52 protein-coding genes, 1 tRNA gene and 2 pseudogenes (1 of these 55 cut by a window edge) are annotated in these 55,864 nt (G+C 59.4%); 29 read left to right on the plus strand and 26 right to left on the minus strand.

Annotated features, from left to right (window positions below):
- Positions 1-17: 17 nt before the first annotated feature.
- Complete coding sequence (locus tag NDJ10_RS11290; RefSeq protein WP_024569565.1) at positions 18-1,289, minus strand: site-specific integrase; 1,272 nt, start codon at positions 1,287-1,289, stop codon at positions 18-20.
- Between the two features lie 181 nt (positions 1,290-1,470).
- On the opposite strand from NDJ10_RS11290, the pseudogene NDJ10_RS11295 reads away from it, so the two are divergent.
- From NDJ10_RS11295 to NDJ10_RS11320, 6 genes and pseudogenes are all read left to right on the plus strand, one after another.
- Positions 1,471-2,427 (plus strand): annotated as a pseudogene (locus NDJ10_RS11295) (replication-associated recombination protein A); the annotation flags it as partial.
- 213 nt (positions 2,428-2,640) lie between these two features.
- A complete protein-coding gene (locus NDJ10_RS11300; protein WP_296162247.1) occupies positions 2,641-3,570 on the plus strand; it encodes a branched-chain amino acid ABC transporter permease in 930 nt (309 codons plus the stop codon).
- An 11-nt stretch (positions 3,571-3,581) separates the two neighbouring features.
- On the plus strand, positions 3,582-4,667 hold the full coding sequence (locus NDJ10_RS11305) for an ABC transporter ATP-binding protein (protein ID WP_296162248.1): 1,086 nt from the start codon (positions 3,582-3,584) through the stop codon (positions 4,665-4,667).
- 26 nt (positions 4,668-4,693) lie between these two features.
- Positions 4,694-5,464, plus strand: a complete 771-nt coding sequence (locus NDJ10_RS11310) for an ABC transporter ATP-binding protein (RefSeq protein ID WP_296162250.1) — start codon at positions 4,694-4,696, stop codon at positions 5,462-5,464.
- Position 5,465: 1 nt separating this feature from the next.
- Positions 5,466-6,182: an ABC transporter ATP-binding protein gene (locus NDJ10_RS11315; protein ID WP_296162251.1), complete on the plus strand. Its 717-nt coding sequence runs from the start codon at positions 5,466-5,468 to the stop codon at positions 6,180-6,182.
- A 64-nt stretch (positions 6,183-6,246) separates the two neighbouring features.
- Positions 6,247-6,870 carry a Crp/Fnr family transcriptional regulator gene (locus NDJ10_RS11320; protein ID WP_296162253.1) on the plus strand — a complete coding sequence of 208 codons (624 nt, stop codon included), beginning with the start codon at positions 6,247-6,249 and terminating at the stop codon, positions 6,868-6,870.
- A gap of 11 nt (positions 6,871-6,881) precedes the next feature.
- Here NDJ10_RS11320 and xdhB read toward each other — a convergent pair whose 3' ends face one another.
- Positions 6,882-9,266 (minus strand): xanthine dehydrogenase molybdopterin binding subunit, encoded by a 2,385-nt coding sequence (xdhB, locus tag NDJ10_RS11325; protein ID WP_296162255.1) that lies wholly within the window; start codon positions 9,264-9,266, stop codon positions 6,882-6,884.
- A complete protein-coding gene (xdhA, locus tag NDJ10_RS11330; RefSeq protein ID WP_296162257.1) occupies positions 9,263-10,729 on the minus strand; it encodes a xanthine dehydrogenase small subunit in 1,467 nt (488 codons plus the stop codon). Before xdhA ends, xdhB begins: the two co-directional genes overlap by 4 nt.
- A gap of 146 nt (positions 10,730-10,875) precedes the next feature.
- Here xdhA and NDJ10_RS11335 point away from each other — a divergent pair, with 146 nt between their 5' ends.
- The 5 genes from NDJ10_RS11335 (at position 10,876) to NDJ10_RS11355 (ending at position 16,731) form a co-directional block, all read left to right on the plus strand.
- Entirely contained in the window at positions 10,876-12,438 is a 1,563-nt protein-coding gene (locus NDJ10_RS11335; RefSeq protein WP_296162258.1) for an ABC transporter ATP-binding protein, read from the plus strand.
- Positions 12,425-13,480, plus strand: a complete 1,056-nt coding sequence (locus NDJ10_RS11340) for an ABC transporter permease (protein WP_296162259.1) — start codon at positions 12,425-12,427, stop codon at positions 13,478-13,480. Before NDJ10_RS11335 ends, NDJ10_RS11340 begins: the two co-directional genes overlap by 14 nt.
- Positions 13,480-14,400: an ABC transporter permease gene (locus NDJ10_RS11345; protein ID WP_296162260.1), complete on the plus strand. Its 921-nt coding sequence runs from the start codon at positions 13,480-13,482 to the stop codon at positions 14,398-14,400. Before NDJ10_RS11340 ends, NDJ10_RS11345 begins: the two co-directional genes overlap by 1 nt.
- A 63-nt stretch (positions 14,401-14,463) precedes the next feature.
- Entirely contained in the window at positions 14,464-15,627 is a 1,164-nt protein-coding gene (locus tag NDJ10_RS11350) for a BMP family ABC transporter substrate-binding protein (RefSeq protein ID WP_296162262.1), read from the plus strand.
- Between the two features lie 63 nt (positions 15,628-15,690).
- Positions 15,691-16,731: an adenosine deaminase gene (locus NDJ10_RS11355; RefSeq protein WP_296162264.1), complete on the plus strand. Its 1,041-nt coding sequence runs from the start codon at positions 15,691-15,693 to the stop codon at positions 16,729-16,731.
- 15 nt (positions 16,732-16,746) lie between these two features.
- Here NDJ10_RS11355 and NDJ10_RS11360 read toward each other — a convergent pair whose 3' ends face one another.
- The gene (locus tag NDJ10_RS11360; protein WP_296162266.1) at positions 16,747-17,292 is read right to left on the minus strand and encodes a VUT family protein; all 546 of its coding nucleotides are present in this window, start codon (positions 17,290-17,292) and stop codon (positions 16,747-16,749) included.
- A gap of 163 nt (positions 17,293-17,455) precedes the next feature.
- Between NDJ10_RS11360 and guaD the strand changes: the two genes are divergently transcribed.
- The 7 genes from guaD to NDJ10_RS11395 all read left to right on the plus strand — a co-directional run bounded on the left by guaD (position 17,456) and on the right by NDJ10_RS11395 (position 26,377).
- Complete coding sequence (gene guaD / locus NDJ10_RS11365; protein WP_296162268.1) at positions 17,456-18,811, plus strand: guanine deaminase; 1,356 nt, start codon at positions 17,456-17,458, stop codon at positions 18,809-18,811.
- A gap of 163 nt (positions 18,812-18,974) precedes the next feature.
- Positions 18,975-19,715, plus strand: coding sequence for an ABC transporter ATP-binding protein (locus NDJ10_RS11370; RefSeq protein ID WP_296162270.1), 741 nt, complete (start codon positions 18,975-18,977; stop codon positions 19,713-19,715).
- Positions 19,716-19,722: 7 nt separating this feature from the next.
- Positions 19,723-22,092, plus strand: coding sequence for an FtsX-like permease family protein (locus tag NDJ10_RS11375; RefSeq protein WP_296162271.1), 2,370 nt, complete (start codon positions 19,723-19,725; stop codon positions 22,090-22,092).
- A complete protein-coding gene (locus NDJ10_RS11380) occupies positions 22,089-23,309 on the plus strand; it encodes an HlyD family efflux transporter periplasmic adaptor subunit (protein WP_296162273.1) in 1,221 nt (406 codons plus the stop codon). Before NDJ10_RS11375 ends, NDJ10_RS11380 begins: the two co-directional genes overlap by 4 nt.
- 48 nt (positions 23,310-23,357) lie before the next feature.
- Entirely contained in the window at positions 23,358-23,927 is a 570-nt protein-coding gene (gene dcd / locus NDJ10_RS11385) for a dCTP deaminase (protein WP_296162275.1), read from the plus strand.
- A gap of 20 nt (positions 23,928-23,947) precedes the next feature.
- Complete coding sequence (locus tag NDJ10_RS11390; protein WP_296162277.1) at positions 23,948-24,811, plus strand: neutral zinc metallopeptidase; 864 nt, start codon at positions 23,948-23,950, stop codon at positions 24,809-24,811.
- Positions 24,812-24,895: 84 nt separating this feature from the next.
- Positions 24,896-26,377, plus strand: coding sequence for a DEAD/DEAH box helicase (locus tag NDJ10_RS11395; protein ID WP_296162278.1), 1,482 nt, complete (start codon positions 24,896-24,898; stop codon positions 26,375-26,377).
- 10 nt (positions 26,378-26,387) lie between these two features.
- Here NDJ10_RS11395 and NDJ10_RS11400 read toward each other — a convergent pair whose 3' ends face one another.
- The gene (locus NDJ10_RS11400; RefSeq protein ID WP_296162280.1) at positions 26,388-27,233 is read right to left on the minus strand and encodes a symmetrical bis(5'-nucleosyl)-tetraphosphatase; all 846 of its coding nucleotides are present in this window, start codon (positions 27,231-27,233) and stop codon (positions 26,388-26,390) included.
- A gap of 24 nt (positions 27,234-27,257) precedes the next feature.
- On the opposite strand from NDJ10_RS11400, the gene NDJ10_RS11405 reads away from it, so the two are divergent.
- A complete protein-coding gene (locus tag NDJ10_RS11405; RefSeq protein ID WP_296162281.1) occupies positions 27,258-28,565 on the plus strand; it encodes a hemolysin family protein in 1,308 nt (435 codons plus the stop codon).
- A 10-nt stretch (positions 28,566-28,575) separates the two neighbouring features.
- On the opposite strand, the gene NDJ10_RS11410 is transcribed toward NDJ10_RS11405, so the two are convergent.
- Positions 28,576-29,346: a YdcF family protein gene (locus NDJ10_RS11410; RefSeq protein ID WP_296162283.1), complete on the minus strand. Its 771-nt coding sequence runs from the start codon at positions 29,344-29,346 to the stop codon at positions 28,576-28,578.
- A 10-nt stretch (positions 29,347-29,356) separates the two neighbouring features.
- Positions 29,357-29,809 (minus strand): isoprenylcysteine carboxylmethyltransferase family protein, encoded by a 453-nt coding sequence (locus tag NDJ10_RS11415; RefSeq protein WP_296162292.1) that lies wholly within the window; start codon positions 29,807-29,809, stop codon positions 29,357-29,359.
- 83 nt (positions 29,810-29,892) lie between these two features.
- On the opposite strand from NDJ10_RS11415, the gene NDJ10_RS11420 reads away from it, so the two are divergent.
- Positions 29,893-30,423, plus strand: a complete 531-nt coding sequence (locus tag NDJ10_RS11420) for a 2'-5' RNA ligase family protein (protein WP_296162293.1) — start codon at positions 29,893-29,895, stop codon at positions 30,421-30,423.
- Positions 30,424-30,435: 12 nt separating this feature from the next.
- On the opposite strand, the gene NDJ10_RS11425 is transcribed toward NDJ10_RS11420, so the two are convergent.
- From NDJ10_RS11425 to NDJ10_RS11475, 11 genes and pseudogenes are all read right to left on the minus strand, one after another.
- A complete protein-coding gene (locus tag NDJ10_RS11425) occupies positions 30,436-31,674 on the minus strand; it encodes a cyclopropane-fatty-acyl-phospholipid synthase family protein (RefSeq protein ID WP_296162294.1) in 1,239 nt (412 codons plus the stop codon).
- Positions 31,675-31,919: 245 nt separating this feature from the next.
- A pseudogene (locus NDJ10_RS15270) lies at positions 31,920-32,232 on the minus strand (DUF4147 domain-containing protein).
- 69 nt (positions 32,233-32,301) lie between these two features.
- A complete protein-coding gene (locus NDJ10_RS11435; RefSeq protein WP_296162296.1) occupies positions 32,302-32,445 on the minus strand; it encodes a hypothetical protein in 144 nt (47 codons plus the stop codon).
- Positions 32,446-32,459: 14 nt separating this feature from the next.
- Entirely contained in the window at positions 32,460-33,446 is a 987-nt protein-coding gene (locus NDJ10_RS11440; RefSeq protein ID WP_296162297.1) for a D-glycerate dehydrogenase, read from the minus strand.
- Between the two features lie 43 nt (positions 33,447-33,489).
- Positions 33,490-34,194, minus strand: a complete 705-nt coding sequence (locus NDJ10_RS11445; protein ID WP_296162298.1) for an FCD domain-containing protein — start codon at positions 34,192-34,194, stop codon at positions 33,490-33,492.
- Positions 34,195-34,209: 15 nt separating this feature from the next.
- Positions 34,210-35,706 (minus strand): FGGY family carbohydrate kinase, encoded by a 1,497-nt coding sequence (locus tag NDJ10_RS11450; RefSeq protein WP_296162299.1) that lies wholly within the window; start codon positions 35,704-35,706, stop codon positions 34,210-34,212.
- Positions 35,699-36,739: a zinc-dependent dehydrogenase gene (locus NDJ10_RS11455; protein ID WP_296162300.1), complete on the minus strand. Its 1,041-nt coding sequence runs from the start codon at positions 36,737-36,739 to the stop codon at positions 35,699-35,701. The genes NDJ10_RS11450 and NDJ10_RS11455 overlap by 8 nt, the downstream gene beginning before the upstream one ends.
- Positions 36,736-37,548: a 2-amino-3,7-dideoxy-D-threo-hept-6-ulosonate synthase gene (locus NDJ10_RS11460; protein WP_296162301.1), complete on the minus strand. Its 813-nt coding sequence runs from the start codon at positions 37,546-37,548 to the stop codon at positions 36,736-36,738. Before NDJ10_RS11460 ends, NDJ10_RS11455 begins: the two co-directional genes overlap by 4 nt.
- A 47-nt stretch (positions 37,549-37,595) precedes the next feature.
- Positions 37,596-38,879 (minus strand): TRAP transporter large permease, encoded by a 1,284-nt coding sequence (locus NDJ10_RS11465; protein ID WP_296162302.1) that lies wholly within the window; start codon positions 38,877-38,879, stop codon positions 37,596-37,598.
- An 18-nt stretch (positions 38,880-38,897) separates the two neighbouring features.
- The gene (locus NDJ10_RS11470; protein WP_296162303.1) at positions 38,898-39,425 is read right to left on the minus strand and encodes a TRAP transporter small permease; all 528 of its coding nucleotides are present in this window, start codon (positions 39,423-39,425) and stop codon (positions 38,898-38,900) included.
- A 10-nt stretch (positions 39,426-39,435) separates the two neighbouring features.
- Positions 39,436-40,431 carry a DctP family TRAP transporter solute-binding subunit gene (locus NDJ10_RS11475; protein WP_296162304.1) on the minus strand — a complete coding sequence of 332 codons (996 nt, stop codon included), beginning with the start codon at positions 40,429-40,431 and terminating at the stop codon, positions 39,436-39,438.
- A gap of 372 nt (positions 40,432-40,803) precedes the next feature.
- Here NDJ10_RS11475 and NDJ10_RS11480 point away from each other — a divergent pair, with 372 nt between their 5' ends.
- Positions 40,804-42,573: an adenosylcobalamin-dependent ribonucleoside-diphosphate reductase gene (locus NDJ10_RS11480; RefSeq protein ID WP_296162306.1), complete on the plus strand. Its 1,770-nt coding sequence runs from the start codon at positions 40,804-40,806 to the stop codon at positions 42,571-42,573.
- Here NDJ10_RS11480 and NDJ10_RS11485 read toward each other — a convergent pair.
- Positions 42,546-42,980, minus strand: a complete 435-nt coding sequence (locus NDJ10_RS11485) for a host attachment protein (RefSeq protein WP_296162307.1) — start codon at positions 42,978-42,980, stop codon at positions 42,546-42,548. The genes NDJ10_RS11480 and NDJ10_RS11485 overlap by 28 nt on opposite strands.
- A gap of 24 nt (positions 42,981-43,004) precedes the next feature.
- A complete protein-coding gene (groL, locus tag NDJ10_RS11490; RefSeq protein WP_296162310.1) occupies positions 43,005-44,642 on the minus strand; it encodes a chaperonin GroEL in 1,638 nt (545 codons plus the stop codon).
- A 138-nt stretch (positions 44,643-44,780) separates the two neighbouring features.
- On the opposite strand from groL, the gene NDJ10_RS11495 reads away from it, so the two are divergent.
- Positions 44,781-45,269: a hypothetical protein gene (locus tag NDJ10_RS11495; protein WP_296162312.1), complete on the plus strand. Its 489-nt coding sequence runs from the start codon at positions 44,781-44,783 to the stop codon at positions 45,267-45,269.
- 184 nt (positions 45,270-45,453) lie between these two features.
- On the opposite strand, the gene NDJ10_RS11500 is transcribed toward NDJ10_RS11495, so the two are convergent.
- Both NDJ10_RS11500 and NDJ10_RS11505 read right to left on the minus strand, forming a co-directional pair.
- The gene (locus NDJ10_RS11500; protein ID WP_296162313.1) at positions 45,454-45,909 is read right to left on the minus strand and encodes an SRPBCC domain-containing protein; all 456 of its coding nucleotides are present in this window, start codon (positions 45,907-45,909) and stop codon (positions 45,454-45,456) included.
- A 186-nt stretch (positions 45,910-46,095) separates the two neighbouring features.
- The gene (locus NDJ10_RS11505) at positions 46,096-46,851 is read right to left on the minus strand and encodes a hypothetical protein (protein ID WP_296162314.1); all 756 of its coding nucleotides are present in this window, start codon (positions 46,849-46,851) and stop codon (positions 46,096-46,098) included.
- A 90-nt stretch (positions 46,852-46,941) separates the two neighbouring features.
- Between NDJ10_RS11505 and NDJ10_RS11510 the strand changes: the two genes are divergently transcribed.
- On the plus strand, positions 46,942-47,223 hold the full coding sequence (locus NDJ10_RS11510) for a hypothetical protein (protein WP_296162315.1): 282 nt from the start codon (positions 46,942-46,944) through the stop codon (positions 47,221-47,223).
- Between the two features lie 260 nt (positions 47,224-47,483).
- On the opposite strand, the gene umuD is transcribed toward NDJ10_RS11510, so the two are convergent.
- Positions 47,484-47,912: a translesion error-prone DNA polymerase V autoproteolytic subunit gene (gene umuD / locus NDJ10_RS11515; RefSeq protein WP_363318706.1), complete on the minus strand. Its 429-nt coding sequence runs from the start codon at positions 47,910-47,912 to the stop codon at positions 47,484-47,486.
- A gap of 265 nt (positions 47,913-48,177) precedes the next feature.
- Here umuD and NDJ10_RS11520 point away from each other — a divergent pair, with 265 nt between their 5' ends.
- Positions 48,178-48,699: a DUF1993 domain-containing protein gene (locus tag NDJ10_RS11520; RefSeq protein WP_296162319.1), complete on the plus strand. Its 522-nt coding sequence runs from the start codon at positions 48,178-48,180 to the stop codon at positions 48,697-48,699.
- Between the two features lie 176 nt (positions 48,700-48,875).
- Here NDJ10_RS11520 and dgoD read toward each other — a convergent pair whose 3' ends face one another.
- The gene (gene dgoD, locus NDJ10_RS11525) at positions 48,876-50,024 is read right to left on the minus strand and encodes a galactonate dehydratase (protein ID WP_296162321.1); all 1,149 of its coding nucleotides are present in this window, start codon (positions 50,022-50,024) and stop codon (positions 48,876-48,878) included.
- On the minus strand, positions 49,957-50,757 hold the full coding sequence (locus NDJ10_RS11530; RefSeq protein WP_296162323.1) for a FadR/GntR family transcriptional regulator: 801 nt from the start codon (positions 50,755-50,757) through the stop codon (positions 49,957-49,959). The genes dgoD and NDJ10_RS11530 overlap by 68 nt, the downstream gene beginning before the upstream one ends.
- 176 nt (positions 50,758-50,933) lie before the next feature.
- Between NDJ10_RS11530 and NDJ10_RS11535 the strand changes: the two genes are divergently transcribed.
- The 5 genes from NDJ10_RS11535 to NDJ10_RS11555 all read left to right on the plus strand — a co-directional run bounded on the left by NDJ10_RS11535 (position 50,934) and on the right by NDJ10_RS11555 (position 55,311).
- The gene (locus NDJ10_RS11535; RefSeq protein ID WP_296162325.1) at positions 50,934-51,056 is read left to right on the plus strand and encodes a hypothetical protein; all 123 of its coding nucleotides are present in this window, start codon (positions 50,934-50,936) and stop codon (positions 51,054-51,056) included.
- Positions 51,057-51,071: 15 nt separating this feature from the next.
- Positions 51,072-52,169 (plus strand): sn-glycerol-3-phosphate ABC transporter ATP-binding protein UgpC, encoded by a 1,098-nt coding sequence (gene ugpC, locus NDJ10_RS11540; RefSeq protein ID WP_296162326.1) that lies wholly within the window; start codon positions 51,072-51,074, stop codon positions 52,167-52,169.
- A 91-nt stretch (positions 52,170-52,260) separates the two neighbouring features.
- Complete coding sequence (locus NDJ10_RS11545) at positions 52,261-53,517, plus strand: sugar ABC transporter substrate-binding protein (RefSeq protein WP_296162327.1); 1,257 nt, start codon at positions 52,261-52,263, stop codon at positions 53,515-53,517.
- Between the two features lie 89 nt (positions 53,518-53,606).
- The gene (locus NDJ10_RS11550) at positions 53,607-54,485 is read left to right on the plus strand and encodes a sugar ABC transporter permease (protein ID WP_296162328.1); all 879 of its coding nucleotides are present in this window, start codon (positions 53,607-53,609) and stop codon (positions 54,483-54,485) included.
- A gap of 10 nt (positions 54,486-54,495) precedes the next feature.
- A complete protein-coding gene (locus NDJ10_RS11555) occupies positions 54,496-55,311 on the plus strand; it encodes a carbohydrate ABC transporter permease (protein ID WP_296162329.1) in 816 nt (271 codons plus the stop codon).
- A 546-nt stretch (positions 55,312-55,857) separates the two neighbouring features.
- Here NDJ10_RS11555 and NDJ10_RS11560 read toward each other — a convergent pair.
- Positions 55,858-55,864: transfer RNA gene (locus NDJ10_RS11560), tRNA-Thr, on the minus strand (it continues 69 nt past the right edge of the window).

The following is a 55,864-nucleotide window of genomic DNA, read 5'->3' on the forward strand; positions in this document are numbered from 1 at the left end:
CTTGTCTGCTGCTATTTTTAGCGGTCGGCATTGTAGGTGTCATTGGTCACATTGGTGCTGCTGTGACCAGCCAGCAAGCTGATTTCCTTGGGTGTCAGCTTCTCGCCGTTTTGTAGCTTGCGGATGATGCCTGACAGGTCTTGGTCAATGGCAACTTTCTGTTTTTCAATCTCAGTCGTCTTCAATCCGAAGACCTTGGCAAGCTTGAAGTTGTTGCCTTCGGCTTGACGCAGATTGTTCGTGATGGCGGTCCTTCTCGTGTCATGGAAGTAAAGCCGTTCTCTTTCATTATCGTAGTAGCCAAGTTGTTTTGTTGCTTCAACCCAATAAGCGCGCATGTTGAAGTAGGTCAGCTTGAAGACTTTGCCTTTTTCTTTCCTTCGGTCGTTTAGATATTCAAGGAAAGATGGCTCAATGGGGATGTCACGGGGCTTTCCGTTTTTTGTCTTCGGGATCAAGACGGTCTGATTTTTCCAGTCAATGTTTTCCCATTCCATTGAAAGACACTCAACACGGCGGCAGCCTGAGTAGATGCACTGGATGAAGCAATAGTAGGGCTCTTGGTTGGCCTTCATTTGTAGATATTCTGCAATCTTCAATGTTTGTTCTTCATTGATGATGGTTCTTCTACTGTTGTCCGGCTTGGGCTTCTCGTTTCTGGGAAGTTTCTTGACGGGGTTTTCAAGGCCATCTTCAAATTCAGTGAAGTATTTATAGGCGTGAGTGAAAGCCCCCGAAATTGTAGAAAGCTCACGAAGTAGGGTGTTTGCCTTCACCTTTCTTGCCTTGATATAGGCAATGATGAGCTGCATATCTACAGTCTCAACGAAAAAATCGCCAAACGGAATTCCGTCCTTCATGTAGTCAAAGGAATCATTTCGGGTCTGCTCAATAATTGCCTGCACAATCGTCTTGCTGTACTTGTACTTGTTGATCCGCTTGTGAATCAGCTCGTAGGGAATCTTGAACTCAGGAATGGCCCTTAGACTGCGATTTTGATTGGTCTTGTAGGAGTTGGGGCTTTGTTTGGACAGGTGTTGCTTGAAGTGCTCTGCCAAGAGCATTCTCATGGTGATCTTGTTCGCTTCGGCGATCAGGTTCTCTACCGTGGCCATGCCCGAAAGCTCTTTTTCCTTCTGAGCTTCCCAATCCTTGGCTTCTCGCTCGGTATCAAACAGCTTGGTATGAGCCTTGCCGTTGTGCTTTACCTGGGCACGGTATTTGACTACTGTGATGTTCCGCTTGGTCTCTGGGTTCTTGCGGGAATACTCAACGGTATAGACGGACATGCTAACCCCTACGTGTGATGTGGCTGCAAAAGTGTGCGGCCGCCGACTGCTGAAAGCCAGTTCGGCACAAAGAAAAAAGTTTGTGCCAAATTTGTGCCGCGTTCAAGAAATTTGTGCCGAAAAGTCTGTTAAAAATCGTCGTAAGTCGTTATTTTATAACAAAGTACAGTGCTTTAGTGACCGCTTCAACAAGGGGCAGCAGGATGCGTTTTTGCCGCATGTGGAAAGCGGGTTGTTCACCTTTGTTGGCGCCACCACCGAGAACCCGTCATTCGAGGTGAACTCGGCCCTGTTGTCGCGTGCTGCTGTCTACGTTTTGCAACCTTTGACGACTGATGATTTAAGGCAAATCGTGGCTTCAGCCCAGGACTTGCAGGCGTTGCCAGCGATCGAGCCCAAGGCAATTGACCGGCTGGTGGCTTATGCCGATGGGGATGCGCGCCGGTTGCTCAACACGCTGGAGACGCTGGCGGTGTCGGCAACGCAGGAAAAGCGCGCCGAGATTACCGATGTCTGGCTGCTCAAGGTGCTGGGCGAGCGCATGCGCCGTTATGACAAGGGGGGCGAGCAGTTCTACGACACCATCTCGGCCTTGCACAAGAGCGTGCGCGGCTCTGATCCCGATGCCGCACTGTATTGGCTGGTGCGCATGCTCGACGGTGGTGCAGATCCGCGTTACATGGCACGGCGTCTGATCCGCATGGCCAGCGAAGACATTGGTCTGGCCGACCCCCGCGCGTTGCGTCTGGCGCTTGATGCGGCCGAGGTCTACGAACGCCTGGGCACGCCCGAGGGCGAGCTGGCTCTTGCTGAGTGCGTGGTCTACCTGGCGGTTGCACCCAAATCCAATGCTGTCTACAAGGCGTTCAATGAAGCCAAGGCCTTTGTCAAGCAGGACGGCACGCGTCCGGTGCCCATGCACCTGCGCAATGCACCCACCAAGTTGATGAAAGAACTGGACTATAGCAAAGGCTATCGCTACGCGCACGATGAAGCCGATGCCTTTGCGGCGGGTGAGCGTTATTTGCCTGATGGCATGGCCGCGCCTGGTTTTTACAAACCAGTGCAGCGCGGGCTGGAGATCAAGATTGCCGACAAACTGCGTGCCCTAGAAGAGCGCAATCAGCAAGCGCGTTAAGGTGGCATTGGTCTTGCATGTGAGTAGAAAGTGCAAGGGTTTACCCGGATTGGATTGCACCGTTATGGAGAGGCCCCGTGGCTACAATCCTGCCACTCAAATACGTCGTTGGAAGCCTTGCTACCAACACACTGGCAAGGCTCATAAGGCTGCATAACGCGTCAACAACCCTGTTGACACCTCAACCGGCCAAAAATCGGAGAAGAAACAAGTATGGAAACCTTGATCCAGCAGGTCATCAATGGCCTGGTGTTGGGCAGCATGTACGCTCTGGTGGCCTTGGGCTACACCATGGTGTACGGCATCATTGGCCTGATCAACTTCGCCCACGGCGAAGTGTTGATGGTGGGGGCCTTGACCAGCTGGACCATCATCGGCTTGATGCAGGAAGCCATGCCCGGCGCACCGGGCTGGATCATTCTGCTGATTGCGATGGTGATTGCCTGCATCGTGGCGGCCACGCTCAACTTCACAATTGAAAAGGTGGCTTACCGGCCGTTGCGCAACAGCCCGCGCCTGGCACCGCTGATCACCGCCATCGGCATGTCGATCTTGCTGCAGACGTTGGCCATGATCATCTGGAAGCCCAACTACAAACCGTACCCGAACCTGATTGGCGGTGCGCCCTACGAGATTGGTGGCGCGGTGATTTCTGTCACGCAGGTACTGATTTTGGGGGTCACGGCCTGTGCCCTGGCCACCCTGATGTGGCTCGTCAATTACACCAAATTGGGGCGTGCCATGCGTGCCACCGCTGAAAATCCGCGGGTGGCGGCGCTGATGGGGGTCAAACCTGACCTGGTGATTTCGGCCACTTTTGTGATTGGTGCCGTGCTGGCGGCCATTGCCGGCATCATGTGGGCGGCCAACTACGGCACGGTGCAACATACCATGGGCTTCCTGCCCGGGCTCAAGGCCTTTACCGCAGCCGTTTTTGGTGGCATTGGCAACCTGGCCGGTGCCGTGGTGGGCGGCATTTTGCTGGGACTGATCGAATCGCTGGGGGCCGGCTACATTGGCAAACTCACGGGGGGCGTGCTGGGCAGCCACTACTCGGACATTTTTGCCTTTGTTGTGTTGATCATCGTGCTCACACTCAGACCTTCAGGCCTGCTGGGTGAGCGGGTGGCTGACAGGGCGTAAGGAGACAGAGCATGAAACAACAAAAACAGATCATCGTATTTTTGCTGGCGGCGCTGGGTTTGCTGGTGCTGCCCCTGTTGCTGCAAGGGTTTGGCAATGCCTGGGTGCGCATTGCCGACATGGCCCTGCTTTATGTGTTGCTGGCGCTGGGGCTGAATATAGTGGTGGGTTACGCCGGCTTGCTCGACCTGGGTTACGTGGCGTTCTTTGCCATTGGCGCCTACATGTACGCGCTGCTGGCCTCACCCCACCTCAGCGATACTTTCCCTGTCATTGCCGCCATGTTCCCGGATGGCATGCATTTGCCGATCTGGCTGGTGATTCCGGCCGCGGCTGGCCTGGCCGGACTGCTGGGCGTGCTGTTGGGGGCGCCGACCTTGCGGCTGCGTGGTGACTACCTGGCCATTGTGACGCTGGGCTTTGGCGAGATCATTCGCGTTTTCATGAACAACCTGGACCATCCGGTCAATATCACCAATGGCCCCAAGGGCCTGGGGCAAATCGATTCGCTGACCTTTTTTGGCTTGAGTCTGGGTAAAAAGGTGGAAATCTTCGGGTTTCAGCTGGCCTCGGTCTCCTTGTACTACTACCTGTTCCTGGTGCTGGTGGTGGTCAGCGTGATCATTTCGCACCGGCTGCAACTGTCCCGCGTGGGCCGCGCCTGGATGGCCATTCGCGAGGACGAAATTGCCGCCAAGGCCATGGGCATCAATACGCGCAACCTGAAACTTCTGGCTTTCGGCATGGGCGCCACGTTTGGTGGAGTCTCCGGTGCCATGTTTGCCTCGTTCCAGGGCTTTATTTCGCCGGAGTCATTTGCCTTGATGGAGTCCATCATGATTGTGGCGATGGTGGTGCTGGGTGGTATTGGTCACCTGCCTGGTGTGATTCTGGGCGCGGTGGCGCTGTCCGCCTTGCCCGAAGTGCTGCGTTACGTGGCCGGGCCGCTGCAAAACATGACTGGCGGACGTCTTGACGCGTCCATCCTGCGTCAATTGCTGATTGCGCTGGCCATGATCATTGTGATGTTGCTGCGTCCGCGTGGTTTGTGGCCGTCACCCGAGCACGGCAAATCCTTGCAAACCACCAAGCCCTGACGCGACCCTACCCAAGAAGAAATGACATGACAGACACCGTACTCAACGTTGCCGGCGTATCCAAACGCTTCGGCGGCCTGCAGGCCTTGAGCGATGTGGGCATCCAGATCAGGCGCGGCCAGGTCTATGGCCTGATTGGTCCCAATGGCGCTGGCAAAACCACGTTTTTCAACGTGCTCACCGGGCTCTACACCCCCGACACCGGTACCTTTGAGCTGGCTGGCAAGCCCTACCAGCCCACGGCGGTGCATGAGGTGGCCAAAGCCGGTATTGCCCGCACCTTCCAGAACATCCGTCTTTTTGCCGAAATGACAGCGCTTGAGAATGTCATGGTGGGACGCCACGTGCGCACCCATTCCGGCTTGCTTGGCGCGGTGTTTCGCACGCCCGGTTTCAAGTCCGAAGAAGCGGCCATTGCCAAACGTGCCCAAGAGTTGCTGGACTATGTGGGCATTGGCAGCCTGGCCGACTACAAGGCCCGCACCCTGAGCTATGGCGACCAGCGGCGTCTGGAAATTGCCCGTGCCCTGGCCACTGACCCGCAACTGATTGCCCTGGACGAACCCGCCGCCGGCATGAACAGCACCGAAAAAGTGATGTTGCGCGAACTGATCGACAAGATCCGCAACGACAACCGCACCATCTTGCTGATCGAGCACGACGTCAAACTGGTCATGGGCCTGTGCGATCGCGTCACGGTGCTCGATTACGGCAAGCAGATAGCAGAGGGCACGCCGGCTGATGTGCAGCGCAACGAAAAAGTGATTGAAGCCTATCTGGGCACCGGAGGACACTGACATGGCCGAAGTATTATTGAAAGTCAAAGGCCTCAAAGTGGCTTACGGCGGTATTCAAGCCGTCAAGGGTGTCGATTTTGAGGTCTGTGAAGGCGAATTGGTGTCACTGATCGGCTCCAACGGCGCCGGCAAAACCACCTCCATGAAAGCCATCACCGGCTCACTGCCCATCAACGATGGCGACATTGAGTATCTGGGTAAAAGCATTCGCGGCCAGGGCCCCTGGGACCTGGTCAAACAGGGCCTGGCCATGGTGCCCGAAGGCCGTGGTGTGTTTACCCGCATGACGATCATCGAAAACCTGCAGATGGGGGCTTACATTCGCAATGACCAGGCCGAAATTCTGCAGGACATTGACCGGGTGTTCACCACCTTCCCGCGCCTCAAGGAGCGCCGTGACCAGTTGGCCGGTACCATGAGCGGCGGTGAGCAACAAATGCTGGCCATGGGCCGGGCGCTGATGAGCCGGCCCAAGGTGTTGCTGCTCGATGAGCCTTCCATGGGCCTGTCACCCATCATGGTGGACAAGATTTTTGATGTGGTGCGTGAGGTCTACGCGCAGGGCGTCACGATCCTGCTGGTGGAGCAAAATGCCAGCCGTGCCCTGGCCATTGCCGACCGTGGTTATGTCATGGATTCGGGTCTGATCACCATGACGGGTGACGGCAAAACCATGTTGCATGATCCCAAGGTGCGCGCGGCTTACCTGGGTGAATAAGTTTTTTCATATTCATTGATATTGCTCAAGATTTAGACGGGTCAGGCACTGCAAAGTAACGGTCATGTTTACCGTCAATACCATTGATCCCAGTGCCCAGACCCAAAATATTGCCCGCGGACAGCTCTTGCTGCAACACGGTGTCAAGCCGGTCTGGGTCAGTTACATCGAATCTGGACGGGTCGCGCTGGGTGTGTTGGCAGATGGTTTGATGGAACATCAGATCGGCGTGCTGGAAGGACCCTGCTGGCTCGACGCCAGTTCGGCGGTGCTCAATATGCCGCACCTGGTGGATGCTTTGGCTGATACCCCTGTCGAGTTGCGCCAGGTCAGCATGGACGATTTCAGCAAAGGCATTGCCGGTCTGCCTGAAGCCGCCCAGGCCGTGCTCACCGATGTGGCCATGGCACACCGTCGGCAGACCGAGTTTGCCGTGAGCCGATTGGCCAAGGACGCCGAGGCGCGTTGTGCCGAGTGGCTGCTCAGCCATGCCCAGTCTGGCGCCCAGGGTCAGATGGCGGTTGAACTGCATCAGCGCAAGCGCAGCATTGCTGTGCAACTGGGGATTGCCCCCGAGACCTTTTCGCGCGTGCTGCGTCACCTGCGCGAACAAAGCCTGATCAGCGGTTCCGGCCGTGTGCTCAATCTGGTCAACCCCAACGCCCTGCGTTCGCTGGCAGGAGTCTGAAACCTTGTGGGTCAGACCACTCGCCCAGTGACGTGCTCTGACCCCAACTGATTATGTAGCGCCCACAACACCCGCTCTGGCGTGGCGGGTGCATTCAGCTGTACCGCTTGTCCGTCACCACGCGCCAGGGCGACTGCCTCACGTAGCGCTTCGAACACACTGATGGCCAGCATGAGCGGGGGTTCGCCCACGGCCTTGGAGCCAAACACGTTGTCCTCGGGGTTGGGCTCAGGCCATAAATCGACCTTGAAATGGGTGGGCACATCGCCTGCGGTGGGGATTTTGTAAGTGCTGGGCGCGTGCGTGGTCAGCAGGCCCTGGTCGTTCCACACCAGTTCTTCCGAAGTGAGCCAGCCCATGCCTTGCACAAAGCCGCCCTCAATCTGCCCGATGTCGATGGCCGGATTGATGGATCGGCCCACGTCGTGCAGGATGTCCACTTGCAACACACGGCTCTCGCCGGTGAGGGTGTCGATGGCCACCTCGGTGCACGCTGCGCCATAGGCAAAGTAGTAAAACGGTCGCCCCGTCAGGGTGATTTTGTCGTAATGGATTTTGGGCGTGCGGTAAAAGCCGTCGCTCCACAACTGGATGCGGTTGGCGTAAGCCTGCGCCACCACTTCGGTGAAACTGCGCGTGGCTTTGGGCGTGCTCACCAGGCCAGCAGCAAATTGCACGGCACCGGCGCCGACACCGTCGAGGCCGCAGACAAAGGCTGCCAGGTTGTCGCGAATATGGCGTGCGGCAAATTGGGCGGCGCGGCCATTGAGGTCGGTGCCCGCAGACGCGGCGGTGGCCGAGGCATTTGGGATCTTGCCGGTGTCGCTGGCGCTCACCCGCACGTGAGCCAGCGGCACACCGAGTTCGTCGGCCACGATTTGTGCCACCTTGGTGTGTAGGCCTTGCCCCATTTCGGTGCCACCGTGGTTGACCGTGACGCTGCCGTCCAGATAGACATGCACCAACGCACCCGCCTGATTGAACAGGGTGGCGGTAAAGCTGATGCCAAATTTGACCGGCGTCAGGGCAATGCCGCGTTTGATGACCATGCTGTTCTGGTTCCAGCTGGCAATGGTGTCACGGCGCTGCTGGTAGTGTGCGGTCAGCGCCAGTTTTGAAATCAGTGGCTGCAGGATATTGCCCTCGACCTTCATGCCGTAGTGCGTGGTGTTGCGCTGCTGCTGGATGGACGTACTTTTGTTATGGCGATCTTCCAGCGTTTCATCGCAGTACAGGTTGCGAAGCCTGACAGCCAGCGGGTCAAGCCCCAGATGGCGGGCGATGTTGCCCAGAATCGCTTCGGTGACGATCATGCCCTGCGGCCCGCCAAAGCCGCGAAACGCGGTGTGGCTCTGGGTGTTGAGCTTGCAGCGGTACGAGGTGATCTCCACATCCTGCAAAAAGTAGGCGTTGTCGGCATGGAAAATGGCCCGGTCTGCCACCGGTCCCGACAAATCGGCGCTGAAGCCGCAGTGCGCCAGCATCTGCAACTGCAGGCCGCAGAGCCGGCCGCTGTCGTCAAATCCCACGCGGAAGTCATAACTGAACGGATGGCGCTTGCCGGTGATCATGAAGTCATCGTCGCGGTCGAGCCGCAACTTTACGGGTCGCTTCACCCGGTGTGCAGCCAGCGCTGCCCACACGGCCACATGGCCCGCCTGTGTTTCCTTGCCACCAAAACCGCCACCCATGCGCCGGCATAGCACCGTGATCGCATGGTTGTCCAGTCCAAGCGCATGGGCGACCCAGTGCTGCACTTCGCCGGGATGCTGGGTGCTGCTGTGAATGAGCCACTGGTTTTGCTCCTGCGGCAACGCGTAAGCCACCTGGCCTTCCAGGTAAAAGTGCTCCTGGCCGCCGACTTCGAATGTGCCTTGCAGGGTGTGCGGTGCGCGTGCCAGGGCCTGGGCCGCATCGCCGCGGCGCACCGTGACGGGCGGCAGCACAAAACTTTGCGCTGCCAGGGCCGCGCGCACGTCCAGGATGGCGGGCAGGGGTTCGATGTGCGGCGTCACCAGTCGCGCTGCACGGCGTGCCAGCATCACGCTGTCGGCCACCACCAGGGCAATGACCTGACCGACGTGCTGCACCGTGTCCTGCGCCAACACAGGCTCATCGCCGGCAAAGGCGGCCAGCATCTTGCTGCCGGGCACGTCGGCTGCCAGCAGCACGGCATGGACACCGGGCAGGGCAAGTGCCGCATGCGTGTCAACGCCGAGCAGCTTGCCGTGGGCGACCTTGGACAGTACCGGAGCGGCATAGAGCGTGCCGCGCAGTTCCGGGATGTCGTCGATATACGTGGCGGCACCGGCAATCTGCGCCGCGGCGCTCTCGTGCGGGTGTGGCTGGCCGCTGGATGACAGGGGCTCGGTGCCAGCCGGCGAAGGGGCGTTCATGCGTTTTCTCCTGCCAGGGTCAAGGCGTCCAGGCTGGCGTCTTGCACGCCCTGGCTCTCCAGCCAGAAACGTTCCATCAACCCATCCAGCACCTGCACGCGGTAGGCGGCACTGGCGCGCAGGTCCGAGATGGGTTGAAACTCGCCCCGCAGGGCAGCTTTGGCCTGGGTGACGGCGTCGTGTGTCCAGGCCTGGCCGGTCAGCGCAGCCTCGGTTTGCATGGCGCGCACCGGCGTGGCCGCCACACCACCGAGGCCAACCGAGGCCCGCATCACGCGTGCGTCCTGCAATTGCAGATGGATCGCCAGACACACCGCAGAAATATCGTCCTCCAGTCGCTTGGCGACCTTGTAGACCCGCAGCAATTCACCGGGCTGGGGCCGGGGCACCCGGACAAAGGCCAGCACTTCGTCTGCGGCCATGACATTTTTGCGGTAGCCGGTGTAAAGGGCTTCCAAGGGCAATTCGCGCTGGCCGCGCACGCTCATCAGCAGCACGCTGGCGCGCAGGGCGATCAGCAGTGGCATGCTGTCGCCAATCGGTGAGCCATTGACGATATTGCCACCCAGTGTGCCGGCATGGCGCACCGGCAGGCCGGCAAAGCGGCTGAAAAAAGCGTGCAGTTGTGGCCGATCCCGTTCCAGCGCAGCAAAGGCATCGTTCAGGCTGACCGCGGCACCAATGACGGTGTGGCTGTCCTGAACTTCGATGGTCCTGAGCTCGGCCGCGCGTGTGACGTCGAGCACCTGCGCAAAATCCATGTGCAATTTGTTGATCCACAAGCCAACATCGGTGCAGCCGGCCACCAGTTGGGCCTGCGGCCGGGCGGCCCGGGCCGCCAACAGTGCGTCCAGGCGGGTCGGTGCGTCATAGGTAGGCGCGTTGGCCTGGTCCCTTCTGGCGGGCGCGATGCCTGCCAGTTGCTCGCGCAGGCGCGCCTCGTCAACATGCACCGGTGGCAGGGCGCCCATCTGCTCGGCCGCGTCCAGGATGGGCCGGTAACCGGTGCAGCGACACAGGTTGCCTGACAGCGCCGCTTGCGCCTGGGTGCGGCTGACCGGCCGGTCTTTCAGCACCCGGTTCTGATACAGGCCAAACAGGCTCATGGCAAAACCGGGCGTGCAAAAACCGCACTGGCTGGCGTGACACTGGTGCAGCGCTTGCTGCACCGGGTGCGGTGTGCCGTCCGGGGCCGTCAAATCACCGGCCGTCCACAGCGCCATGCCATTGATGGCATGTGCCATCCGGATGCAGCTGTTGACAGCGTTGTAGCGCACCTGCTCGCCTTGCAACTCAGCCAGCACCACGGTGCAGGCGCCGCAGTCGCCTTCGTTGCAACCTTCCTTGGTGGCGCTGTGGTTCAGGTCCTCGCGCAGCAATTGCAGTAGCGTGCGGGTGGGCGGAACATGCGGCAGTGTGACAATCTCGCCGCGCCAGACAAATTGCAGGAGGGGTGGGTTCATGAAGGCGCTCGGAATGAAGGTTGATGGTGATCTGTGGCACCACGGTCATAAGCATAGAGCAAATGTCGAACCTGATCATCACGATTCCAGATTTCAAGGCATTTTGCTGGTAAAAACGACACTTCATTTAATTGACCAATCTGTTCATGACCACGCCCCGTCTTCAACTGTCCGGCATCACCAAACGCTATCCCGGCGTGGTCGCCAACAGTGACGTGAGCCTGACGGTGATGCCCGGTGAGACCCATGCGGTGCTCGGTGAAAATGGCGCCGGCAAATCCACCCTGATGAAAATCATTTATGGCGCGGTCAAGCCCGATGCCGGTGAAGTCAGGATCAACGGGCAGGTCATGCAGATCCGCAACCCCAAGGATGCGCGGGCCAACGGCATCAGCATGGTGTTTCAGCACTTCAATTTGTTTGACACCCTGACCGTGGCAGAAAACGTCTGGCTCGGCCTGGCGCGCAGTTCCCTGGACCAGGTCACCGCCAGCATCGTGGCCAAGGCCAATGAGTACGGACTCGACGTTGATCCGGCGCGCCCGGTGCATACCCTGAGCGTGGGCGAGATGCAGCGGGTTGAAATCATCCGTGCCCTGCTGACGCGCCCGGAGCTGCTGATTCTGGATGAGCCAACCTCGGTGCTCACCCCCCAGGCGGTGGACAAGCTTTTTGTGGTGCTGAAAAAGCTGGCCAGCGAGGGTTGCAGCATTTTGTACATCAGTCACAAACTGCATGAAATACGCGAGCTGTGCAATGCCTGCACCGTGCTGCGGGCTGGCCGCGTCACCGGGGTCTGCAATCCTGCCGAGGAGTCCAACGCTTCCCTGTCGCGCATGATGATCGGTGCCGAGCCGCCGCAACTGCAGCACCGTGCACAGCAGCCAGGCGCTGTGGTGCTGGACGTGAACGGGCTCAGTCTGTCCCGTGAGGATCAGTTCGGCATAGACCTTGACAACATTGGCCTGCAGGTGCGTGCCGGTGAGGTGGTGGGCATTGCCGGGGTTTCCGGCAACGGCCAAAAAGAGCTGATGTATGCCTTGTCGGGCGAAGACTGCCGTGCGCCCAAAAACAGCATTCGCATGGGTGAGACCGATGTGTCGGCCATGCATCCCGGGGGACGCCGCAAGCTGGGCCTGCACTTTGTACCGGAAGAGCGGCTCGGGCGCGGTGCTGTGCCGAATCTGAGTCTGGCGCACAACCTGCTGCTGACACGAACAGAATCCATTTCCATGCCGAAACTGGCTGGCGGCTGGATCAGGCCGCGGGCGCTGGAGCAACACGCGACAAAGCTCATCCAGGCGTTCAATGTCAAGGCTGCTGGTCCGCGCGCGCTGGCGCGTTCGCTCTCGGGTGGCAATCTGCAGAAATTCATTGTCGGCCGGGAGATCGACGCCCAGCCCAAACTGTTCATCGTCTCGCAACCGACCTGGGGTGTTGATGTGGGCGCTGCGGCCCAGATCCGTAGTGAAATTCTGGCGCTGCGCGACGCTGGTTGCGCGGTGCTGGTGGTGAGCGAGGAACTTGAGGAGCTGTTCGAGGTGAGTGACCGCTTGCATGTGATTTCCAAAGGCCAGTTGTCGCCCTCAGTGCCTATCGCAGAAGCCAGTATTGAGCGCATCGGGCTCTGGATGAGCGGGCTCTGGGACGAAAAGCCGACGGAGCCTGATTCCGCCGGCCAGCCAGGAGGTTCCCATGCTCAAGCTTGAAGCACGTCCCGAACCCTCCCGGGCCTGGACCTATGGCTCGCCCTTGCTGGCGCTGCTGGTCACCGTGCTCATCGGTGCGCTGATGTTCTCGGCGCTGGGCAAGGACCCGCTCAAGGGCCTGGAGATGTTTTTCTGGCTGCCCATTCACAACGCCTATGCGCTCGGTGAACTGCTGGTCAAGGCCACGCCCTTGCTCATCATTGCACTCGGTCTGGCCGTGTGTTTCAGGTCCAACGTGTGGAACATTGGCGCCGAAGGCCAGTACATCATCGGCGCCATTTTTGCCGGTGGTATCGCGCTGCTGGCCAACGCCGACAGCAGCCGCTGGATCGTGCTGCCCATTCTGCTGGCCGGGGTGTTTGGCGGCATGTTGTGGGCCAGCCTGACAGCGCTGCTGCGCGACCGCTTTCATGCCAACGAGATCCTGGTGAGCCTGATGCTGGTGTATGTGGCGGTGCAGCTGCTGAGTTATCTGGTCGGCGGGCCCTGGAAGGACCCGATGGGCTTCAACTTTCCGCAAAGCAAGACCTTTGAGGCGGTGACCCGCATTCCGCGCCTGTTTGAGGGCTCGCGGGTGAGCATTGGCGCCCTGCTGGCGCTGCTCAGCGTCGCCGGGCTGTGGGTGTTTTTGTTTCGCACCCGTGCCGGTCTGGCCTTGCAGGTGGGCGGGCAGGCGCCAGCGGCGGCACGCTACGCCGGCTTTTCTTCGCGCAAGGCGCTGTGGACGGCGCTGCTGATGTCGGGCGGCGCAGCCGGGCTGGCCGGTGCGTTGGAGGTGGCCGGCCCCATCGGCCAGCTCACGCCCTATGTACCGGCGGGTTACGGTTTTGCCGCCATCATTGTGGCTTTTGTGGGGCGTCTGCACCCGGTTGGCATGGTGTTCTCAGCCATTTTGATGAGCATGTTTTACATTGGTGGTGAACTCGCGCAGTCGCGCCTGGGGCTCACCAAATCGCTCACCGGCGTGTTTCAGGGCTTGCTGCTGTTCAGCCTGCTGGCTTGCGACACCTTGGTGAATTACCGTCTGAAGTGGAGCAAGTGATGGAATCCTACGCCTTGCTGCTGGCCGCCACGCTCAACGCGGGCACGGTGCTGGCCATTGCTTCGCTGGGCCTGCTGATCAACGAAAAAGTGGGCATTGTCAATTTGGGCGCCGAGGGCATGATGCTGTGCGCTGCCATTGCCGGTTTTGCCACCGTGGTGGCCACCGGCTCTGACATCATGGGTTTTCTTGCGGGCATGGCCGTGGGTGCCTTGCTGGCCGCCATTTTTGGCGTGCTGGTGATCTGGCTCAACACCAACCAGTACGCCACCGGCCTGGCTTTGACGCTGTTTGGCACCGGTTTTTCAGCCTTTGTCGGCACCAACTTTGTGCAGGCCAAAATCCCCGAGCGCGCCAGCTTCGCCATGCCTGGCCTGTCAGACATTCCCTGGTTTGGCCCGGCCCTGTTTCGCCACCACCCACTGGTCTACCTCACGGTGCTGCTGGCGCTGCTGTTGATCTGGTTCATGTACCGCACCCGCAAGGGTCTGGTCATGCGCAGCGTGGGCGAGAGCCCCGAGTCGGCCCACGCACTGGGCTACCCGGTGCGCCTGATCCGGCTGCTGGCCGTGGTGGTCGGTGGTGCCCTGTGTGGCCTGGCCGGGGCCTATATCTCGGTGGTTTACACCCCCTTGTGGGTCGAAGGCATGGTGGCCGGCAAAGGCTGGATTGCGCTGGCCCTGACCACCTTTGCCACCTGGCGCCCGGCTCGCGTGTTGTTGGGTGCCTATTTGTTTGGTGGCGTCACCATGCTGCAGTTTCACCTGCAGGGCATGGGCGTCGACGTGCCGCCGCAGTTCCTGACCATGTTGCCCTATGTGGCCACCATCGTGGTGCTGGCCCTGATCTCGCGCAAGCCGCAGTGGATCCGCATCAACATGCCCACCAGCCTGGGTAAGCCGTTTTACCCTGGGGCCTGAACTTTCGGGTTCATAATTCCATTTTTTCTCGCTGTCCAACCCGTCCCTTGATAAGGAAAACACATGACTGATCTGCACAAACGCTCGCTGCTCAAGGCAGCCGCACTCACCGCCGTGGCCGCTGCTGCGTTGGTGGGTTGTGGCAAGAAGGAAGAGCCCGCACCTGCACCCGCTCCCGCGCCGGCAGCTTCTGCACCTGCGCCCAAGCCAGAGCCCCTGAAAATTGCCTTTGCCTACGTCGGCCCGGTGGGAGACGGTGGCTGGACCTTTGCCCATGACAACGGCCGCAAGGCCCTTGAGGCCGAGTTTGGCGACAAGATCGTTACCTCCTTTGTGGAAAACGTGCCCGAATCGGCCGATGCCGAGCGCGTGCTGCGCGACATGGCAGGGCAGGGCAACAAGCTCATTTTCGGCACCACTTTCGGTTACATGGAACCCATGATCAAAGTGGCCGCTGACAACGCAGGCATCAAGTTCGAACATGCCACCGGCTACAAGCAGGCCGACAACCTGCGTACCTACGACAGCCGTACCTATGAAGGCGCGTACATGGCGGGCGTGATTGCCGGCAAGATGACCAAGTCCAACACGCTGGGTGTGGTCGGCTCCATTCCGATCCCCGAAGTCATCCGCAATATCAACGCCTTCACCCTCGGCGCGCAAAGCAGCAACCCCAAGGTCAAAACCAAGGTGGTGTGGGTGAACGGCTGGTTCGACCCACCGAAAGAAACCGAAGCTGCCACCAGCCTGATCAACGGCGGTGCTGACGTGCTGTTCCAGAACACCGACTCCCCCGCCGTGCTCAAGACGGCCGAAGCCAAGGGCAAGCGCGCCTTTGGCTGGGACTCCGACATGACCGCCTATGGCCCCAAAGCCCATCTGGCATCGGCCGTGATCAACTGGGGTCCGTACTACATCAAAGCCACCAAGGAAGCGCTGGACGGCAGCTGGAAAGCGGGCGCGGGCGTTCACTCCTGGTGGGGCGTGAAGGAAGGCGCGATCGACATTGTGGCGATCGCTGAAGATGTGCCTGCCGAGACCAAAGCCAAAGTGGAAGAGGTCAAAAAAGGTCTGGCAGACGGCAGCTTTGCCATCTGGAAGGGACCCATTCTTGATAACACCGGCAAGGTGCAGATCGCCAAGGACAGCGTGGCGGACGACAAGTTCTTGGGTGGTCTGAACTTCTACGTCAAAGGCGTTGAAGGCAAGGTGCCGGGCGCCAAGTAAGCCAGATTTGATCCACGATGCAAGCCGCCTTCGGGCGGCTTTTTACTGTGCTACAAACTTACCATGCGACAAGTGAAACCTGTCCCCCCTGAACGCCTGCCCGAGCTGCTCCGGCGCATGCCCAAGGCCGAGCTGCACATGCACATCGAGGGCTCGCTGGAACCCGAGCTGATGTTTGCGCTGGCGGCGCGCAATGGCTTGACCGTGCCCTATCCGGACGTGGCAGCGTTGCGCCGCGCCTATGTGTTCAACAATCTGCAGGAATTCCTGGACATTTACCACGCGGGCACGCTGGTGTTGAGAGTCGAGCAGGACTTTTATGACATGGCCTGGGCCTACCTGCAGCGCGCCGCGGCAGACAACGTGCTGCACACCGAGATTTTTTTCGACACGCAAACGCACACCGGCCACGGCCTGGCTGCCGAGGTGGTCATCAACGGCCTGCACCGGGCCTGTGCCGATGCCAAGGCGCAACTGGGCATCAGCGCTTCATTGATCCTGTGTTTCCTGCGTCATTTGCCCGAGCATGAGGCTTTTGAGGCGCTGGAGCAGGCGCTGCCCCTGCGCGACAAGCTGGTTGGCATCGGTCTGGCTTCGAGCGAGCTCGGCCATCCGCCAGAAAAGTTTGCCAAAGTGTTCGCCAGGGCGCGTGCCCTGGGTTTTCGGCTGGTCGCGCATGCGGGCGAAGAAGGCCCGCCGGCCTACATCTGGAGCGCGCTGGATGTGCTCCGGGTGGAGCGCATCGACCATGGCGTGCAGGCCATGCGCGACCCGGCGCTGGTGACGCGGCTGGTGCACGACCGCATTCCCCTGACGGTGTGCCCGTTGTCCAACCTTAAATTAAAAGTATTCCCGGCGCTGACCCGGCACAACCTGGGCCGCATGCTGCAAGCTGGCCTGGTGGCCACCGTCAACTCGGACGATCCGGCCTATTTTGGCGGCTACCTCAATGAGAACTTCATGCAGACCTTTGCGGCGCTGGGGCTGACCACCCAGCAGGCGTACCAGCTGGCGCACAACAGTTTTTCTGCCAGCTTCATCGAGGCATCAGCCCTGCGGGTTTTTCAGGACCGCCTGGCCGAAGTCTTCGAGACCTTCGAGTGACCCAGGGCAGCGTTGCTAGCGAACTGGCACCCAGAGTTGCAGGCGCGGCAGCATGACGCGGTAGGGCGCCAGCAGCACGGCGGCCATCAGCCATTTGATGCCCAGGTCCCCCATGGCCAGTGTCAGCCAGTTCATGTCGGAACCGGCAAAGGCCAAAAAGAAGAAGATGCCGGTATCGACCACCGAGGCCACGAGGGAGCCGATCAGCGGTGCTTTCCACCACGACATGGCGCGCAGTTTGTTGAACGCCACAATGTCAAGCAGCTGGCCGACGATGAAGGCACCGCCCGACGCCACCGCAATGCGCCAGGGCGCCAGCGCCAGGGACACCAGCACGGCAATGGCAAAGCCGGTCCAGGCCACGCGGCGGGCCGCCTGGGTGCCAACGGCACGGTTGGTCAGATCGGTCACCAGAAACGCCACCGGGAAGGTGAAAGCACCCCAGGTCAGCCAGTCGTTGATGGGAAACTGCACCAGGTAATTGGACGAAACGATGACGATCAGCATGGCCAGAATGGGCCGCCAGAGCTTTAAAAGAGGCGTTTTCAGGGAAATTTTCATGCGGCGATTATCGCGCGCGAGGCCGCAGGCGGTGGCGATCCATGCATTCTGCCGTCGTGGACGGCTTCACTTTGTTCGCAATGACGATTTTCAGCTGTCATCGCGAGCGAAGCGTGGCAACCCATGGTTCAGAAATTCCAAAGTTGGGTAAGCTCTACTGCCTATGAAAGCCTACCGTGCTGCCATCCTCCGCTTTGCCACTGACCGTGAACCACGCCATGCCGCCATGTATGACGAAGACGGGCTGTTGGTGGTCGGCCCCAACGCGCAGGGCCTGCAGGTGGTGCAGGCGGTCGGACCTTACCGCGCGCTGCATGCGCGTTATCCCGATCTGGCCGTGACACATTGGTCGGGTCGCATCATTGCCCCCGGTTTTGTCGATCTGCACAGCCACTACCCGCAAGCCAATGTCATCGGCTCGCCTGCTGAAAGTTTGCTGCCCTGGCTGGAAAACTACACTTTCCCTGAAGAAAAGCGTTTTTCATCGCCTCAATACAGCACCGAGGCCGCGCAATTCTTCATTGCGGAGTTGCTGCGCCAGGGCGTTACCACTGCGCTCACCTTCGCCACCTCGCACCCGGCATCGGTGCAGGCCTTTTTTACCGAGGCACACAAGCATCGCATGCGGCTGATCACCGGCCTGTGCCTGATGGACCGCCACGCAGCGGCTGATGTGCTGAACCAGCCGACTGCGCCGGGCAAGCTTGACGCCACCGAGCAAAGTCTGCTGGACTCTGAGGCGTTGATCCGGCAATGGCATGGCGTTGACCGGCTTGGCTACGCCATCACGCCGCGCTTTGCGCCCAGCTGTTCCGATGCCCAGTTGCGCGGTTCGGGCGAGTTGGCCGCCATGTACCCTGACGTCTGGATCCAGTCGCATGCGGCCGAAAATAAGGCAGAAATCGCCTGGGCGCGCGCCTTGTTTCCGGCCTCACGCAGCTACCTGGCCACCTATGCCGACTTCGGCCTGCTACGCGAACGTGCCATCTACGCCCACTGCATCCATTTGGATGACGCTGACCGCGCCCTGATGCGCGACACCGGTGCGGCCGCCGCGGTTTGCCCGACCAGCAACTTGTTTCTGGGCAGTGGTTTTTTTGACTATGCTGGCGCTGACCGGGTCGGTTTCCCGTACGGGCTGGCCAGCGACGTGGGGGGTGGCACCAGCTTCAGTCCGTTTCACACCATGCTGGCGGCCTACTATGTCGGACGGGAAGGGCAGACCAAACCGGGCTTGAGTTTGGGTCCGCAGCATTTGTGGTGGCAGCACACGGCGGGGGCGGCACAGGCGCTCGGCCTCAAAGGCCTGGTGGGCAACTTGCAACCGGGTTGCGAGGCTGATTTTGTGGTGTTGAACCCGCAGGCCACCCCGCTGCTGGCGCGCAGGACGGCATTGGCGGCCAATCTCGATGAGCTCCTGTTTTCAATGATTGTGCTGGGTGATGACCGCCTGGTAGAACGAACGGTGATTTCGCAAGCCATTGAGAGCTGCGATCCGATGATGTTCAGTTTCCGTTGACAAGTTCAGTCAGGGCGCACGGTTCATCCGAGTTTCATTTTTGTCGCCCATGTGAAAACTTACTTTCTCAAAAGCCGACATAACGCAATCCCTGGTTGCTGCATTCTGGAGAGAATTCATCGCGTGCTGTTTGGCATATGCGAATTTTCAATTTGCGCAGGACATGATGGACACCTCAACCGCTGATCCCCCGCTGGTTTTCATGGCTCGGGGGTTGACCAAAATCTATGGCGAAGGCGAAGCCGCAGTGCATGCGCTGCGCGGCGTCGACCTGGACATTGTGCGCGGGGAGTTTGTGGTGCTGCTCGGTGCGTCTGGCAGCGGCAAGTCGACCCTGCTCAACATTCTGGGCGGCCTGGACTCGGCCACCAGCGGTTCGGCGCGCTGGAATTATGCCGGTCATTCGCACGAACTGATTGGCGCCGACGATGCCGAGCTCACGCGTTACCGGCGCGAGCATGTGGGTTTTGTGTTCCAGTTCTACAACCTGATCCCGAGCCTGACGGCGCGTGAAAACGTGGCGCTGGTGACCGACCTGGCCGACCACCCGATGCAACCCGCAGACGCGCTGGCGCTGGTGGGCCTGGCCGCGCGCCAGAACCACTTCGTGTCGCAGCTCTCGGGCGGCGAGCAGCAGCGCGTGGCGATTGCACGCGCCATCGCCAAGCAGCCCGAGGTGTTGCTGTGCGACGAACCGACCGGTGCCCTCGACTGCGCCACCGGCGTCATGGTGTTGCAGGCCATCGAGCAGGTGAACCGCGAACTCGGCACCACCACCGTTGTGATCACCCACAACGCTCCGATTGCCGACATGGCCGACCGTGTGTTGCGTCTGGCTGACGGCCGCATCGTCGAAACCCGCGTCAATCGCCACAAGGTGGCGGCGTCCAGCCTGAACTGGTGAACCTGCCATGAAAGCCATCCACATCAAGCTTTGGCGCGACCTGATGCGCCTGCGTGCGCAGGCGGTGACGATTGCGCTGGTGGTGGCGATTGGCGTGGCCGGTTTTGTCGGCATGTTTTCCGTTCACGAATCGCTCAAGGGCTCGCGTGACGCGTTCTACCGCGACAACCGGCTGGCCGACGTGTTTGCCAATGTCAAGCGGGCACCGGTGCACCTGCACGAGCGGCTGGCTGCGCTGGACGGGGTGGCCGAGGTCAAGCTGGACGTGGTGTTTGACGCGCAGATTGGTCTGCCCGGCGTGGCGCCACCCGTCACCGGACGCTTCATCGGCGTCGATCTGGCGCGTCTGCAGGCCCATCGCCAGGGGCTCAATGCGCTCACGCTCAAGCGCGGGCGCTGGCCCGAGCCGGGTGAGGCGCTGGAGGCACTGGTCAGCGACCGTTTTGCCGCGGCGCGCAGTCTGAACCCTGGTGACACCGTGCACGCCATCCTCAACGGCAAACGCGAACGCGTGTTGCTGGTGGGTACGGTGGCATCGCCCGAGTACGTCTTCGCGTCGCAAGGCGGCGCGCCAGACGACCAGCAGTTTGGCATCTGGTGGATCGACGAGGAGCGCATGGTCCATGCCTTCGACATGCAGGGCGCCTTCAACCAGGTGGCGCTGCGGCTGGATGCCGGTGTGGCGGTGGCGCCGGTACTGGAACGTGTGGACCGGCTGTTGACGCCCTATGGCGCGATTGGCGCGGTCGGGCGCGACAAGCAGTTGTCGTCCAAGATCGTGACCGATGAGCTTTCCCAGCTCAAGGTGATGGGCACCGTGCTGCCGTCGATCTTTCTGGCGGTGGCGATGTTCATCCTCAACGTGGTGCTGAGCCGCCAGGTGGCCACGCAGCGCAGCCAGATTGCTGCACTCAAGGCCTTGGGATACGCCGATGGTGCGATCGCCTGGCACTACATCCAGCTGGCGTTTGCCATCGCCGGTCTGGGCGTGGCCGCCGGGCTGGCCTTGAGTGAGTTGATCGGGCAAGGCATGCTGGGCCTGTACGACGAAGTGTTCCGCTTTAACCAGCTGGCCTACGTGATGAGCCCCTGGCTGATCGTGGCGTCGGCACTGATCGCTGCTGTCGCTGCCGCCCTTGGCACCTGGACGGCGATACGTGCGGTGGTGCGCCTGAGTCCGGCTCAGGCCATGCAGCCCCCGTCTCCGCTGGCCTACCGGCCTACGCTGATCGAGCATCTGGGCCTTGGCCGCTTCGTCAGCACCGGCGCCATGATGGTGATCCGCAATTTCGAACGCCGTCCGTTGCGTGCCGCTTTCACCGTGACTGGCATTGCGCTGGCTGTGGCGCTGCAGATTTCGGGCGCGTTCTGGCTCGATGCCATTGCCCATATCGTCGACGTGCAATTCCGTCAGGTGCAGCAGGGCGATGTGCTGGTCAACTTTCACCAGCCGGTGCCGCTGAGCGTGGCGCAAGACCTGCAGCGCCTGCCCGGTGTGATCAGCGCCGAGCCCTACCGCAGCGAGCCGGTGCGGGTGCGTCTGCACGGCCGCATCGAAGACACGGCGCTCACCGGCTTTCGCAGCGACGCGCAGTTGCTGCGCGTGGTCGATGAGCAGCGTGGTGCGGTCGACATGCCGGCGCACGGTGTGGTGCTTTCCGCCATGCTGGCACGCGAGCTCGGCGCGCGCGTGGGTGACCGCCTCGCGCTTGAGTTCCGCTTGTGGAATCAGGTGCACACCGAGGTTGAGGTGGTCGATATCGTTCAGACCATGTTTGGCAAGCTGCTTTACATGAACCTGGACGCGATGAACCGGCTGGCGCGCGATGGCGACGGCGTGGCCGATGCGGCGCTGCAGGTGGACCCGCAGGCCATGGGCTTGTTCTGGGAGGCAGTCAAGGCCGCCCCGGTGATCAATTCGGTGTTCGACAAGGCGGGCTCACTGGCCAATTTTAACAAGACCACCTCGCGCACCATGGGCATCTTCAGCAGCATCCTGACGCTGTTTGCAGTCGCCATGGCCGTCGGCATCATCTACAACGCGGCGCGCATTTCGCTGTCGGAGCGCGCCTGGGAGCTGGCGAGCCTGCGCGTGCTGGGCATGACACGTGCCGAGGTGTCGGTGCTGCTGCTGGCCGAACTCGGCGCCGAACTGCTGCTGGCACTGCCCATCGGCTTACTGGCAGGCTGGGGACTGGCCGCGTTGATGATGCAGCTGATGTCATCCGACAGCATCGACTTTCCGGTCATCATTGAGTCGTCCACCTATGCTTCGGCGGCGCTGATCGTGCTGGCCGCCGGCATGGCCAGCGCGCTGCTGGTGCGCCGCAAGATCGACCAGCTGGACCTGGTGGCTGTTTTAAAGGTACGCGAATGAATGAGAAAACTCCCTGGAAAAAGTACCAACGCTGGATCGGTGCGGCGCTGCTGCTGGCCGCGGCGGCTGCGCTGGTCTATACCGTTTACCGGCCACGCGCGCTGATGGTGGAGGTCGCCACCGTGACCACCGGCAGTTTTGAGCAGGTGATTGAAGAAGACGGCCGCTTGCGCCTGAAAAACCGCTATCAGATCACCGCGCCCACGCAGGCCGCCTTGCTGCGCCCCACACTCAAGGTGGGCGACAGCGTGCAGACGGGTAGCGTGGTGGCTATCCTGGAGCCGGCGGCACCGCAGATGATCGATGCGCGCACGCGCACCGTGCTGCAGCAGCGTGTGGGCAGTGCTGAGGCCGCGCGCCGCGCAGCCGCGGCGCAGGTGCAGCGGGCGCAGACCGCATTGGCGCAGGCCACGCTGGAAGCCGAGCGGGCGGCCAAGCTGGCGCAGGACAATTTCATTTCTGCGTCGGCACGTGATCAGGCCGTGCTGGCCCGCCAGGCGGCGCAGCAGGCGCTCAGCGCCGCGCAGGCCGAGCAGGGCGTGGCCGGCTTTTCGTTGGCAGAAGCGCGCGCAGCCCTGGCCTGGGCCGAGCCCGCGGCAGCTGACCGCCCCACGGGCCGCTGGGCGCTGAAGAGCCCGGTGGACGGGCAGGTGCTCAAGTTGTACCAGGACAGTGCTGTCACGGTGACGGCCGGCCAGCCTTTGCTCGAGATTGGCAACACGGCAGCCATGGAAGCGGTGATTGATGTGCTGTCGGGTGAGGCGCGGCAGATTCAGCCTGGTGCGCCGGTGCAGTTGTCGCCGGGCAGTGGCGCGCCGGACCTGGCTGGCCAGGTCGCACGCATCGAGCCGGTGGCGTTCACCAAGGTGTCGGCCCTGGGTATCGAAGAGCAACGCGTGAATGTGATCGTGAGCCTTGACACTGCGGCACCCGATGCGCAGCGTCTGGGCGATGGCTTTCGCATTGATGCCCGCATCACGCTGTTCAAGCAGGCCGATGCCCTGTTGGTCGCCACCGCTGCCCTGGTGCGTGACGGTGCGCAGTGGCGTGTTTTTGTGGTGGAAGCAGGACGCGCCCGCGCCCGGGCGGTGCAACTCTTTGACCGCAACGCCGATGTGGCCTGGCTCAAAAGCGGCCTGCGCGAGGGCGAGACCGTGCTGCTTTACCCCGGCAGCATGATTGCCGACGGCCAGCCGGTGCGCTTGCGCAACGAGTAGGCTGATGGCGCCTGCTTACAATCGCGCCAACCCCAGGAGTTGAACCCGATGACTATCAAGAGCGATAAATGGATCCGCCGCATGGCCGAGCAGCACGGCATGATCGAGCCCTTCGAACCAGGCCAGATCCGCCACGACACGGCTGGCAACAAAATCGTCAGTTATGGTACCAGCAGCTACGGTTATGACATTCGCTGCGCGCCCGAATTCAAGGTCTTCACCAACATCCACAGTACCGTGGTCGACCCCAAGAACTTTGACGAAAAAAGCTTTGTCGACTTCCACGATGATGTCTGCATCATCCCGCCCAACAGCTTTGCGCTGGCGCGCACAGTGGAGTATTTCCGCATTCCGCGCAATGTGCTCACCATCTGCCTGGGCAAAAGCACATACGCACGCTGCGGCATCATCGTCAACGTGACTCCGTTCGAGCCCGAGTGGGAAGGTTATGTGACGCTTGAGTTCTCCAACACCACACCCTTGCCGGCCAAGATTTACGCGGGTGAAGGCTGCGCCCAGGTGCTGTTTTTCGAGAGTGATGAAGTGTGTGAAACCAGCTACAAGGACCGCGGTGGCAAGTACCAGGGCCAGCGCGGTGTGACCCTGCCCAAGGCCTGAGCAGCCAAAGTGCAAGTGCCATGAAATGGGAAGGTAACCGCCAGTCGGACAACGTCGAGGATCGCCGCAGCGGCGGTGGTGGCCGCTTGGGCGGTCGTGGTATCGGCCTGGGTTCGGTGGTTATCGCGCTGGTGGTGTCGTATTTTCTTGGAATCAGCCCGATGACGGTGCTGAACCTGCTCAGCGGTGGGAGTTCAGAATTACAGAGCCAATCGGCACCAGCGCAAAAACCCCCGGCAGATGATCGTATGGCGGCGTTTGTGTCCACGGTGCTGGCCGACACGGAGGACGTTTGGAAAGCAGTCTTCACCCAGAGTGGGGCGACTTACCAGGAGCCCAAGCTGGTGCTGTTTCGCGGCATGACGTCCACCGCCTGCGGCCAGGGTCAGGCCGCGATGGGGCCGTTCTACTGCCCGGCAGACCAGAATATTTACATAGACCTCGGCTTTTACGAGACCCTGAAAAACCAGTTGGGCGCGCCTGGCGATTTTGCCCAGGCCTATGTGATTGCCCATGAGGTGGGTCACCATGTGCAAAACCTGATGGGCATCACCAGCAAAATGGAGCAGATGCGTGGCCGGGTCAGCCAGACCGAATACAACGCCCTGAGTGTGCGTCTGGAGTTGCAGGCGGATTGTTTGTCTGGTGTCTGGGCCAACCATGCGCAGGCGGCACGCCAGTTGCTGGAGCAGGGCGATGTGGAAGAAGCCATGAACGCCGCCGCCAGGATTGGCGATGATGCCTTGCAACGTGCCAGTGCCGGCCAGGTGGTGCCCGACAGTTTTACCCATGGCACCAGCGCACAGCGCCAGCGCTGGTTCGATGCGGGGCTGAAAAACGGCAGTGTCAAGGGGTGCGATACCTTCTCTGCGCGCCAATTGTGAGCGTTGTAGGATAATAGTGTCTTTGTCCCCTGCCTTGGGGACAGTTCCAGCTATCGGATCGATAGCATCTGAACCTGGCATTGAATGACCGATTTGACCCCTGAATTTTCCGCTGAACTGACCTCTGACACCCCCATCATGGCCTTTGCCCAATTGCAACTGGCCGCACCTCTGGCCCGCGCGGTGGCCGAGATGGGTTACGAGACCATGACCCCGATCCAGGCCCAGGCCATCCCCGTGGTGCTGCAGGGCCGCGATGTGATGGGTGCCGCACAAACCGGCACCGGCAAAACGGCAGCCTTTGCCCTGCCGCTGATGCAGCGCATGCTCAAGCACGAAAACGCCTCGACCTCGCCTGCGCGCCACCCGGTGCGCGCGCTGGTGCTGCTGCCCACGCGTGAACTGGCCGTGCAGGTGGCCGAGCAGGTTGAGCTGTACGGCAAGTACACCAATTTGCGCAGTGCGGTGGTGTTTGGCGGCATGGATATGAAGCCGCAGACCATCGAGCTGAAAAAGGGCGTCGAGGTGCTGGTGGCCACGCCCGGGCGCCTACTGGACCACATTGAAGCCAAGAATGCGGTGCTGAACCAGGTCGAATACGTGGTGCTCGACGAAGCCGACCGCATGCTCGACATCGGCTTTTTGCCAGACCTGCAGCGCATTCTGAGCTACCTGCCCAAGCAGCGTATCACCCTGCTTTTTTCTGCCACTTTCTCACCCGAAATCAAGCGCCTTGCCAGCAGCTACCTGCAGGACCCGGTCACGATTGAAGTGGCGCGCTCCAATGCCACGGCGTCCACTGTCGAGCAGCATTTCTACAGCGTCGAGGGTGACGACAAGCGCCGCGCACTGCACCAGATCCTGCGTGAACGCGGCATGAAACAGGCGTTCGTGTTTGTCAACAGCAAGCTCGGCTGTGCCAGGCTGGCGCGGTCGCTGGAGCGTGAAGGCCTCAAAACCACCGCTTTGCATGGTGACAAGAGCCAGGATGAGCGCCTGAAAGCACTCGAAGCCTTCAAAAGCGGTGAGGTCGACCTGCTGGTCTGTACCGACGTGGCCGCCCGCGGGCTCGACATCAAGGATGTGCCGGCGGTGTTCAACTTTGATATTCCGTTTCACGCCGAAGACTATGTGCACCGCATTGGCCGCACCGGCCGTGCTGGCGCGGCGGGGCTGGCGGTGACGTTTGTCGCCAAGAGCGACTTGCGCCTGATGACCGATATCGAGAAGCTGATCAAGACCAAGATCGAGCTTGAACCCCTGTCGTTCGAAGAAGACCTGCCTGACATCCGCAAGCAGGGTCACATCAACGATGGCCGCCGACTCTACCGTGAAGACGGGAGCGACCAGCGCCGACCAGAGGATTTTGCCCGCGGCCAGCGTTCCGAACATCGGCGCAGTCGCCCTGCACCGCTGGATCCGTTCTTTGAGAAACCGTACGAACCCTCGTTGCCGCCAGAAGCCGCCCCCGCTTGGGAAGCAGCCGCTGTGCGCCCAGGTGTGCGCACCATTTCCAGCAACATCAAACCCAAGCGCAAGGTCGCCGCGCTGTTTCAGGCCGCCTGATCACCAGGGGTCACAGGCCCGGTTTTTGGGCCTGCTCGCACTTCACCTGGATCAGTTCATGCGTTGGCGTGCCGGTGCCCAGTTTCAGTGCACTCAAGTGCCCGCCCCAGACGCAACCGGAATCCAGCGCGAACAAATCGTCGCGGCCCAACCAGCCCAGGGTTGACCAGTGGCCAAAAGCCACCGTGACATCGCGGGTCTTGCGTCCTGGTACGTCATACCAGGGCAGGTAACCGGCCGGAGCGGCGTGGGCGCCGTCACTGGTCTCGAATTCCATTACCCCTTCGGCGGTGCAAAAACGCAGCCGCGTCAAGGCGTTCACAATCATCCGCAAGCGGTCAATGCCCTGCAATGCATCGTCCCACCGGTTCGGGCTGTTGCCGTACATCTGCTGCAAAAAGTCGCCCAGGACAGGGCCTCGTAACACGGCTTCAAACTCACCGGCCAGCGCCATGGTCTGGCTGGCAGTCCATGTCGGCAGCACGCCGGCATGCACCATCAGGTACGAATGGTTTTGCTGTTCCAGCAAAAATGCCATGCGCTGCTGGCGCAGCCAGGCCAGCATGGCTTCACGGTCGGGCGCCTGTAGCACACTGTCCAGCGTGTCCTTGCGGCTCGGCCTGCGCGCCCCCACAGCCGCCGCCAGCAAATGCAGATCATGGTTGCCGAGCAGGCACTGCGCCGAGGCGCCAAAACCCATCAGGCGTCGTAGCACGCTCGCTGAATCGGGGCCACGGTTGACCAGATCCCCCAGAAAGTAGAGTGTGTCGCGACTGGGCGAGAAAGAAATTTTGTTCAATAGACGTTGCAATGCGTTGTCGCAGCCTTGCACGTCGCCAATCATGTAAAGTGCCATGGTGTTCATTGTCGTTTGTGATGCATGGAAATTTTGCTGATTATTTTTTTGACGCTGCTCAATGGTGTTTTTGCCATGTCGGAACTGGCGCTGGCCGCGAGTCGCAAATCGCGTCTCAATGCCATGACCGAAGCAGGCGACAAAGGCGCAGAGGCAGCGCTGACGCTGCTGGACAACCCGAACCAGTTTTTATCGACGGTGCAGGTGGGCATTACCTCGATTGGGGTGCTCAACGGCATCGTCGGCGAGGCTGCGTTCAGTGACGGGCTGGCCGACTGGCTGCAGGGCTGGGGTATGGCCGAGAAGGGGGCTGCCTTTGCCGCCACAGCGCTGGTTGTGACGCTTATCACCTACACCACCATTATTTTTGGCGAACTGGTGCCCAAACGTATTGGTCAGCTGCATCCGGAATTGGTATCGCGCTGGGTGTCACGGCCCATGTTGTGGCTGGCGCGTGCCGCCGGGCCGTTTGTCAAATTGCTCTCGGGATCGACGGCCACCATGTTGACGCTACTGCGCATCGACACCAATGCGGTGCGTGCCATGACCGAGGAAGAAATTTCTGCCAGCCTGGAAGAAGGTGTGGACGCCGGTGTGATCGAACAGCACGAACACCAGATGGTGCAAAACGTGTTTGGCCTTGATGACCGGCCTCTGACCTCACTGATGGTGCCGCGCGCCGAGGTCGATTGGCTCGATGCCGGCATCAGCGTGGCGCAAGGCTTGCAAAAAGTGGGTGCCGATGGTGCCCAGCGCGCCCATTCCTGGTATCCGGTGTGTCGCGGCTCGATGGACGATGTGGTGGGCAAGATCAGTGTGGCCCACATGCTGGCGCTGGGGAGGGAGGCGCCGGGCACGCTCGAAGACTATGTGACCACGGCCGTGTTTGTCCCCGAAACCCTCAGCGGCATGGCCTTGTTGGAGCAGTTCCGTGCCAAGGTCGGCCGCCTGGTGCTGGTGGTGGACGAATACGGCGTGGTGCAGGGCCTGCTCACGCCCCATGACCTGCTGGAAGCCATCACCGGCGAGCTGCAACCCAGTGCCAAAACCGAGGCCTGGGCGGTGCAGCGCGATGATGGCAGCTGGCTGCTCGACGGCATGATGCCGGTCAGCGAACTCAAGGCCCGGCTCGGCATGGATGAACTGCCGCTGGAAGAACGTGGCCGATACAACACGCTGGCCGGATTGCTGATGGCGGTGAGCGGCCACATGCCGGTCACGGGCGAGAAAATTGCCTGCGAAGACTGGTTATTCGAGGTGGTGGACCTGGACGGCAAGCGGGTCGACAAGGTGCTGGCCACCCGTGCGCCCGACTCCGGCCAGGACGGCTGACCAGGTTGGTTCAGGCTTTGCCGCTGATGCGGTAAGCCAGCAGCCCGAGCCATTCATGCAAGGCAAGCTTCCATTTTCTTGCCCCTTTGTCCATGCTGTACTGCGTCCAGGGTGTTTGTTGACCGGTGCGAAAGTCCACCGGGCAGGGGGTCACGTTCCAGCCGGTTTTGCTGAAGGTGGCTATGGCGCGCGGCATGTGCCAGGCCGACGTCATCAGCAGCCAGGGCTGCCCCGGGTTGACGCCGGGCACGGTTTTACCCAGCAGTGCGTTTTCGAACGTGGTGCGCGAGGCCGACTCGTACAGCAGCTGCCGGGGAGGGATGCCCTGGCTGGCAAAAAACTGCCCGGCACGCGCGGCCTCTGACAGGCCGTTGCCAAACAGCTCACCTTCGCCGCCGGTGAACAGCACCCGCAAGCCGGACTGCCTGCGCAGCAGCGGCAGTACCTCGGTCATGCGCTCGGCGGCTTCATTGAGCGCGCTTTGGCCGTGGTGTGTCCAGACATAAGCAGATTCGAGCGCGCCGCCCAGCACCACGATACCGGCGTAGGCCTTCAAGTCTGCATTGCCTGGCAGGGCCGGGTAGTGGGTCTCCAGTCGCCTGAGCAGCGCATCTGGCAGCGGCTCCCAGCCGATCAGCAACAACAGGGTGATAGCCGTCCAGCCCAGGCGCCGACTCCATCGGGGACGCTGACCCACGTACAGCACGGCCGCCAGCATCAATAGCGCCACCCAGGCCAGTGGCTGGGTCAGAAACGCCAGCAATTTCGCGGCTATGAACATGCTTGGTTTGTTACAAAAGAAACGGAATAAAGCGGCGGGTACGCGCCATGTAGTGCGCATAGGACGGATGCAGCGCCGCCATCCAGCGTTCTTCCAGCAGCGCCTTGACCAGCAACACCAGCGACAAAACCGCCCAGAGCAGCCAGGCCAGCACAGAACCCAGTGCCAGTGCGCAGGCCAGGCCCAGCAAGCTCACCGCCGTGTACATGGGATGGCGAATCCAGCGGTAGGGGCCATGCGCGATCAGCTTGCCGTCAGCGCGCGGGGCCGGGTGGATGTTGAAGTTGCCGGGCCGGTTGGCCAGCAGCGCCCACAAGCCGACCCCCCCGCTCAAGCCAATTGCCAACCATGCCCATGCCTGGTGTGGCTGTTGCACAAGCTTTGGGGCGGCCAACAGGACGAGTGCCCCCAGGGCGCCAAACTGAAGGGCCACAAGCAAGGTGCCAAGGGTGTGAGGTTTCATGTACGTGCGCCAGGTTGGAAGGATGCTTTGCTTGAAATGCAAATGTTGGTACTGTAATGTCCTTGCACGATCAGAATGGCACCATGAACTCTGGCAAACCTCCTGTTGTCCCAACCCAGCGGCTTTTTTTGGCGCTCTGGCCTGACGAAGCCACCCGCGGGCAACTGGCAGCGCATGCAAATCAATGGATATGGCCGCCGGGCTGTATCCGATACGCACCGGCAGACTGGCATGCCACCCTGCATTTCATCGGCGATGTGGCCACTGAAAAAGCAGCAGCGATTGCCGCCTGTGCTGTGGTGCCGTTCCAGCCTTTCGAGCTGGTTTTGGACCAGCCCAGACTTTGGGACCACGGTCTGGCGGTATTGTGTGCACCGGTCGTTCCCATGTCGCTGCGACTCTTGCACGATCGGCTCGGCCATGCACTTGACGGGCTTGCGCAGGCGCTTGATCCCCGGCCCTATGTGGTCCATGTCACACTGGCGCGCCATGCCGCTGCGGCGATTGCACCCGCCGTATTGGCGCCCGTGCGGTGGCCGGTGCGGGGTTTTTCGCTGGTGGTCTCGACCGGGCTTCAGGCGCCACGCTACCGGGTGATTCGGCAGTACCCATGACGACTGGATGTCTCATCCGTACATGTAGGCGCGTGACCAGGGCGTCGGGTTCAGCTCTGCGCGGGTGCCTGCCTTGCAGGCCAGCACCTGGTAGAGCGACACCCAGTTTTGTGTAAACGCATGGGCGCAGCCGGCGAGGTAAATGCGCCAGACCCGGTAGGTGGTTTCGCTCACCAGCGCGCGAATGGCTTCCTGCTGGCGCTCATAGTTGTCCGACCAGCACGCCAGCGTGCGCGCGTAGTGGCGGCGCAGGCACTCCACGTCAAGCGCTTCCAGCCTGGCGCTCTGCATGTCCTGGAGCGCCAGGCCGATGTGTGGCAGTTCGCCGTTCGGGAAGACATATTTCTCAATGAAGCTCGCAGCCCCCAGCGGCGCGGCACCACTGCCGGGGTCGGTGGAAGTGATGCCATGGTTCAGTACCAGGCCACCGTCCTTCAGGAGCGCGTTGATGCGCGTGAAGTACTCCGTCAGGTGGTTCAGCCCCACATGCTCGAACATGCCGATTGAGGTGATCTTGTCAAATTGGCCATCACCTGCAGCGATGTCGCGGTAGTCCTGCAACCGGATCTCGACCTGGCCTGCCAGGCCGGCCTGCGCCACGCGCACGCACGCCAGCGTGTATTGGTTTTTGGACAGGGTGACACCGATCACCCTGGCGCCGTATTTTTGCGCGGCACGTATCGCCAGCGCGCCCCAGCCGCAGCCGATGTCCAGCAGGCGCTCGCCCGGCTTGAGCATGAGCTTGCCCAGGATGTGATCGAGCTTGGCGTTCTGGGCTGCTTCCAGCGACTCGGTCTGGGTCGGAAAGTAGGCGCAGGAGTAGACCATGTCATCGCCCAGCCACAGGCGATAGAAGTCGTTGGAGACGTCGTAATGGTGTGCAATGGCGTGGGCGTCCCTGCCCCGGTCATGGCGCAGGGCGCTGAACAGGCGGCCAAAACGGCCACGCATGGGCACCCCATGTTGTGCCAGGCTGGCCGCCACTTCGACAATATCGGCTGCCTGCCCCAGCACGTCGAAGTGGCCCTTGACATAGCCCTCGGCCAGATTGTCCAGGCTGGGCGGCACAAAAAACCGCAGCGCGCCCGGACTCAGCACCTTGACCGTCACCGTGGGCTGCGGCCCCAGGTCATGCTGCATGCCGTTCCAGAGCGTCAGGCGCAGGGGTATCTCTGACGCAGGTGTCAGCCTTGCCAGGTAATGGGCGATCCGGTGGTGCTCGGTGTCCAGGCGGTCGGCATGGGCGCCCATCAAACCCGCTCCAGGATTGCAGCGATCAGCGTCAGAATAACTTTGTGTCGATTCATGATCACTCCTGCTCTGCGGCATGGTGTGTTGCTATGCCAAGGGACGGGATGCTAAAACGCCCACACGGGCACAAATTGCGAATTGTCATTGGTGCTTCAACTGGGCGGCGTAGTCTTGCGGTTTCAGACGTTACCGTTTGAAGGGTGCAAATTGGACAAGAAACAAAGCTGGAATGTGGCTTACTGGCTTCACAGACACCTAGGTGCCCGTCTCCAGGGCTTGTTCAACTGATGGTCTAGTGGTAAATCCCGTGCCTTCGTAAAATTTCCAGTGCATCCGCACAGATACTGAAATCCGGCATGGGGGCTCAAGGCAATGAGTGCAGGGTCGTCACCGGATATATCTGAAATCAGCAGTGTCACGACCCGCGCCGGAAACGCCGACGCCACCAGAGGCCAAGGCAATGACGAGGTCGTCTTGTGTCAGACCCGAGACGGCCTGTATCAAGGCTGTAGCATCACCCACGCTGGTTTGGTCAGGAACCGGATGGCTGCCTTCCATGACACGGATATGTCGCAACGGTAGATCGGTACCGACCAGCACAGCCACCACACCGCTCAAAGGCCCCTGTCAATGGGTTTCAAACGCCTCGGCCATGGCGACGGCATTGCCGACACCGACGACCACCGTGCGGCCACTCGCCACGGCAGTCTCATACATGCGGCGCAGCAGGCCACTCACATGGGCGGTGCGCAATATTCCGTTGGTGGACATGGGTGTGGGATGACCTAGGCAGGATTGGCGCAGTGGCCGCCACTTCCCAAGCCAAAATGGGACGCCACACCGTCCACGACCAGCATGCCCATGGCCGAACGAACCTCACGCGTGGCACTGCCGATATGGGGCAGCAAGGTGGTACGCGGCAATGCCAGCCAACGCGGATCAATGTTGGGCTCGTTGCGGTAGACATCCATGGCGATACCTGACAAGCGGCCCAGGGACATGTGCGTAAACAGTGCTTCCTCGTCCATCAGGTCGCCTCTTGCCACGTTCACCAGCATGGCATTTTGCGGCAGAAGCGCCAACCGATGAGCGTTGATCGCGCCCTTCAATTCCGGCGCAGAAGGTGCGCAAATGCAAAGCACGTCGCTGCATGCCATGAGTTCGTCCAGCGTGGCGTAATAACTTGCCCCTTTCGCCTGGTCTGGTGCGAGTTCTGACCGGTTGTGGTAATGGATGGACATGCCGAAAGGTCGCGCCCTGGCCGCGACTGCCTGGCCAATCCGCCCCATGCCGAATATGCCAAGATGCAAGCCTTGTAGGGACCGGCCCAACATTGAGCTAGGTGCCCATCGGCCCCAGCGCTCATCACGCAAGGTTTTTTCGGCGGATGAGGTGTCACGTGCTGCGGCAATGATCAAAAACAAGGCGAGATCCGCGACCGCTTCAGTCAGGACATCGGGCGTGTGAAAGACATGCAAGTTTTTCGCCGTTGCCGCTTTGAGGTCAACGTGGTCTGTACCCACAGAGTAGGTGCCAAGCACTTTCACGGATGCGGGCAAGGCGGCAATCGTGGCGACGTCCAGCTTGTCACCAGGCATGACGACCAGCGCGTCCATGCCCGCAACCCGGTCGAGCAGTTGCGCTCCGATCGGTGTGGCTTCCTGCCAGATGGTCAAGTCAAAAAAAGTCTGGGTATAGACCTTCACATCGTCAGGCGGAATGCCTGTCATGAGAAGACGGGGGCGCTTGATCGATGGCGTTGTGGTATTCATGAAGTTAAAAAATCAGATATCAGACTTGCATCTTGATCGGGTTTTACTCCGTGACGTACAGCATGGAAATTTTGGACGACTCGCGCCGCCACAGTGAAAAACATTCCTGCAAGGCGATACGTGCCATTTCGGGTTCGCGGTCCCGAAGTGCCTGAACCACCGAGCGGTGTGTGGCCACGCTGCGGTCAAAACTTCCCTTGACGACAGAAATCATACGCACACGATTGGTCATGACCGCACGAATCACGCTGGTGAGGCCGTCGATAATCAAAATGATGACCGGGTTGTGCGCGGCCCGTGCCAATTCAATATGGAAATCGAGCTGGCACTGGGCAAAACCGTCAATACCGGGGGCATCGGCCATGCGAGCGACCACGGCGTCCAGTGCATCAAATTCTTCCCGGCTGGCATCGATGGACGCAGTGACCGCCATCTCCATCCCGATCATTTCCAATGCCTTCTGGATTTGTTCCAATGACAGAAAGCCCAGCTTGAGACTGACTTCAAAGTAGAACTGCAACACTTGCGCGTTGGGCAGCGACAGGAAAGTGCCGCTGCCTTGCCGCCGAGTTACAAACCCCAGCGTTTCCAGCACAGTCAACCGCTCCCGCACGGTAGGACGCTGCACGTCCAGCACTTCGGACAGTTCGCGCTCGGTGGGCAAGCGCACCCGGCCACTTTCGTCCGGCCGGACATGCATTGCGATTTCGATGATGCGAATCAGAAGGTCGTCGGTGGTTTCATTCATGACCTGGAGTGCACACTAGGCCTTTTGACCGAGTTCGTGCATCGACGTCGCGAGGACAGGGTAGAGACGCGTAAAGATTTCAAAATGACGTTGATAAATATCTTGCTTGTGTGCCGACGATGGTTTGACCCACTGAGAGGATATTTTCACCGAAGGCAAGGCAGCATCTTCGAGTCCCGAAAAATGATCGCCGGCAATAGCTCCCAGCAAAGCCGCGCCCAAAGCACCGGCATCCTGAAATTCCGTAGTGCCATATTCCAGACAAAGAACGTCAGCCTTGATCTGTGCCCAGAACCGGCTGTGGGAGCCACCGCCTACACCCACCATGCGCTTGGGCTTCAAGCCCCATTTGCTTTCTGCCAGGCCCATGATCTGTCGCAGGCCGAATGCCGTTCCTTCAAATACGGCGCGAATCATGTCGCCGCGTGTGTGCCCCAGTCGCAGTCCTATCCATGCAGCACTCGCTTCGGAGTCCCAGATGGGGCTGCGTTCACCCGCCAGGTATGGCAGGAATATGAGCCCGTTGGCACCCGGCAAGGACTCCTGGGCCAATCGTTCCAACTCGGCCAGCGACTTGACTTCCGGCCATACTTTGCTTTGCAGCCACCCAAACGAGCCGCCCAAAGTCGACATGGCACCATGCGCGAGCCAGCGATTCGGGTAAACGTGGTGGCGATTGAGAAAGCCAGCATCGAAATTCGGCTGATCCATGCAGAACGTGATCACTCCGGAGGTTCCCACCGATTCAAAGGCTTGCCCGTTGTCGCGCAATTGCATGGCGAATGCCGCAGCAGCCGTATCTGCCACACCCAAAGCCACCGCAATGCCAGCGGGCATACCGGTGAGTGCCGCCATCTCAAGGGTCACACTCCCCAGGCGCTGTGAGCCTTGCACGATGGGAGGCAGGTAATCGGCGGGTGTCTGCCACAAGGCGACCAGATCAGGGTGCCATTGTGGCTGCGCCTGCTTGACGTCCATCAAGCCCGAATAAGATGCCTGGGTCGGGTCGATAGCCAATTCGCCCGTCATGCGCATTGCGATGTAGCTGTTGAGCATGCAGACGCTGCGCACGTTTTTCCATACTTCAGGTTCGTTTTGCTGCACCCACATCAAATTGGCGGCCCAGCAGGTGGACGTGCTGGCCCGGTTGCCACTGCGTTCCTGGAAGGCAACCGTGTCACCCACAACAGACCGGACGATCGAGTCTGCGCGACCGTCCAGATAGACCATGGCATGGCGCACCGGCCTGCGCTCGCTGTCCAGCAAAATCGTGGTGGGGCAGGTGGTCGATAATCCTATCGAGCTTACCGGTCCGGTCTGAGCCGTCATCTCTTGCAATGCTTCCAGCAATAACTCCCAATAGCGCTCCAGATCGATTTCGACCCATAACGCATAAGGTGTTATGACCGGGACAAAACGCTGTACTTTTTTGAGCAAGTTGCCATTGGTGTCAAAGGCACAAACCTTGATGGCACTCGTCCCAGCATCAATGCCCAAAAAAACTTTAGTCATTGTGGATCGCTACCTTGATTGCGTTACCACTCGCTGCCGCGTCAAAGGCTGCCAGTGAGTCGGCCACGCTGTACCGATGCGTGATCAACGAGGTCGCGTCAATTTGTCCGCTGGACAACATGTTCAATGCCAGCTCATAGCCGCTGCGGCTCAAGGCACTGGCACCTGTGACGGTGATTTCGTTGTAGTGGATCAAGTTGACGTCAATGCTGGACATGTCGCCTTGGGAGAACCCTGCGAACAGGTTGACGCGACCCCCCTTGCGCACCAGATTCAAGGCCTCGTTGGCCAGCGCTGGCACACCAATCGCGAGGATCACGACGTCGGCACCCAGGCCTTCCGTCTTCTGTTTCACGAAGTCCAGCAGGTTTTCCTTGGTGGGGTCACAGGCGTGGTTTACTCCGCGTTCCAGTGCGGCCTGCCGGCGCGCTGCATTGGGTTCGCTGATGATGACCTGTCGCGCGCCCGCTGCCTTGGCCAGGGCCGCGTGCATCAGCCCGATGGGCCCCGCCCCCAGGATGACAACGGAGTCGCCGAGTCCAACCTGTGCATTCTTCTGGCCATTGATGCAACAGGCCAGCGGTTCACTCAGCGCAGCGGCTTCAAAGCTCATGCCCGCCGGCATCTTGAAAACGTTGCCCGCCTGCAAGGCGATGGCCGGAATCCGGATGTACTGCGCAAAAGCGCCATCAAACTCGTACCCCATGGCTTGACGATTCTGGCAGACGTTTTCCAGACCGGCTTTGCAATAAGCGCAGGCGCGGCAAGGAACCACAGGGTCCATGCAAACGCGGTCGCCCGTGGCGAACCCCGTCACACCATCACCCGTCTGAACCACCACACCGGCGAACTCATGGCCGATGATGGAAGGGAAGCGAATCCCCTTGGTCTTTTTCCCCGACAGGATTCGCAGGTCGGTGCCGCACACTGTTGCAGCCCGGATCGACAGGATCAACTCACCGGGGCCCGCTTCCGGGGTGGCAATATCGCCGACCTCCAGAACGTTGGGAGCGCGCAAGACGGCCGCTTTCATTGGGCACCTGCTGCCACGTCGGCTTCGTAAACTTTGAGGGACTCGGCCACGCTGGCGTTTTTGTGGATCAGCGCATTGAGTGCCTTGATCACGCTGCTGGTGTGGGGGTGCGACCAGACGAAACGACCATAGGTAACGCCACCCAGACCCACGTCAAGTGCCTCATGCGTCATGCGCAGATAGTCTTCCAGTGTTTCACCCATTTCACCGCCGGCGAGGGCGACGATGGCAGGGCAACCTTCCACCACGCTGCGGAAACTTTCGGCGGAGCCGGTCCACAGGGTCTTGATGATGTCCACGCCCAACTCGGCGCCGACACGAGCGGCATACCTGACCGCCTTGGCATCATGGGGATCCTTGATCATGGTGCCTTTGGGGTAGATGTGGGCCACCAGCGGCATGCCCATGGATTGCGCTTCCTTGGACATGCGCCCCAGGAAGCTGAGCTGCTCTGCCTGCTCCGGACCGCCCACGATGCAGCCGACGGATACAGCATCCGCGCCGAGACGCACTGCTTCTTCGACATCGGCCACCGGAGCGTCGTAATGAGGGTGGTATTGGGTGGAATAGGCGCTGATCTTCAGAATCATGGCCGCCTGCCCTGCATAGGGTGCAAACACCTTTTCGGCAATACCTTTATGCATGGTGATGGCGTCCGGCATGCCATCAACCACTTTTTTCATGGTTTCACGGATATTTTCCAGACCTGGCAACACACCGCGCGTGATCGGATGGTCAATGGTGATGGCCAGCATACGCCCCGATGGGCCCATCAGACGACGCATACGAACTTGTTTTCCTACGGACATAAAGTACTCCAGTTAAATTGATGATCGGGAACAGAAAAAGCAGGCAATCAGTACATTCCGAACAATTTCAGAGGACCAATTACCAGCACGGGAAACAGAACGAGCGCCATGATGGAGAGCACCAGGACAGAAACAGGCCCGGTCGAACTCTTGATCACATCTTCCAGGCTCATGTTGGTGACCTTGGCGACTGCGAAGAGGCATACCCCTACGGGCGGTGTCACCAGACCCAGCGTCAGGGTGATGACGATGACGACGAGCAAATGGATCGGATCAACACCCAGCATCATGGCTGGTGGTACCAGGATCGGTATCAGGATGAACATGGCAGCAATCGCGTCCATGAACATCCCCACGACCACCAGGAACAGGAAGATCAATACCATGATCAAAGTCGGATCTTTGGTGATGGAGCCCAGCCATGTGCCCACCATCACGGGCAGGCCATCAAATGCGAACACCCAGGCTGCCAATTTGCCGGTGGCTGCAATAAACAGGATGCCACCACTCGAACGGCCGGTCTCCTTGAGCATTTCTCGCATGTCTGCCCAAGTGATGTTTTTGTAAACAATGGCGGCAATGAAGAAGGTGTAAACCACGGCAATCGACGCCGCCTCGGTCGGTGTAAAAAAGCCGTCCAGGATGCCCGCCATCAGAATCACGGGCGTCAGCATAGGCAGGATGGCCCGCATTGCCGCATTGGCAAAATGCCGCACATCAAAAGGTGTTGGTTTGCACACGCCACGGCGAACGCTGTAAATGTGGTTGTAGACCATCAGGAAAGCCGCGATGAAGAGGCCCGGCACAAGGCCTGCAATCAGCAGCAACCCGATCGACTGGTTGGCGATCGAGCCGGCAATCACCATCAGGATCGACGGTGGAATGATGGAGGACAGGGTGGAGGTCGCCAAGGTCATGCCCACGGCATAACCTTTGTCATAGCCGTGCTTGACCATGGCGTTGATTTCAATGGCGCCGAGCGATGCGATGTCTGCGACTGATGAGCCGGAAATGCCTCCAAACACGACAGAAGATGTCACATTGACATGTCCCATGCCACCTGGAAGCCAGCCGACTATGGCGTGGGCAAAGTCGAAGATCCGGTCGGCTACGCCACCTTTGTCCATCAACTGACCCACCAGGAGGAACAAGGGCACGGCCACAAGCAGAAAGGAATTCATCGCTGAAAACATGCTTTCTGACAGCACATGAACGGGGGTGCTGGTAAATATTGCGATGCTCGCAACACTGGAGAGTCCGAGTGCAATGGCCAGCGGACAACCCACGGCGCACAGCAACAGGAACAGGGATAACAAGGTGAGGCTCATCATTTGGTTAGCACCACTAATTCATGCGTTGCCATCAGTGACGGCGATGGTTGATCTGTGCGTGCGAAGTGACTGCCACAAACTGAAAATAGACAATACTGCTGACGCTGGAACGATCACGCCGACGACCCAGCTGGGCCAGCTCAAGGTGGCGATCTGCTCGTTCATCACAACTTGTTGCCTGACCATGTACCAGCCGGTCCACACGGTCAGCGCGAAAAACGTCAGGCTGCACGCCACATAGATAGGGAGAGCGCTGCGGCGAATGAAGCCTGGAAAATACTGAAGCAAGACGGTGACACGCGCAGCATCCGCATGGCGAATACTCGCGGCGATGCCCGAAAAGACCATCCAGATAAAGCAGGCGCGTGTCAGCTCTTCGGTCCATGAGAAAGGGGAATCCAGGAGCCTCCCAGCCACCTGGACCAGAACCACAAGCACAATGGCCGCGACGGCGACGCCACACACGCCATCAGTCATCAACAACAACAACCGCGATGCCAGGGTAGGTCGGTCTGCGATCTGGTCAGGAGACAGGGGAGAACTCATGGTGCTTCACTCACTTCTTGCCAACAAAAGTCAGCGTCTTGTCAAAGAAGGCTTGGTCTTTCACGAGTTGCGCAAAGCGCGGGAAAAGGCCTTTGGCAACAGCCACAAAGGCCTTTTGTTGATCAGGCGTCAGGCTATTGACGGCCACACCCTTGGAAACCAGGAAGTCGATGGATTGCTTGGCGTCGGCCGCGTCATTGGCAGCTTTCCAGGCTTCGGCTTCTACCGCGGCGGTTTCCAGTGCCTGCTTGTCTTTGTCAGACAAGCCACTGAATTTGCCCGGGTTGATGGCAAGCACCCAGCCGTCGGCCATGTGGTTGGAGATCGTCGCGAATTTCTGCACTTCGTAAAGCTTCGCCGTCACCGGAATGTTGATCGGGTTTTCCTGACCATCGACTACTTTCAATTGCAAGGCGTTGTACACCTCGCCAAAAGCCATGGGTGTGGGTGCCGCGCCCATCTTGCTGAAAAACTCGACCCACAGCGGGTTGTTGGGCACGCGGAACTTCATGCCGGCCAGGTCTTGCGGCGACTGGATCGGCTTGCGGGAATTTGTCATTTGACGGAAGGGGCGCTGCCACATGCTCAGGCCTTTGAGGCCGATACCGTTCAGGTCGCCAAGCAGTTCCTGCCCGAGGGGGCCCACCAGATAGTTGCGCAACTGCGCGTTGTCATCGAACAGGTAGGGGATGGAGATGGCGGTGAATTTGGGATTGAAGTTGGCATACAGGGAAGTGGACAGCAACAGCATGTCCAGTGATCCGCCCGCCAATTGACGCACGGCAGCAGAGGGGTCGCCGCCGTACAACTGGCCATTGGGAAACACCTTGATTTCCACCTCGCCGCCGGTCTTCGTTGCAACAATTTCAGCGTATTTCTTTGCCGCCAGGGTGATTTCGGCGTTGTCAGGGTCAGGGGTGGACAGTGTGAACGTGGTTTTTGCCGATGCCCAGGTACCCGTCAGGGCAATCAAGCCAGAGAGGATCAGTGTTTTCAATTTCATCATGGTGAATCTCCTAATGGTTATACCAATTTCTGTTGGTGCCGTAGCATAAGAAATTTAATTGGTATAACCAATTATGGAAAACCCTTAGAGCTGGTCGAACAGCAGTTCGATGCCCGGATGCGGCTGAAGATGATCGCTTCGCACGAAATGCAAAATCCCGGATTGCCGCGTCGCTGCGCTCCTTTCCATGACCCCGGACTGCATGGATCGCCACGGCCCGTGGCCTCGCGATGACGGCGCTGGTTCAAGGTCTGTGTTCGGTATCGGGCCGGATACGGGCGGTTCGCAATGACGGTCAATGATGCGATTTATCAAGGCCTTTTAGCCGCTAAACGCTACGCTGAAAGCCGCGACCCTTCTGGAAGGCACACCATGCAGATCACGCACACCACGCACATCACCGAAGCCATTGCCGACCATGTCTGGCGCACCCGGTACTGCTGGACTGAGGCCGGTCGTGTCCCGGAACCTTCGATGGATGCCACCTGGGACCGGGTGGCGATGGCGGTGTCAAAGGCAGAACCGCATCACCGGAATGATTGGCGTGAGCACTTCCGGGCGATTTTGAGTGACTTCCGTTTTTTGCCGGGCGGCCGCATCCTGGCCGGTGCCGGTACTTCGCGCCACACCACGCTCTTCAATTGCTTTGTGGCCGGGACGCTGGAGGATTCGATTCAGGGTATTTTCAACGCCTTGCGCGAAGCCATGATGACGTTGCAGGCGGGGGGCGGTGTCGGGGTCGACTTTTCGACCTTGCGGCCGGCGGGTTCGCAGGCGGTGGCCAGTGCGGGCGTGGCTTCGGGCCCGGTCTCGTTCATGGGCGTCTGGGAAGCCGCCAATGCCGTGCTCGAATCAAACAACATGCGCCGGGGGGCCATGATGGCCACGCTGCGCTGCGACCACCCTGACATTGAGGCCTTCATCGAAGCAAAAACTGCAGGTGCTGCCTTGTCCCATTTCAACCTCTCGGTCGCTATCACGGACGACTTCATGCGGGCTGTCGAAGAGGACAGCCCCTGGCCACTCGTCTTTCCTTTGGGTCAGCACCCCGTTCCTGTGGGCGCTGAGGTGTGCGAGCGGGTCTGGCCTGGCGACACCACGCCCCAGCTTTGCCTGGTACACCGGCGCATGCCGGCCCGCGCCTTGTGGGACAAGCTACTGGCAGCGCAACTGGCCTGCGCCGAGCCCGGTGTGTTGTTCATTGACCGCATCAATCGGGCCAACAACCTCTGGTATAGCGAGTGCATTGCCACCACCAATCCCTGCGGCGAGGTGCCGCTGCCGCCTTATGGTGGCTGCAACCTGGGGTCCATCAATCTGACCCGGTTTGTGCAGGACCCCTTTGCCGAGCACGCCACGCTGGATTGGGCTGGCCTGAAGGCCGTGGCGGGTATTGCCACACGCTTTCTGGATGATGTGCATGACATCTCTCTGTTGCCGCTCAAGGCCCAGGACAAGGCAGTGCGCACCAGCCGCAGAATCGGTCTGGGTATCACCGGCCTGGCCGATATGCTGGTCATGCTGGGTTTGCGCTACGGCTCTCAGGCCAGCCTCGACCTGACACGCGCCATCATGGGCACCATCCGCGACATGGCCTACCGCACGTCGATCGAAATTGCCAAGGAGAAGGGCGCGTTTCCGGCCTTCGACAAAATCAAATATGGTGCCAGTCCGTTCGTGCTGGAGCTCTCACATGAACTCCAGGATGCGATTGCCGAGCACGGCATTCGCAACAGCCATTTGCTGGCGGTGGCCCCGGCAGGTGCCATCAGCCTGCTCGCCAACCATGTGTCGAGCGGCATCGAACCCATTTTTGCGGTCACGACCACACGCAGCGTGCGCGGGGCCGATGGCCAGGCCGTGACGTTCCAGGTTGAAGACGCTGCCGCGCGTCAGTACAGGCAGTTGCCTGGATCCCACGCCGCCTTGCCGGCGCACATGGTAACGGTGGTCGACATCAGTCCCGAAGCACAGTTGCACATGATGGCGGTGGTGCAATCCTGCGTGGACGGCGCGGTTTCCAAAACAGTGCGTCTGCCGCAAAATGCCGGCCCGCTGGACCTTGAACTTGTCCTGCTGCAGGCCTGGGAGCTGGGGCTCAAAGGCTGTGCGGTTTACCGCGAGGGCTGCGCCAGCGCGTGATCGATACTCTTTTTCAATTCGAGGCCGGAGAACTGGGTCAGGTCGCTGGCCACGCTGTGCTGCAGTGCTTTGCTGGCGGCCAGGCTCAGCAGGGGTTTGATTGTGCCCAGCATCGGACTGTTGGCAATCAGCACCAGTGAATTGCAACGTTGTGCGGCAACCGCGTCGTTGAGGTAATTGGCCAGTCCATCAGCAAAGTCGGCTCGGGCCTTGTCCTGGGCCTCGGTGTGGGGCTCGAACTGGGTGCCGGCGTGGCCCGTGCGGCCATGGCCCTTGTTGTCCTCGCCGGTCAGGCGGGTGCGCGGAAATACAAAGTCAGTCAACTCGGTGAGCGAGTGATCCGAGGCATGCCGTTCGAAACAACGTGCCCGTTCGCCATTGGCAATCAAAATCCAGGTCTTTTCCATGATGGTCCTCTGGGTGGGTTTGGGTTAATACATCGAGGCCATACTGCCCTCGGGCAGCTGTGCCTCCGGTTCGGAAGATGGCTTGGGCGCCGTGGCAATCATGCAATCGGTGGTCAGGATCAGGCTGGCAATCGACGCTGCGTTTTGCAAGGCCAGCCTTGTCACCTTGGCCGGGTCGATCACCCCCATCTGCAGTAGGTCGCCATAAGTGCGGGTGGCCGCGTTGTAGCCAAAGGCCGGGTCGGGCGATTCGTCAACCCGGTTCAAAATGACCGATGGCTCGTCGCCCGCGTTGCTCACAATGCGCCGCAAGGGTTCTTCCACCGCGCGCGTCACCAGGCGGATGCCCGAGGATTCATCCAGCGTGCTGCCACTCAAACTGGTCAGCGATCGGCGCGCCCGCAACAGGGCCACGCCGCCGCCCGGAACAATGCCTTCTTCAACCGCTGCGCGGGTGGCGTGCAAGGCGTCTTCCACCCGCAGTTTGCGTTCCTTCAGCTCGGTCTCGGTGGCTGCGCCGACCTTGATCAGGGCCACACCGCCGGACAGCTTGGCGGCCCGCTCGTCGAGCTTTTCGCGGTCGTAGTCACTGTTGGCCTGCTCGCGTTCCTTGCGAATGGTGGCAATCCTGTCCTTGATGGTCGTGGGCTTGCCGGCGCCCCCGATCAACGTGGTGGTTTCCTTGGTGATTTCGGCACGCGTGGCGCGCCCGAGGTCCGACAGCTTGACCTTGGCCAGCGTCAGCCCCACCTCGTCACTCACCACGGTGCCACCGGTCAGTACCGCGATGTCCTGCACCATGGCCTTGCGCCGGTCGCCAAAACCGGGGGCCTTGACGGCACAGGTACGCAAGGTGCCGCGGATCGTGTTGATGACCAGTGCCGCCAGCGAGTCGTTGTCCAGGTCCTCGGCGATCACCAGCAGGGGGCGGCCTGCCTTGACGATCTCTTCAAGCAGCGGCAACAGGTCCTTGAGCGACGACAACCGGCCCTCGCACAACAAAATCGCCACATCTTCCAGCACGGCGCTTTGCCGCTCGGCGTTGTTGATGAAGTAGGGCGACAAAAAGCCCCGGTCAAACTGCATGCCTTCCACCACCTCAAGCACGCTCTCCAGACCGGAGCCGTCCTCGATCGAGATGGCGCCCTCGCGCCCCACTTTGTCGATGGCGTTGGCCAGCAGGTCGCCAATCGAACGGTCATTGTTGGCCGAAATCGCGGCCACATGGGCAATCTCCTGCGACGTGGCGCAGGGTCGGGCTATGGTCTTGAGTTCGGCCACCAGGGTGCTGATGGCCAGCTCAATGCCGCGTTTGAGGTCCATCGGGTTCATGCCGCCAGCGAGGTAGCGCAAGCCTTCCTGGATCATGCCGTGGGCGAGCACGGTGGCGGTGGTGGTGCCGTCGCCGGCCATTTCACTGGTGCGCGCCGCCACCTCGCGCAGCAGTTGCGCGCCCATGTTTTCAAACGGGTCTTCGAGTTCGATCGACTTGGCCACCAACACACCAGAGTTCACGATCTGCGGCGGCCCGAAGTCGCGCTCCAGAATCACGGTGCGCCCGCGCGGCCCCAGGGTGACCTTGACGGCTTCGGCCAGCGCGTCCACGCCACTGCGGATTTTTGCGCGGGCGTCGTCATGGAAAAGGAGTTTTTTGGGGCTCATGGTGGTTCCCTTGATCTGTGACCTGGCTTGATGCTAGGACTGAGTCATTGCGTCATGAATGAGAAATCTCAATGGAGCAGAAGTTAAGCGACTCAAAATAAAGCACGGCTCTGGACAGCCCCAGAAAAGGTGATGACCATGAAAAATTTTTCAATCAAACTGTTGCGCGGTGCCACTCTGGCATCGATCCTGTTGCTGTGGGGGTGTGCCCTGGAGGTGGAAAACACCAAGGCGGCGGAAGAACTGGCGCGGCTGTCACAACCGCCCGGTTCGGTCTATACCGGCTGGCGCGTTTTTCAGGACCGGTGCGCGGGATGCCATGGTGCACCTGCCACCGGCACGGTGACTGCGCCCGATCTGTTGCCCATCGTTCGCAACATGGGCCCGCGCCGGTTTGTTGGCCTGGTGCTGATGCGCTACGACTGGAGTCTGCCGGTCGCGCAGGCCGGTGTTGACAGCGCCGCGCGAGAAGCTCTGATCGAAGGCGTCATGCGGCGCCAGGAGGGTGCGCTCATCATGCCCGAGTGGCAAGGAGAACCCCGGGTGAATGCCCATATCATGGATCTTTATGCCTACCTCTCGGCGCGCGCTCAAGGCACGCAGGGCCCAGAGCGCCCGATGCCGTAGCGCTGGCCGTGTTGCCAACAAAGACCGGACTCATCCCGATGATGATTTTCTGGTGCGTGGTCATGGGGCTTTTGTACATGGGGATGACGCATTACCTCAAGCCCAGGCAAGTCCAGCTGCTCGCCAATGGTGATCTGCTGATCAATCGGTCACATGACTGGGACGGTGAGGTCCCTTTCAGTCGTTAAGAGGCAGCACTTGGCGCACCGTGCACTTCCGCCGATAGACGCGCCAGGACTTGCTCATTTGCTTCCGCCAGGAAACTCGCCAGCGGTCGGTAGTGTTCCACCGTGTCGAACGTCTGCTGCCATACAACCAGCGTAGCGTCACCTTGTTGGCGGAGCTCAATTCTGAGGATGAAGTAATGATCATCTGACGGATGTTCGATCTCGACAAGGTGGTCCGGTTCAGCGCGCAGGAGACGATACTCGTTCGGGTAGTCCTTACCGTCGGGGCCGTGCAGGGTGAGGTACCACTTGCCTCCCGCACGAAAATCAAAATGGTGAATCGTGCTGCTGAAGCCCTCCGGACCCCACCATCTGGCAACTCTAAGAGGATCGCGTATTGCGGCGAAGACCTGGGCAGTCGTTGCCTGAATGGTCTTGGTTCTTGCGTCAGTGCGCGCGTTGGCTGGTTCCATGCTATGTGTTGAGTGATCCATGAATCCCTTGGGCGGTGCTGTGTAGGCGTATCAAGACGACGCGGGCCACAACCCCTGAAGATCAAATGAAAGTTGCCGCTGGTGCAGATCGACAACAGGTAAATGGTGGAGTTGAAGCGTGCGTACTAGATTTTGCGCTCATGTCAGGTCGGCAACAGCGCATCGCTAAATTGCCTTCGCAGTGATGTTGATCGTTATGCCGCTGTCCGTGGTCGACATGTTGAACTGGGTAAGGCTCGGTATGCCGCCACCCGTAATGGTGTATGTCATGCTCCCCGTTCCCGCCAGAGCGCCCAGGGCGTCGTATATGTTGGTGGTGATCGTCATGTCGAGTGTGTTGTAGGAGCTCCCCGCCGTGGCCAGGTAGGTGCCCGTTTCACGGCCTGTCAGGATTGCTTTTGTGCTGTCGGTATAACAGGTGAAAACACCCAGGTTGCCAGATTGCCCAACCGAGGCTGTGTCAGGATAAACAACCGGGCTGGCGGCCTCGCAGTAACTTCCCGTCGTGCTGTAAGCCAGCGGTTCGTAGGAAAAATTCAGGTAGGAGGTCGAAAAGGAGTTCAGCGGGGCTGACTGACCGGCAATAGTCAAGGTGCCGTTCACAGTTTCGGTTGTTTGAACGGCTACCGTGCCGTTGAATGTGGTGCTTGTGCCTGCACCAAGGGTGATTGTGAGTGAGCCCGTGACCGGGTAGGTGTTGACGCCATCAATGGCGCTGCCGGTGACATTCAGGGTACTTTGAAGGCCGTTCGTGTAGGCGTAAATCAGTGCGTCTTGCACTGGAAAACTCGTTACAGCGGGGGGTAGCGCATCGCCGCCGCCACCGCATCCGGCCAGCAGTGCCATCGCACTGCACACAAAAGTGGTTTTGATGAGTTTGAACATTTTGAATCCTTTTGGTCCTTGCATTTGTAAACTCATGGTAGGGCGGCATCCATTTCAGGTGTTGATAACTCTCATCTCCGGTTTTCACTAGCGGTCCAAAAATGAAGACGTGCCGTTGGCGCAGACATGACTCTCGGTAGCGGTGGCCGGTTGAGCAAGTGGTACATTTTCAGCAAAGACAAACCCATCTCGCCATCATGCGCGCTATCACCACCTGCTCGAACGAAGCACACAGGGCTGAAGTTGTCCGGCTACAGTTTTGATCCGGCAGCATCCAAAAGCGCCACACCAAAAGAGATAGCTGATGATTTGGCCGGGCTTGGAATCACCATTACGGATGACACGGTGCGCAAGTATTTGAAGGCAGCGGTAAAGTCCGTACTACCCGCAATCCCGCGCAAGTCATAACCCTAAACCGAATTCGGTAATGACCAAACCGAATTGAGTCACATCACGGTTCACATTCCCGAAACTCACTCTCATTCCCATTCCCGCAACGCTACTCAGCACCGCGGGTCCTTATGAAAGTGAATCGTGAATTTTTAAGACATCGTTCAAGCAAGCAAGGAATTGCTAGATGACAAGGCCGCTGCGGCAGTGCTGGACAGACTGGGTCTAACCACCTGCTCGCACATAAAAGTTGTTGCCGTCCACCAATGTATACATGGTCAGACCTTGAACTGCTTGATGGTGCTGGTCACGACTCCCCAGACTTCGATCATCTGGCCTTCTTTGGGCTCGATGTCAGGGAAGGTCGGGTTAGCCGCTTTGAGCTTGGTGCGGCCCTGACGCTGGTAAAACTGCTGGACCGCGAAGTTACCGTCCACAATGGCCACGACGATGTGCCCGTGTCGAGGCTTGATAGCCCGGTCCACCACCAGGATGTCGTTGTCGAAGATGCCTGCTTCCACCATGGACGTGCCACTGGCCCGAAGGAAGTAAGTCGCCTGTGCGTGGGTGACCAGCACCTGGGTCAGGTCAATGCGCTGGTCACCGAAGTCTTCAGCCGGGGACGGGAAACCGTCACAGACCCGGTTGCGCAGCAGGACAGCCAGAAGCGGTGCGTCGGAAATGGGCACGGGTTGGGTTGTGGTCACAATACTGGTCATAAACACAGTATACAAGAACTCTGATGTCGTGATGAACTGTTCACACTATCTGCCTATTTTTTAAGCACGACCGGCAAAGTCAAGGCAGACGCGGGTTTGCGGGCTTGTCCCAGTGCTTATCCACAGCCCTGCCCACGTATGACAGGGACAAGTTGATGGATAAAACTTTTTAAGTATCCAGTCCCGGGAACAGGGACCTACCATGAAACAATTCACCGATGGCGTACCAATCCATTCTTTATAAGGAGTTCCGATGAGTTTCACCCTCCACGACGCGCTCGTACCTACGTGGCAACAAATTCTCGGCTCGATGACACGCCTGCTGGACAAGGCACAAGCCCACAGCATTGAGCGCAATTTGCCGGATTCGACGCTCATCGATGCACGGCTCGCCGACGATATGCTTCCATTTGGCTACCAGATCAAGTCCGTAGTCGTGCATTCGGTTGGTGCAATCCAGGGCGTACGTAACGGGTTGTTTTCGCCAGACCTGTCGCCCTGGCCGGACAGTTTCGCTGGGCTGAAGGATCAAGTCTCCAACGCTGTGACTGCGCTGGAGAAGATCAATCCGAATGAGATCAATGGCTTTCTCGGGAGAGATATGCGATTTGAAATCGGCGAGCGGCGAATGGACTTCACCGCGGAAAACTTTCTGTTGTCATTCTCCATGCCCAACTTTTTCTTTCACGCGACGACCGCTTACGACATCCTTCGCCACAAGGGTTTGACCATCGGCAAACGGGACTTTATAGGAAAGCCTCGCGTGAAATCTTGATTGACTGGACCGCAAGCGAGAGAGCCTCGGCATCGTGGCAGCCTGTGACAGGTTCAACGATGTGCAGTGAGGTGGTTACCATCATCGAATGTGCAGCTACCAAGCCATCAAGGAACGCGCTCTAGACATTAGTTGCGGCGATGTGTCATGGGTCATATTGCTTCCCGCGACAGAAATTACCATTCGGCAACCGAGCCGTCGGCATGGCGCCAGACCGGGTTGCGCCAGTCGGGCGCATTCTTGCTACGTTCGATGACCAGCGCCTCGTCAATTTCCACGCCAAGGCCTGGCCTCTTCGGTGGCATCATGTAGCCGTCGTGAAACTCGAAATCCTCCTTGTTCAACACGTAGTCCAGTAGCTCTGCGCCTTGGTTATAGTGAAGGCCCATGCTCTGCTCCTGGAAGACCGCATTGCGTGCCACAAAGTCAATGTGCAGACAGGAAGCCAATGCCAGCGGGCCAAGTGGGCAGTGCGGTGCAAGGCCAACATCGTAGGCTTCGGCCATTGAGGCGATCTTGTGGCACTCTGTGATGCCGCCAGCATGCGACAGGTCGGGCTGGATGATCGAAATGCCGCCGCCCTCAAACACGCGCTTGAAATCGAAACGTGAAAACATGCGCTCGCCTGCGGCAATCGGAATGTGCGTCATCGCGGCAAGGCGCGGGTAGCATTCAGCCTGCTCTGCCAGCACCGGCTCCTCGATAAACAGCGGGCGGTAGGGTTCCAGTTCCTTAATGAGAACCCGCGCCATTGGCGCCGAGACACGCCCGTGAAAGTCGAGACCAAATTCAATGGCGCTACCGAACGTTTCACGGATTTCTGCGACAACGGCAACGGCTGCATCGACCGTGCGGGAGTTGTCGATCAGGCCCACTTCCTCGCAGCCATTCAGCTTGAAAGTGTCAAAGCCAATGGCCTGCAGCTTGCGGATGCCGGCGATAACGTCGGCTGGTCTGTCGCCGCCGACCCAGCTGTACATCTTCATCCGATCGCGCACAAGGCCACCAAGGAGTTCATAGACCGGTGCACCGAGCACCTTGCCTTTGATGTCCCACAAAGCCTGATCGATACCGGCAATTGCGCTCATGAGGATCGGCCCGCCGCGGTAAAAACCAGCGCGGTACAGCGTCTGCCAGATGTCATTGATGCGCGACGGCTCCTTGCCGATCAGATAGTCTGCAAGTTCATTGACTGCAACCTCCACCGTCCGTGCTCGGCCCTCAATGACCGCCTCGCCCCAACCGCTGACACCTTCGTCAGTTTCGACCTTCAGGAACAACCATCGCGGCGCCAGACGGTAGGTGGTCAATTTGGTGATCTTCATGCATCAATCCTTGAAAAGGGGCACACCCATCGGCATTGCCATCAACTTGGTGGGTGGCAGACAGCGCACGCTGCGCGGTGCGCTCGATCATGCGACAGGCCGCCGACTCTGCCGCTTGTGGATTTTTTCGGCGGATAGCGTCAAACAATTCACGGTGCTCGTTGATGGTCAATCCCATGTGCGTCGCATCGCGCTCAAAGGTGAAGTCAAAAATCGCACGCTGCAACGCGCTCACCGCGTCGCTTAATTGCTTCATGACAACATTATGGGTGGCGATCAAAACCGCCCTGTGAAATCGAATGTCGGCTTCATGGAAAAGGTCTGGGCGGGTCGGGTTGGCAGCCATCTCGTTGTAGCTGGCTTCAATCTCAACGAGGTCGACAGCCGTCGCGCGTTCTGCCGCCCAGCGCGAGATGGTTGGCTCAATCAAGCTACGCACCTCGATTAAAGAACGAATCAGCGCGGGATTGTTGCCTTTTTCTAGGGTCCATTCCAAAACGTCGGCATCAAGGTAGTTCCAGCACTCGGCTGGCATCACGAATAAGCCTCGGTAGCGCTGAGCGTCGATCAGCTTTTTGGTAGAAAGCACCTTGACAACTTCGCGAATGATGTTGCGTGATACCCCGAAGTGCGCACACAGGTCAGCTTCCGACGGCAATGCCGAGCCAGGTGCGAATTCACCCTGGGTGATCCTTTTGCCAAACAGTTGAGTCAAGCGCTCAGTCTTGTTCATCGCAAATCCCTTGGATTGTTCATTCACTGGAGCCGGACTATTCCGGGATTTCATCGTAGGACAATGAAAAAAAATTGTAGTACAGATTAAATTTTCTGTACTAGAATTTCAAAGGCCATCAAGTAAGCGCGACTTGCATTCCTTGTTTGGTGCCGCCGAAAAACACTGATACAGAAATGAACCGTGCTGCCAAAGCGGTTGGCAATCAGGAATTCGCAGGCATCGTTGTGCTGGCCTTGCACCGCGCGATGATTCCCTGGCAGCCGGGACGCGTTCGCGTCTTGCCGGAATTCAAATAACGAGGGTAAATTGACATGGCAAAAGTGACCCTGAAGAACCTTGTGAAGCAATACGGATCCTTGAAAGTCGTTAACGAACTTTCGCTCGAAGTCCAGGACAAGGAATTCGCTGTCCTTGTGGGTCCTTCTGGCTGCGGGAAGTCGACAGCGCTGCGCATGATTGCTGGTCTTGAATCGGTCAGCTCAGGCGAGATCTACATTGGTGACGCGCTGGTCAACGACCTGGAGCCGAAGGATCGCGACATCGCCATGGTCTTCCAGAACTACGCGCTCTATCCCCATATGACTGTGCGCGAGAACATGGGTTTCGGGCTGAAAATTCGCAAATTGTCTCAGTCGGAAATCGATGTCCGCGTGCAGGAGGCGTCTGACATTCTTGGACTCAACGAGTTGCTGGACAGAAAGCCCAAGGAGTTGTCGGGCGGCCAGCGGCAGCGGGTGGCGGTGGGCCGGGCTATTGTTCGCAAGCCCAAGGTGTTTTTGTTCGACGAGCCTCTGTCCAACCTGGATGCCAAGCTACGGGTAGCGATGCGCGCCGAGATTAGCAAGCTGCATAAGCGCCTGGGCGCCACAATGATCTACGTCACGCACGACCAGGTCGAGGCCATGACCATGGCCGACCGAATCTTCATCATGAGCAAGGCCGTCCTGCAGCAGAGCGGTGTACCCATGGAAGTCTACTCACAGCCGGCCAACCGATTCGTTGCGGGCTTCATTGGCTCACCGGCGATGAATTTCTTCGATGCCCGAATCGTCTCGGAAAATGGCGAGCTATTCATCGATGGCGCTAGTTTTAAAGTTGCAATACCAGAGGTCTTCCGGAGCAATCTTGAGGCGCATGGCGCCAAGGATGTGGTCTTTGGTGTGCGCCCGGAAGATATATCTTTGCACCAGCCAGGCAGTGATGACGGGAATACGATCACGGCGAAGGCCGAGGTGGTCGAGTTGCTTGGGTCAGAAATTTTCGTCCATTTGACCTGTGGTGCGCATGCGCTGGTTGCCCGGATGGCCGTGCCTGAGCATTTGATTTGCGCTGGCGAGACGATTCAAATTGATTTCAAAATGGTCAAAACGCATATTTTTGACAAGGAGTCGTCGCAGACCATCATTTAGAGCAGGCTTCCAAACTTGGTCCTGGTTGCGGCTTGGCAGGTTTTCGAGACGTTTTTAGGTTGGTTCTTTGTTACTTAACTTGGAGATTTTTATGAAACATATACTTTCGAAAACCATGGTGGCGCTGTCCACGCTGTGCCTCTGTGCGGGGGCCATGGCGCAGTCTGGTGAAATCCGCGTGTTGCTGGCCAACCACCCGTACGGAGAGTTGCTTAAGCAGTCCATTCCCCAGTTCGAAAAGACCTCTGGCATCAAGGTCAACGTCGAAAGCCTGCAGGAAAGCCAACTGACGCAAAAACTCACAACTGAATTCGCCACCAAGTCTTCGACGGTGGATGTCTTCATGACACGACCGCTGCAGGAAGGCAAGATGTTTGCCAAGAACGGCTGGTATGCGCCACTCACCGGTTACGACTTTGCCGATTACCCGAAGAACATCATGAATGCCGCGTCCTTTGGTGGCAAGCCCTACATCGTGCCGCTCGTGACGGAGTGGCAGGTGCTTTACTATCGCAAGGACTTGCTGCAAGCCGCGGGTTTGAAGGTGCCAACCAACTTCGACGAGCTCGAGGCGGCGGCCAAGAAGCTCAATTCCGAGAGCGTGGCCGGCTTTGCCTCGCGTGGCAAGGGCGCGGCGGCTGTGACGCAGTTGTCAAGCTACGTGTACAACTACGGCGGCGAGTACCTTGAAAAGGGCGTCGCGGTTTTTGATTCGAAGCCGGCAGTCGATGCCATGCGCCTTTATGGAAAACTGCTTGGCAACTACGGACCCAAGGGCGTGACCTCCATGTCATGGGAAAACATCATGCCGCTGTTCCAGGCGGGCAAGGTGGCGATGTGGACCGATGCTTCGGTGTTTTACGGTCAGGTTGTCGATCAATCCAAAACGCAGATTCCGGTCGCGAGTTTTGATATCGCCAACTTCCCGGCTGGTCCTAAAACAAACGCTCCCTTCATCGTTTCTTCGTGGGGCATGTCTGTTTCCAGTCAGTCAAAGAAACATGACATGGCATGGAAATTCCTGAACTGGGCATCGAGCAAGGAAATGGCCATCAAGGGCATGATGGACAACATCACAATGGCGCGTTCCTCAGTATGGGAAGACGCGGTTGTGCGCGCCAAAATGAACCGGGGCTTGATCGAGACGCGTGTTTTTGCCGCCAAGAACGGCACGCCAGTTGACCGTCCATATATGAGCGCAGTCGGCGAGGCTCGTGATCTGATCGGTGAACTGGTCATCGAGTCGATCAACACCAAGGGCACTTCGACCAAGCTCGAGGAAATGGCCAAGGAGAAAGTTGCCCGGGTCAATGGCCTGCTGAAAGACACCGGCGAATACGGCAAGTGAGAACCCCGGGCCATTCGGCACAGCGCGGATGGCCCGGAGTGAAACCTGACGAGATCGCATAGCTGCAATGTCCAGTAGGAGAGTTATCTATGATCCGGTCAAGCTTTACCGAACGGAATTTGCGGATATTGTTCCCACTTCCGGCCATCGTCTTCATTGGATTGATGATGGTATTTCCCATTCTCTATACCCTTTATCTGAGCTTCACCAACTGGAATCTCACTTCGGGTATGGAGCCAGCTTTCGTCGGATTCGGCAGCTACCTGCGCGTGCTCACCGAACCGCGCTTTCTACAGGCGTTAGGTAGAACATTTACGTTTACTCTTTTTGCCGTGGCCATTGAGGTAGTGCTTGGCGTGACGGTTGCAATTATTCTTAACCGCGCCTTTATCGGCAGAAATCTGGCAAAGCTGTTGCTTCTGCTTCCGCTCGTCGCCACGCCGGTGGCGGTTGGCATCGTCTTCAATCTCTTCTACGATCCGACCATCGGTCTGCTGAACTTCCTTCTCAACTCGGTCGGTTTACCACAGGGAAGTTGGGTATCGAGTGAAAAAACGGTCATTCCGGCACTGATCTTGGTCGATGTCTGGCAGTGGACGCCGATGATTACGCTGATCGTTCTCGCCGGTCTGGCCGGCCTTTCGGAGGAGCCAGTCGAAGCGGCGCGCGTGGATGGCGCGAGCGAATGGCAAATACTGCGCTATGTCACGATCCCGATGGTCATGCCCGTCATCCTGACTGCGACGATTCTGCGCCTGATCGACGCACTGAAGACCTTCGACATCATTTTCGCGATGACCGGCGGTGGTCCCGGTTACGCCTCGGAAACGCTCAACATCATGGGTTTCAAGTACAGCTTCGAATATTTCCGCATCGGGCAATCGTCAGTCGTTTTGGTGGCGCTGTTCCTGGTGGTCCTGCTGTGCAGCCTCGGCATCATGAAACTGCGTGCATCGACCGAAATTTGAGGTGCCACAGATGAAAAACAAGGTCGTATCGAACATACTTTTCTATTGTCTGGTCGGGCTCATAGCACTTATCGTGCTGTTTCCGTTCCTGTGGATGCTTTCATCTTCCTTCAAAACGCAGGTGGACATCATTTCGTGGCCGCCTAAGCTGTTTTTCGAGCCGACTCTGCAGAATTACCGGAAAGTCTTCGAGGAGCAGAACTTCCTGAAATACTTCATGAATTCGACAATCGTCGGCGCGGCATCTGTCGGTCTGTCGCTACTGCTCGGGCTGCCGGCAGCCTACTCGATCGCGCGCTACACGCAGAATAGGCTAGCAGTTTTTATCCTGCTGGCGCGTCTTATGCCAGGCATTTCTTTCCTGATGCCTTGGTATATCATTTTCTCGCGGCTTGGCCTAATGGACAGCTATGTGGCGCTGATTCTGTCGCACATGCTGATCGCGCTGCCGATTGTCGTGTGGATCATGACAACCTACTTCAACACAATTCCGCGTGAGCTTGAGGAGTCGGCAATGGTCGACGGTGCCACGCGCCAGTACGCCTTCCTGAAAATCATCCTGCCTCTTTCGGGGCCAGGCATCATCACCGCGACCACATTGTCGTTCATCTTTTCCTGGAATAACTTTATGTTCTCCCAAGTGCTCAGCATGGAGAAGACGAAGACTCTGCCAATCGCCGTCTACAACTTTTTATCCTATGCCGAAGTGGACTGGGGCGGGGTGATGGCCGCCGCTGTGGCAATCATGGCGCCGGCGATTGTGCTGACGATGATTTTTCAAAAATACGTGGTCAAGGGATTGACGATGGGGGCGGTCAAGGGTTAGCCCTTGATTCTTCACAGACGGGGCGTTCACCAGAAAGCACGGATTGTTGGATGGTGGGGCCTTCTTCCGAGCACGGCTAAACGCTTTCTCGGGAGAAGCACCCGCCTTGATTCGATGTTGAAACGAACCGGGGTTAACACCCAACGCAAGGCCTGCTGGCGCGGCTGTCACAACCGCCCGGTTCGGTCTATACCGGCTGGCGTGTTTTTCAGGACCGGTGTGCGGGATGTCATGGTGCGCCTGCCACCGGCACGGCGGCCGCTCCTGATTGAAGGCGTCATGCAACGCAGGCAAGGGGCCCTCAGCATGCCCGAGTGGCAAGGAGAACCCCGGGTGAACGCCCACATCATGGACCTGTACCGGCACCATACCGACCGCAGGCGCTTTAATTTGAGCTGGGTGGTGGCAACGGGTTGCAGCGCGTCTGGGGTTGATTTGGGGCTGGCAAGGTACAGAACCCGGTACTGGCGTCGGTATAGCGGCGGTATGATGCACAAAGAGAAAGGGTTTGCTATTACTTTCGTAACAGCAAACCCTTATCAATATTGGTGCC

It is taken from the genome of Rhodoferax sp. (genome assembly GCF_023700745.1).
GTDB lineage: Bacteria > Pseudomonadota > Gammaproteobacteria > Burkholderiales > Burkholderiaceae_C > Rhodoferax.

Coding starts and splice junctions, on each gene's coding strand:
- NDJ10_RS11305 (WP_296162248.1), top strand. CDS start 3,582: ATGAAACAACAAAAACAGATCATCGTATTTTTGCTGGCGGCGCTGGGT.
- NDJ10_RS11375 (WP_296162271.1), top strand. CDS start 19,723: ATGAAAGCCATCCACATCAAGCTTTGGCGCGACCTGATGCGCCTGCGT.
- NDJ10_RS11555 (WP_296162329.1), top strand. CDS start 54,496: ATGAAAAACAAGGTCGTATCGAACATACTTTTCTATTGTCTGGTCGGG.
- NDJ10_RS11440 (WP_296162297.1), bottom strand. CDS start 33,446: ATGAATACCACAACGCCATCGATCAAGCGCCCCCGTCTTCTCATGACA.
- NDJ10_RS11530 (WP_296162323.1), bottom strand. CDS start 50,757: ATGAACAAGACTGAGCGCTTGACTCAACTGTTTGGCAAAAGGATCACC.
- NDJ10_RS11355 (WP_296162264.1), top strand. CDS start 15,691: ATGCGACAAGTGAAACCTGTCCCCCCTGAACGCCTGCCCGAGCTGCTC.
- ugpC (WP_296162326.1), top strand. CDS start 51,072: ATGGCAAAAGTGACCCTGAAGAACCTTGTGAAGCAATACGGATCCTTG.
- NDJ10_RS11445 (WP_296162298.1), bottom strand. CDS start 34,194: ATGAATGAAACCACCGACGACCTTCTGATTCGCATCATCGAAATCGCA.
- dcd (WP_296162275.1), top strand. CDS start 23,358: ATGACTATCAAGAGCGATAAATGGATCCGCCGCATGGCCGAGCAGCAC.
- groL (WP_296162310.1), bottom strand. CDS start 44,642: ATGAGCCCCAAAAAACTCCTTTTCCATGACGACGCCCGCGCAAAAATC.
- NDJ10_RS11380 (WP_296162273.1), top strand. CDS start 22,089: ATGAATGAGAAAACTCCCTGGAAAAAGTACCAACGCTGGATCGGTGCG.
- NDJ10_RS11415 (WP_296162292.1), bottom strand. CDS start 29,809: ATGAAACCTCACACCCTTGGCACCTTGCTTGTGGCCCTTCAGTTTGGC.
- NDJ10_RS11495 (WP_296162312.1), top strand. CDS start 44,781: ATGAAAAATTTTTCAATCAAACTGTTGCGCGGTGCCACTCTGGCATCG.
- NDJ10_RS11460 (WP_296162301.1), bottom strand. CDS start 37,548: ATGTCCGTAGGAAAACAAGTTCGTATGCGTCGTCTGATGGGCCCATCG.
- NDJ10_RS11300 (WP_296162247.1), top strand. CDS start 2,641: ATGGAAACCTTGATCCAGCAGGTCATCAATGGCCTGGTGTTGGGCAGC.
- NDJ10_RS11550 (WP_296162328.1), top strand. CDS start 53,607: ATGATCCGGTCAAGCTTTACCGAACGGAATTTGCGGATATTGTTCCCA.
- NDJ10_RS11545 (WP_296162327.1), top strand. CDS start 52,261: ATGAAACATATACTTTCGAAAACCATGGTGGCGCTGTCCACGCTGTGC.
- NDJ10_RS11480 (WP_296162306.1), top strand. CDS start 40,804: ATGCAGATCACGCACACCACGCACATCACCGAAGCCATTGCCGACCAT.
- NDJ10_RS11520 (WP_296162319.1), top strand. CDS start 48,178: ATGAGTTTCACCCTCCACGACGCGCTCGTACCTACGTGGCAACAAATT.
- NDJ10_RS11505 (WP_296162314.1), bottom strand. CDS start 46,851: ATGAGTTTACAAATGCAAGGACCAAAAGGATTCAAAATGTTCAAACTC.
- NDJ10_RS11395 (WP_296162278.1), top strand. CDS start 24,896: ATGACCGATTTGACCCCTGAATTTTCCGCTGAACTGACCTCTGACACC.
- NDJ10_RS11435 (WP_296162296.1), bottom strand. CDS start 32,445: ATGTCCACCAACGGAATATTGCGCACCGCCCATGTGAGTGGCCTGCTG.
- NDJ10_RS11290 (WP_024569565.1), bottom strand. CDS start 1,289: ATGTCCGTCTATACCGTTGAGTATTCCCGCAAGAACCCAGAGACCAAG.
- NDJ10_RS11470 (WP_296162303.1), bottom strand. CDS start 39,425: ATGAGTTCTCCCCTGTCTCCTGACCAGATCGCAGACCGACCTACCCTG.
- NDJ10_RS11310 (WP_296162250.1), top strand. CDS start 4,694: ATGACAGACACCGTACTCAACGTTGCCGGCGTATCCAAACGCTTCGGC.
- NDJ10_RS11320 (WP_296162253.1), top strand. CDS start 6,247: ATGTTTACCGTCAATACCATTGATCCCAGTGCCCAGACCCAAAATATT.
- NDJ10_RS11510 (WP_296162315.1), top strand. CDS start 46,942: ATGACTCTCGGTAGCGGTGGCCGGTTGAGCAAGTGGTACATTTTCAGC.
- dgoD (WP_296162321.1), bottom strand. CDS start 50,024: ATGAAGATCACCAAATTGACCACCTACCGTCTGGCGCCGCGATGGTTG.
- NDJ10_RS11410 (WP_296162283.1), bottom strand. CDS start 29,346: ATGTTCATAGCCGCGAAATTGCTGGCGTTTCTGACCCAGCCACTGGCC.
- NDJ10_RS11345 (WP_296162260.1), top strand. CDS start 13,480: ATGGAATCCTACGCCTTGCTGCTGGCCGCCACGCTCAACGCGGGCACG.
- NDJ10_RS11370 (WP_296162270.1), top strand. CDS start 18,975: ATGATGGACACCTCAACCGCTGATCCCCCGCTGGTTTTCATGGCTCGG.
- NDJ10_RS11425 (WP_296162294.1), bottom strand. CDS start 31,674: ATGGGCGCCCATGCCGACCGCCTGGACACCGAGCACCACCGGATCGCC.
- NDJ10_RS11335 (WP_296162258.1), top strand. CDS start 10,876: ATGACCACGCCCCGTCTTCAACTGTCCGGCATCACCAAACGCTATCCC.
- guaD (WP_296162268.1), top strand. CDS start 17,456: ATGAAAGCCTACCGTGCTGCCATCCTCCGCTTTGCCACTGACCGTGAA.
- NDJ10_RS11360 (WP_296162266.1), bottom strand. CDS start 17,292: ATGAAAATTTCCCTGAAAACGCCTCTTTTAAAGCTCTGGCGGCCCATT.
- NDJ10_RS11405 (WP_296162281.1), top strand. CDS start 27,258: ATGGAAATTTTGCTGATTATTTTTTTGACGCTGCTCAATGGTGTTTTT.
- NDJ10_RS11475 (WP_296162304.1), bottom strand. CDS start 40,431: ATGATGAAATTGAAAACACTGATCCTCTCTGGCTTGATTGCCCTGACG.
- NDJ10_RS11350 (WP_296162262.1), top strand. CDS start 14,464: ATGACTGATCTGCACAAACGCTCGCTGCTCAAGGCAGCCGCACTCACC.
- NDJ10_RS11400 (WP_296162280.1), bottom strand. CDS start 27,233: ATGGCACTTTACATGATTGGCGACGTGCAAGGCTGCGACAACGCATTG.
- NDJ10_RS11390 (WP_296162277.1), top strand. CDS start 23,948: ATGAAATGGGAAGGTAACCGCCAGTCGGACAACGTCGAGGATCGCCGC.
- NDJ10_RS11485 (WP_296162307.1), bottom strand. CDS start 42,980: ATGGAAAAGACCTGGATTTTGATTGCCAATGGCGAACGGGCACGTTGT.
- NDJ10_RS11465 (WP_296162302.1), bottom strand. CDS start 38,879: ATGATGAGCCTCACCTTGTTATCCCTGTTCCTGTTGCTGTGCGCCGTG.
- NDJ10_RS11420 (WP_296162293.1), top strand. CDS start 29,893: ATGAACTCTGGCAAACCTCCTGTTGTCCCAACCCAGCGGCTTTTTTTG.
- NDJ10_RS11315 (WP_296162251.1), top strand. CDS start 5,466: ATGGCCGAAGTATTATTGAAAGTCAAAGGCCTCAAAGTGGCTTACGGC.
- NDJ10_RS11450 (WP_296162299.1), bottom strand. CDS start 35,706: ATGACTAAAGTTTTTTTGGGCATTGATGCTGGGACGAGTGCCATCAAG.
- NDJ10_RS11455 (WP_296162300.1), bottom strand. CDS start 36,739: ATGAAAGCGGCCGTCTTGCGCGCTCCCAACGTTCTGGAGGTCGGCGAT.
- xdhA (WP_296162257.1), bottom strand. CDS start 10,729: ATGAACCCACCCCTCCTGCAATTTGTCTGGCGCGGCGAGATTGTCACA.
- NDJ10_RS11500 (WP_296162313.1), bottom strand. CDS start 45,909: ATGGAACCAGCCAACGCGCGCACTGACGCAAGAACCAAGACCATTCAG.
- NDJ10_RS11340 (WP_296162259.1), top strand. CDS start 12,425: ATGCTCAAGCTTGAAGCACGTCCCGAACCCTCCCGGGCCTGGACCTAT.
- NDJ10_RS11535 (WP_296162325.1), top strand. CDS start 50,934: ATGAACCGTGCTGCCAAAGCGGTTGGCAATCAGGAATTCGCAGGCATC.
- xdhB (WP_296162255.1), bottom strand. CDS start 9,266: ATGAACGCCCCTTCGCCGGCTGGCACCGAGCCCCTGTCATCCAGCGGC.